Here is a 57,671-nt window from a genome sequence, read left to right as displayed (position 1 = left end):
CTTAAGAAAGCGGCTCTAAAACAAACGGCCCAGATGCACACTGTGAGTCTTGATAGTTCAACTCCCGATGCAGAGCCAAGCGCTGAATCTCAAAGTTTGCCCGATGCTATTGCTCAATCGAATTCACATTCTGATGCGCAAACCGTTGAAAGCTGCGGCTCGTTGAGTAGCCATGATGTCCATGGTGCCAGCTCAGACTCAGCATCCCAGTCAACACCTTGTCCAAGCTCAGATTACGTGAGTCATTCGGACGACTTAAATTTTGCCCCAATCAATTCGCCGCGCTTTATTAGTCTTGCCCAACACGATGTGCGTGAGGTGAAGCCGGTCTATGTACTCGCAGTAGACTTTACTGCCGAACCGACACCCGATGTCGTTGAACCTACCGTTCTGGATATCACATCCGACTGGACGCTTTCAGCTGTATCTTCCCCAGCCCGAATTTCCGGGTGGAAAGTCTCAAATCTTCAATATCGATTTAGTCAACAAGCCGCTTAACCCACCTATTTAGGTGTGCTATCGACTGGAGTTCGCTCCCGTTGAACGTGCATGCCATTGCACTTTTGTTCTCACCGAAACCATCTCTATCGCGGTTATATTCGCTGTGATGACTTGAGTTTAACTGGCTAAATTTGCTGGTGCTCAATGATAGGTTTCGGAATGATATCAATATGTTCGCTTAGCTTTGACTCAAAAGTTAGGTGATAAATAGCGAGTTAATCCCATGGAAATAAAACCCAATAAACGGCTGCTAAATCACTATTCAGCTTGGAAATACTTAGTGCTTATCGTCACCATCATAGTGATGTTATTCAGTGCCTTGCCGACATTTTATGGTGAGGATGCCGCGGTGCAAGTAGGCGCTAAGGCTGGGTTAACACTCACGCCCGTAGCCCTTCGAGATAAGCTACAAGCTGAAGGCGTGACGGTAAAACGTATCGACCAAAAGAATGGTGAAACCTTAATTGTCCTCAATGAGGATAACCAACAAACCTTAGTCAAAACCTTGGTTTCGTCTATGGTCAAAGAGCCCAAGGAGTTGACCTTATCCCTTGCCAGTGCGGCGCCAAGTTGGTTGCAAAACTTAGGTTTTCAGCCGATTAAACTGGGGCTCGATTTACGTGGTGGTGTGCAGTTTTTACTCGATGTGGATGTTGAGCCTGTGTATCAAACTCAGGCAGAGGCGCTGGTTGATTCGCTACGTCAATTTATCCGTGAGCAGAAGATCCGTGGTGCCAGCGTCTATTTAGACCATGCTAGCCAGTTAAACCTGACCTTGCCCGATAATGACGCTCGCGCCGTCGTGCGTCAGATGATGAAACAGTCTTATCCCAATTGGCAATTATCTAATGCCGATGGCGCGGGTTTACAGATTAAGTTGAGCCAAGAGGAACAAACTAAACTGCGTAATTTAACTGTGCAGCAAAACCTGCAAGTAATGCGCAGTCGTATTGAAGAACTTGGCATCACAGAAGCCTTAGTGCAGCGCCAAGGCGATCATCGAATTCGGATTGAGTTGCCCGGCGTGCAAGATCCTGCAGCGGCGAAAAACGTCATTGGTGCTACAGCGAGTCTGGCTTTTTTCGAGGTGAAAGAGTCAGGCTCTGTGAATGCCATGGTGCTTAACGACAAGTCGGGTAAGCCTATTTATGTGAGCCGCACGCCTGTACTGGGCGGCGATCACATTGTCGATGCCAGAGCGAGTTTAGGTGAGATGGGCATGGCCGAGGTGAACATTAACCTCGACCGTGTCGGCGGGCAGAAAATGTCTGAGTTTTCCCGTACCAATATTGGCAAACCTATGGCGACGTCTTACAGCGAATACAGCCGTGATGAACAAGGTAAGGCTAAGCAAAATCAAGAGATTATCAGCGTTGCGACCATTCAATCCCAGCTTGGAGACCGCTTCCGCATCACAGGCGCGGGCACTTATCAAGAAGCGCAGCAATTAGCCCTGTTACTAAGAGCGGGCTCTATGACGGCGCCAGTGACGATTGTGGAAGAGCGTACTATTGGCCCGACGTTAGGTGCTGAAAACATTGAAAACGGTTTTGCTGCGCTCGGTCTAGGTATGGGCATTACCTTGTTGTTTATGGCGCTTTGGTATCGTCGTCTCGGTTGGGTGGCGAATATCGCGCTGATCTCCAATATGGTGATCTTGTTTGGCCTACTGGCGCTTATCCCAGGTGCTGTGCTGACCTTACCCGGTATTGCTGGCCTAGTGTTAACCGTAGGTATGGCCGTCGATACCAACGTGCTGATTTTTGAGCGAATAAAAGACAAGTTAAAAGAAGGTCGCAGTTTTGCGCTGGCAATTGATACGGGGTTTGATAGTGCGTTTTCGACCATTTTCGACGCTAACTTCACCACTATGATCACGGCTGTTGTGCTGTATTCCATAGGTAATGGCCCAATTCAAGGTTTCGCCTTGACCTTAGGTCTAGGTCTGTTGACCAGCATGTTTACCGGTATCTTTGCTTCAAGAGCCTTGATTAACTTAGTTTACGGACGTGATGCTAGTCGTCATGTGAGGGTATAACCATGAAAAATATCAATCTAACAAAATGGCGTTATGTCTCCAGTGCTATCTCAATTTTATTGATGATAACGTCATTAGCCATCATAGGTGTAAAGGGTTTTAACTGGGGATTAGACTTTACCGGTGGTGTGGTGACTGAAGTTCAGCTCGATAGAAAAATCACCAGCAGTGAGTTACAACCTTTGCTTAACGCTGCCTATCAGCAGGAAGTCTCTGTGATCTCGGCCAGTGAGCCGGGCCGTTGGGTATTACGCTATGGTGATATAAAGAGTGCTGATACTGAGCAAAGCAATGTCGATATTCAGCAGGCATTAGCGCCACTTAACTCTGAAGTGCAAGTCCTTAACAGCAGCGTTGTTGGGCCGCAGATTGGTCAAGAACTGGCGGAGCAGGGTGGGTTAGCGCTGTTAGTCGCTATGCTGTGTATTTTAGGCTATTTAAGTTATCGCTTCGAGTGGCGACTCGCATCGGGCGCTTTGTTTGCGCTGGTACACGACGTTGTGTTTGTGCTGGCGTTTTTTGCGCTGACGCAGATGGAGTTTAATTTAACGGTACTGGCGGCTGTGCTGGCGATTTTAGGCTATTCGTTAAATGACTCGATCATCATTGCCGACCGTATCCGTGAATTATTGATTGCTAAGCCAAAGCTTGCGATTCAAGAGATTAATAACCAAGCGATTGTGGCAACATTCTCCCGCACTATGGTGACGTCAGGGACAACCTTAATGACGGTCGGTGCGCTGTGGATCATGGGTGGTGGGCCGCTGGAAGGATTCTCGATTGCGATGTTTATCGGTATTTTAACTGGGACATTCTCATCGATTTCTGTTGGCACCTCATTGCCTGAATTGTTAGGTTTAACGCCTGAGCATTATAAGGAACAAGTGATTTCTGATACGCCTTAGTGCTGTATTTTAATTTGTAGTAAAAACAAAGAGGCCACTCAATTGAGTGGCCTCTTTGTTAACACAATAAAAATCAAGAAAAATTACTTTGCCTTTGGCAAAGCAATCTTCATTTCTGGTGATTGACGATAAATCACCAGAATATGACCAATAAGTTGCACTTTTGCGGATTGAGTTTCACGTACTATGGCATCAACGATGGCATTTTTTAGCTCTCTGTCGGCAGAGGCTACTTTCACTTTAATCAATTCATGATAAGCGAGTGCGCTTTCAATTTCAGCGAGTACACCTTCAGTCAATCCATTGGCACCAAGCAGCACCACTGGCTTTAGCGGATGCGCTAGACCTTTTAAATGCTGTTTTTGTTTGGTTGTTAAGTTCATTTCTACCAACTTTTGCTGAGTTACTGTTGAAAAACGGCTATTCTACCCTTATATAGCCTTTGTGTAACTCTCAATTGTTGCGGATTTTAAATGTCAGGTATAAAACGTACGGCCAGTTCTAATCGCTGGATGCTAGAACACTTTGATGATCACTATGTCAAACTCGCCCAAAAAATGGGCTTGCGATCTCGCGCTGCGTTTAAGCTTGAGGAGATCCAGCAAAAGGATCAACTGATTCGCCCAGGCATGACTGTGGTTGATCTCGGTGCTGCTCCAGGAGGTTGGTCTCAAGTGGCAGTTAAATTAGCGGGAGATAGAGGTAAAGTCATCGCCTGTGACATTTTGCCTATGGATCCCATCGTCGGGGTAGATTTTTTGCAAGGGGATTTTCGTGAAGATAAAGTCCTTCAAGCATTACTTACTCGCGTCGGTGATGCTAAGGTTGACGTTGTGTTGTCTGATATGGCGCCCAACATGAGTGGTTCAGATAGTGTTGATCAACCCCGTGCCATGTATTTAGTGGAGTTGGCGTTAGATATGTGCCATCAAGTATTGGCTCCTAATGGCTGTTTTGCGGTAAAAGTCTTTCAGGGGGAGGGCTTTGACGAATACATGAAAGCGGTAAAAGCAGTGTTTAAAGTCGTTAAAACACGTAAACCAGACTCTTCACGAGCGCGTTCCCGTGAAGTCTATCTTGTGGCGACTGGGTACAAGTTGTAGTAACCTAGCGTTAATAATCGCAAGACTTAATGAGGTCTAGTAATTTGAGTGACATGGCAAAAAATCTAATACTCTGGGTTGTCATCGCCGTTGTGCTGATGTCAGTGTTTCAGGGTTACTCCCCCTCTTCTTCGTCATCGCAGAAGATGGATTATTCTACCTTCTTAGATAATGTCCGTGATGGGCAGGTCGCAACTGTTGAAGTTAAAAGCGACCAACGTACTATTGAAGGTGCTAAGCGAACGGGTGAAAAGTTCACGACTATCATGCCGTTATATGACCAAGATTTAATTAATGATCTTGATCGTAAAGGCATCACCATGAAGGGCCAAGAAGCCGAAGAATCTGGGTTCCTAACCCAAATCTTCATCTCTTGGTTCCCTATGTTATTGCTTATCGGGGTATGGATTTTCTTCATGCGCCAGATGCAAGGCGGCGGTGGCAAAGGCGCTATGTCCTTTGGTAAGAGCAAAGCCAAGCTGATGAGCGAAGATCAGATTAAAACGACGTTTGCCGATGTTGCTGGTTGTGACGAAGCAAAAGAAGAAGTCAAAGAGTTAGTTGATTATCTGCGTGACCCAACTAAATTCCAAAAATTGGGCGGCCGTATTCCAACGGGCGTACTGATGGTGGGTCCTCCAGGTACAGGTAAAACCTTGCTGGCCAAAGCCATTGCGGGTGAATCTAAAGTACCTTTCTTCACTATCTCGGGTTCTGATTTCGTTGAAATGTTCGTTGGTGTTGGTGCATCCCGTGTGCGTGACATGTTCGAACAAGCGAAAAAGTCTGCGCCCTGTATCATCTTTATCGATGAAATCGATGCGGTCGGTCGTCAACGCGGCGCGGGTTTAGGTGGTGGTCATGATGAACGTGAGCAAACACTGAACCAAATGCTGGTTGAGATGGACGGCTTCGAAGGTAATGAAGGCGTTATCGTTATCGCGGCAACTAACCGTCCAGACGTACTCGATTCTGCACTGCTGCGTCCAGGTCGTTTTGACCGTCAAGTGGTCGTTGGCTTACCAGACGTGCGTGGTCGTGAGCAGATTTTGAAAGTGCATATGCGTAAAGTACCGCTTTCTGAAGATGTGAAGGCGAGTGTAATTGCCCGTGGTACCCCAGGTTTCTCTGGTGCTGACTTAGCTAACTTAGTTAACGAAGCGGCCCTGTTTGCGGCTCGTGGAAATCGCCGAGTAGTGGGCATGGAAGAATTTGAGCGTGCAAAAGATAAAATCATGATGGGTGCTGAGCGCCGTTCTATGGTGATGTCTGAAGCTGAAAAAGAAATGACTGCATACCACGAAGCGGGCCATGCAATTGTAGGTTGTTTAGTACCAGAGCACGATCCTGTGCACAAGGTCACTATCATTCCTCGCGGCCGTGCGCTGGGTGTCACTTTCTTCTTACCCGAAGCGGACTCAGTGAGTCAGAGCCGTCGTAAGTTAGAAAGCCAAATTTCAGTCGCATACGGCGGTCGTTTAGCTGAAGAGCTTATCTACGGTACAGAAAAAGTGTCGACTGGCGCATCACAGGACATCAAATACGCGACCTCTATTGCGCGTAACATGGTGACTCAGTGGGGCTTCTCGGACAAGCTAGGTCCATTATTGTATGCCGAAGAAGACGGTGAAGTGTTCTTAGGTCGCAGCATGGGTAAAGCCAAAGCCATGTCCGATGAAACTGCAACTATCATCGACGCGGAAGTGAAAGTCTTTATCGACAAGAACTACGCGAGAGCGAGACAGATATTGACGGATAACCTCGATATTCTTCACTCGATGAAAGAAGCCTTAATGAAGTATGAAACCATTGATTCACTTCAAATTGACGATTTAATGAAGCGTCGTGAAGTGCGCCAACCTGCCGATTGGCAAGTGGATGACCATGGTTCTAACGACAAAGGCAGCGGTCATGGTGAACCAGCTGAGAAAGCTGAAGATACTGTGACTACAGCGTCTGCTGAACCAGACTTGAAAGAGCCTGATGAATCACCTGCTAAGTAATTTGTTGTGAGATAAAAGAAAACCCCGTAAAGGGGTTTTCTTGTTTTACCTTGTTAGCAATTTGACTGCGCTGTCATTCATCCACTTTGCCATTACTGATATTTCGCCTCTGACATCAGTCACCTCAGATAGAAAGTGAAGGCTAAAACTAATGACGCAAGTTATGCCTATAGGTAAAATCGTAAATGTTCGTATTACTGGAGTAAATGCGTGTTTGAACTGATTGCTGGCACTAAACGCCTCGCGTTATCTTCGCCCATAGTGATGGGCATTCTGAATGTCACTCCCGATTCCTTTTCCGACGGTGGTCAATATTCTTCCTATGAACTTGCCTGTCAGCATGCCGATGACATGGTGGCTCAAGGCGCAGGGATGATAGACATTGGTGGAGAGTCGACAAGGCCCGGCGCCGCCGAGGTGAGCCTAGCCGATGAACTTGCGCGGGTGATCCCGTTAGTAAAATATGTGGCGACGCACCATGATGTGTGGATTTCGGTTGATACCAGTAAAGCTGAAGTGATGCGTCAAGCTGTCGCTGCGGGTGCACACCTGATTAATGATGTGCGTGCCTTGATGGAACCTGGTGCGCTCGAAGCTGCCGCAGAGTTGCACGTCCCGATATGCCTAATGCATATGCAGGGCGAGCCGAAGAACATGCAGTCTTCGCCGACTTATTATGATGTTATTGAAGAAGTTTCTGGCTTTTTAACCGAGCGGATTGACGCTTGCTTACAAGCTGGGATCCCCCGAGAGTTATTAATACTCGATCCGGGATTTGGCTTTGGTAAAAGCTTAGAACATAACTATGAATTACTGGCAAAGCTCGATTGTTTTGCCAAGTTTGATTTACCCGTATTGATAGGATTATCTCGTAAGAGCATGATAGGGAACCTCTTAGCAAAACCGACCTCAGAGCGTCTTGCTGGGAGCCTTGCTGGCGCTATGATAGCGGCCCAAAAGGGAGCTCATATCATTCGCGTACATGACGTTGCTGAAACTGTGGATATGCTCAAAGTGTTACAAGCGACACAAGCGTATTTTTAAGCATCGTTATGCTCTCGTTAAGCATTTAATTAATATTATGATCCCAAATCATTGGGACACATTTGAGTTTGTGGGGCGATATGAAAGAACGTAAATTTTTTGGAACTGACGGTATTCGGGGAAAGGTCGGTTCAGGTCAAATGACGCCTGAGCTTGCACTGAAATTAGGTTGGGCAGCGGGTCGCGTATTATCCCGCAGTGGTACCAAAAAGGTGATCATAGGTAAAGATACCCGTATTTCGGGTTATATGTTTGAGTCGGCATTAGAAGCGGGTCTTTCTGCCGCAGGTCTTAATGTGATGTTAATGGGGCCTATGCCCACGCCCGCAGTCGCCTATTTGACGCGTACGTTTCGCGCCGAAGCAGGGGTGGTGATCAGCGCATCACACAATCCTTATTACGATAACGGCATTAAATTTTTCTCGACCGACGGCAGTAAGTTAGACGATAACTTAGAGCTAGAAATCGAAGCTGAGCTTGAAAAGCCCCTCGTTTGTGTTGAATCACATCTGTTAGGCAAGGTATCGCGCATTGAAGATGCCCGTGGTCGTTATATCGAGTATTGCAAAGGTAACTTCCCTGCAGAACACACGTTAACTGGGCTAAAAATTGTGGTCGATTGTGCCCATGGCGCAACTTATCATATAGCACCAGCTGTGTTCCGTGAGTTAGGCGCCGAGGTGATTGCCATTGGTGATAAGCCTAACGGGATGAACATTAATGATAAAGTGGGCGCAACGTCCATGGGCAAGATTTGTGAAACCGTTTTGGCCGAAAGTGCCGATTTAGGTATCGCGCTAGACGGCGATGGCGACCGCATTATGATGGTCAACAGCAAAGGCGAAGTCATCGACGGCGATCAGATTTTATATATTCTGGCCTGTGATGCGAAATCCCGCGGCGTATTGCGCGGCGGTGTGGTTGGCACCTTGATGTCGAACCTTGGGCTTGATTTAGCCTTGCAAGCATTAGATATTCCTTTTGCACGTTCAAAAGTGGGCGACCGCTATGTGATGGAATTACTGAAAGAACTCGATTGGCGCATCGGTGGCGAGAATTCAGGGCATATCCTTAATCTTGACCACGGCACAACCGGTGATGGTATTGTCGCGGGGATTTTAGTGTTAGCGGCCATGCGTCGCCAAAATGCCACGCTAGAAGAACTGACTTCAGCGATGGAAATGTTGCCACAGGTGTTAGTCAATGTGCGCTTTGAGGGCGAGCATGACCCACTTAAATCAGATAAAGTAAAAGCGGCACAGGCACAGGTTGAATCTGAGCTTGGCGTACGTGGTCGAGTACTATTACGTAAGTCAGGTACAGAACCTTTGATCCGCGTCATGGTAGAAGGTGACGATCATAGTGCAGTATTGGCGCACGCAAATTTGATTGCGGATGCCGTAAAATCGGCAAGCTAATATTTGCCTATTTTGTAATGAGTGCGGCTGATACCAATTTAAAATTAAGGTGTTAGCTGCACAAATGAACAGAAATCTGCTTTGACGTGCAAAAAATAAGCATTCCAACCTGATATCTGAAAAAATTCGAATTTAGCTATTGTAACTTAATAAGTGGTTCGCTATTATTCACGCCGCTTTCAGAGGAGACAGTGATGGCACTCAGACGTCCTATGGTAGCTGGCAATTGGAAGATGAACGGCAGTGCGGCATTAGCCCAAGAGTTGTTCAAAAAATTTGCCTCTAAGCTCCAAAATGATTCAGCTGAAGTGGTTTTATGCCCGCCTTCTATCTATCTAGAGAGCGTTAGGCAACTGCTAGAAGCAAACAAGGAAGCGTTAGACGGTTCACTTGTTAGGATGGGCGCACAAAACCTGAGTCAACATGACTTTGGCGCTTATACCGGAGAAATTTCAGGTCAGATGCTCAAAGATTCAGGATGTCGATATGTGATTATCGGACATTCAGAACGTCGCCGTATGTACGGAGAGACGAGTAATATCGTAGCGGAGAAATTCGCCGCTGCACAAAAGCATGGCTTAACTCCCATTTTATGTGTGGGTGAGTCAGGTCCAGCACGTGAAGCAAGACGCACCTTTGAGGTGATTGCGGAAGAGTTGGATATAGTGATCCAGAAAAATGGCACTATGGCTTTTGATAACGCCATTATCGCCTACGAGCCACTTTGGGCTGTAGGGACAGGTAAAAGCGCTACACCAGAGCAGGCACAAGAAGTTCATGCGTTTATTCGCAAACGCCTCTCTGAAGTGTCTCCGTTTATCGGAGAAAATATCAGGATTCTCTACGGTGGTAGTGTAACACCGAGTAATGCTGCAGATTTATTTGCCCAACCTGATGTTGATGGTGGACTGATTGGCGGTGCTAGCTTAAACTCTAGCGAGTTTTTAAGTCTGTGTACCATAGCGATGAGCGCATAATATGTATGAAGTTCTAGTAGTTATTTACTTGTTGGTTGCATTAGGTCTGATCGGCCTAGTATTAATTCAGCAAGGTAAGGGAGCTGACATGGGGGCCTCTTTTGGCGCCGGTGCATCAGGTACTCTGTTTGGTTCAAGCGGTTCAGGTAACTTCCTGACACGCACTACGGCGATTCTTGCCATTGCGTTTTTTACTTTAAGTCTGCTGATTGGCAACTTAAGTGCAAACCACGCAAAAAATGAAGATTCATGGAAAAATTTAGGTTCAGACACTGAACAGGTCACACAACCTGTTGAGCAAGGAACCCAAAAGTCAGAAACGAAAATTCCTGACTAGTAAAAGGTGTCGCCGAGGTGGCGAAATTGGTAGACGCGCAGCCTTGAGGTGGCTGTGACCTAACGGTCGTGCGGGTTCAAGTCCCGCTCTCGGCACCAAATATAACTAAGATAGACGACATAAGTTCTCTCTTAGTTATTGCAAGAAATGACGATAGTCAATATACTTGCACACAGTTGACGCGGGGTGGAGCAGCATGGTAGCTCGTCGGGCTCATAACCCGAAGGTCGTCGGTTCAAATCCGGCCCCCGCAACCAGCTCCTAGTAACGAATAGTGTTTGAATTCGTTATGGTTTACAGGTTCTTGAAATTAATGACCTCGTGATTACGGGGTTTTTTGTTATCTGGGACTTTTAAATTTGTCGCATGCTTAGTATGTGGCGTTGTACTAGGGCTATTAAGCCCTTTTTTGTTTTTTCGGGGGTCAATCTTGGCAACGTTAGAATTCAGACTGGCAGAAATGCTCAAAGTACCTGTGGAAGCATTAGGCTTTCAGCTATGGGGCATTGAATATGTTCAAGCGGGTAAGCATTCCACACTGCGAGTGTTCATTGATGGTGAGAATGGTATCAATATTGAAGATTGTGCCAATGCAAGTCGCCAAGTCAGTGCTGTACTCGATGTTGAAGATCCTATTTCTACAGAATATACCCTAGAGGTTTCTTCGCCAGGCGTTGATAGACCCTTATTTACTGCTGAGCAGTATGCGGGCTATGTGGGCGAGGATGTAAAGCTTCAATTGACTATGCCGGTTGACGGCAGTCGTAATTTAAAAGGCGCCATCACTGCGGTCGACGGGCAAATGCTCTCACTGAAAGTGAATGGTAAAGAGTTAGTTGTCGCATTGGATAATATCCGCAAAGGCAACTTAATCGCTAAGTTTTGATGGTTTCAAGGTGAACGAGGCAAGACGAGATGAATAAAGAGATTCTGCTAGTCGCTGAGGCGGTTTCAAATGAAAAGGCCGTTCCACGCGAGAAAATTTTTGAAGCGCTAGAGATTGCTCTGGCCACAGCAACCAAGAAAAAATACGAAGGTGATATTGACGTTCGTGTTGCTATCGACCGTAAAACCGGTGGTTATGATACTTTCCGTCGTTGGATGGTGGTTGATGATCACGGTGAAGCGTTAGAAAATCCTTACCGCGAAATCACGTTAGAAGCGGCACGATACGAAAATCCAGACATCCAACCTGGTGAGTTTATCGAAGACGATATCGAGTCAGTGGTGTTTGACCGTATTACCACTCAAACCGCTAAGCAAGTGATCGTACAGAAAGTACGTGAAGCTGAACGTGCTCAAGTGGTTGAACAGTTCCAAGATCAAGAAGGTGAGTTAATCACTGGTATAGTCAAAAAAGCAACTCGCGAAAGCGTAGTGGTTGACTTAGGTAATAACGCTGACGGCGTGTTGTTCCGTGAAGATTTAATTTCACGTGAATCTTTCCGTCCAGGCGACCGCGTACGTGCATTATTGTACTCAGTACGCCCAGAAGCTCGCGGCGCGCAGTTATTCTTAAGCCGTACTAAACCTGAAATGCTGATCGAGCTTTTCCGTGTAGAAGTACCTGAAATTGCTGATGAACTGATTGAGATTATGGGCGCAGCCCGTGATCCAGGCGCGCGCGCTAAAATCGCCGTTAAGTCAAATGACCGTCGTATCGATCCTATCGGTGCGTGTGTGGGTATGCGTGGTGCACGTGTACAAGCTGTGTCGAATGAACTGGGTGGCGAACGTGTTGATATCGTGTTGTGGGATGATAATCCAGCACAATACGTGATCAATGCCATGGCGCCAGCCGATGTGGCCTCTATCATAGTTGACGAAGATAACCATTCAATGGATATCGCTGTTGAAGCAGATAGTTTGGCACAAGCCATTGGACGTAATGGCCAGAACGTACGTTTAGCAACACAGCTGACAGGTTGGGTTCTGAACGTTATGACAGTGGACGATATGAATAAGAAACACCAGGCAGAAAGTGCCAAGGTGGTTGATTTATTCGTTAACTCACTGGATGTCGATGAAGATTTTGCACAAGTACTGGCGGACGAGGGCTTTACGTCGCTCGAAGAAGTTGCCTATGTGCCTGTGTCTGAACTATTGGCGATTGACGGTTTTGACGAAGATCTCGTTGAAGCCTTACGTGAACGTGCAAAAGCGGCGATCTCAACTCGAGCTCTCGCTACTGAAGAAGCACTGGATGGTGTGGAGCCAAGTGAAGAGTTGCTAGCACTTGAAGGTGTTGACAGACACTTAGCCTATGTTTTCGCTAGCAAAGGTATTGTGACTCTAGAAGACTTGGCTGAACAAGGCATTGATGATTTGATCGAAATTGAAGAATTGACAGAAGAAAAAGCAGGTGAGCTCATCATGGCAGCCCGCAATATCTGTTGGTTTGGCGAAGAAGCATAAGTCGATCAACAGGGGGATTTAACTGATGGCAGATACTACCGTAGAGAAATTGGCCACGGAAGTGGGTAAAAGTGTTGAACGTCTGATTGAGCAATTCTCTCAGGCTGGAATTAAGAAAGGCCAAGCTGATAACGTGACTGAAGCTGAAAAGCAGCAGTTACTGGATTATCTGAAAAAGCAGCACGGTGGCGAAAATGCGCCAACGAAAATGACGTTGCAGCGTAAAACCGTATCGACCCTAAGTGTGGCTGGTAATGGTGGTCAATCTAAAGATGTTAAAGTTGAAGTTCGTAAAACACGAACTTTCGTCAAGCGTGATGCTAATGAGGCTACTCTGAAGGCTGAAGAAGAAGCGAAGGCCGAAGCAGAAGCTTTGGCAAAAGCAAAGGCCGAAGCAGATGCTGCTGCGGCAAAAGCGAAAGCAGAAGCTGATGCGAAGGCAAAAGCGGATGCAGAAGCTAAGGCGAAAGCCAAAGCAGCAGCCGAAGTGAAAGTGACCAAAGATACTTCACCAGAAGCTGAAGCGGCACGTTTAGAAGCTGAGCGTTTAAAAGCGGCACAAGAAGCGGCAACTAAGCGTAAGCAAGATGAAGAAGCGGCTAAAGCCGCTGAAAAAGCGCGTTTACTTGCAGAAGAAAACTCTAAGCGTTGGGCTGAAGAAGAACGTCAACGTTTAGAAGCTGAGAAAAACGGCGATCACCACATCACCACCTCTAAAGTAGCGCGTGCTGCTGAAGATACCTCTGATCTGGATGAAGAAAAACGCGGACGTCGTGCTCGTAACAAGAGTAACGCCAAAAAACGTGGTGGCAAAGATGCCCGTGACGGCCGTGAAAAACACATGCGTAACCGCAGTACTGCACCTGAGTCTATGGCGCACGGCTTTAATAAGCCAGTTGCAGCGGTAAGCCGTGATGTGCGTATCGGTGAAACTGTGACTGTTTCTGAACTTGCGCATTTAATGGCAGTGAAAGCGACTGAAATCATCAAGCAAATGATGAAAATGGGTTCTATGGTTACGATCAACCAAGTGTTAGATCAAGAGACCGCCCAGTTAGTTGCTGAAGAAATGGGTCACAAAGTTGTGCTTATCCGTGAAAACGAACTTGAGCACCAAGTGATGCAAGACCGTGACGATGAAGATGGCATCAAGCTAGAATCTCGTGCACCAGTTGTGACTATCATGGGTCACGTTGACCACGGTAAGACGTCACTACTCGACTATATTCGCCGCGCTAAAGTGGCTGCTGGCGAAGCCGGTGGTATTACTCAGCATATCGGTGCATACCATGTTGAAACTGAAAACGGCATGATCACTTTCCTTGATACTCCTGGTCACGCCGCGTTTACTGCAATGCGTGCCCGTGGTGCCAAGGCAACGGATATCGTTGTATTAGTTGTTGCTGCCGATGACGGTGTAATGCCGCAAACTATCGAAGCTATTCAACATGCTAAAGCCGGTAACGTGCCATTAATCGTGGCTGTGAACAAGATGGATAAGCCGGAAGCGGATATCGATCGTGTTAAGAGCGAATTGTCACAACACGGCGTAATGTCTGAAGATTGGGGTGGGGACAACATGTTTGCCTTCGTTTCAGCTAAGACAGGTGAAGGCGTAGATGAACTGTTAGAAGGCATTTTGTTGCAAGCTGAAGTTCTCGAACTGAAAGCGGTACGTGATGGTATGGCTGCCGGTGTGGTCATTGAATCACAATTGGACAAAGGTCGCGGCCCAGTGGCAACGATTCTGGTTCAAGAAGGTACTTTGCGCCAAGGTGATATCGTTCTGTGTGGTCTTGAGTACGGTAAAATCCGTGCAATGAAAGACGAGAACGGTCGTTCAATCACTGAAGCGGGTCCATCTATTCCTGTTGAAATTCTGGGTCTGTCAGGCGTTCCGTCTGCAGGTGATGAAGCAACAGTAGTACGTGACGAGCGTAAAGCGCGTGAAGTTGCCCTGTATCGTCAAGGTAAGTTCCGTGATGTGAAACTGGCACGCCAGCAAAAATCTAAGCTAGAAAACATGTTCGCGAACATGACAGACGGCGAAGTGAAAGAACTGAACATCGTTCTTAAAGCTGACGTACAAGGTTCACTCGAAGCGATTACTGACTCGTTAACCGGTCTGTCTACCGACGAAGTGAAAGTGAACATCATCGCTCGCGGTGTGGGTGCTCTTACTGAAACGGATGCAACCTTAGCGGCAGCTTCTAACGCTATCCTGGTTGGCTTTAACGTGCGTGCCGATGCACAAGCGCGTAAGACAATCGACAGTGAAAGTGTTGATTTACGTTACTACAGCGTTATCTATAATTTGATTGATGAAGTTCGTGCAGCGATGACAGGTATGCTGTCTCCTGAATTCAAGCAACAAATTATCGGTCTGGCTGAAGTTCGTGACGTATTCAAATCACCTAAGCTGGGTGCAATTGCTGGCTGTATGGTTACCGAAGGTACCATCAAGCGTAGCGCACCAATTCGCGTACTACGTGATAACGTGGTTATCTACGAAGGTGAACTTGAATCGCTACGTCGCTTTAAAGACGACGTTGCTGAAGTTCGCAATGGTATGGAATGTGGTATTGGCGTTAAGAACTACAACGATGTTCGCGTAGGCGACCAAATCGAAGTATTCGAAACCGTCGAGATTGCTCGTACTCTGTAACGATAATAAGGGCGGCTTTAGCCGCCCTTATCAATTTAAGCTATGGTAAGAAATATTATGGCAAAAGAATTCAGTCGTACTCGTCGAATCGCTCAGCAGCTTCAGCAAGAACTTGCTCAAGTGCTACAGCGCGACATGAAAGATCCTCGTATTGGCTTTGTAACCGTGAATGACGTCGATGTCTCACGTGACCTTAGTTATGCCAAAGTCTTCGTGACTTTTTTTGAGGAAGACAAAGCCGTTGTTCAAGAAAAGCTAAACGCTTTGATCAGCGCCGCTCCTTATATCCGCACTTTAGTGGCGGGCCGTATGAAGCTGCGTGTGATGCCTGAACTGCGTTTTATCTATGATAGCTCGCTCGTTGAAGGTATGCGCATGTCTAACTTAGTTAGCCAAGTGATCAACCAAGACAAAGCGAAGCAGCAGCAATTTGGCAGCGAAGACGCATCGGTTGAAGATGAAGTCTTAGGTGATGATGTTGCCGATGATGCAGATGAAACGGAAGGTAAAGATTAATGGCTCGTCGTCCAAAAGGTCGTTTTATTGATGGGATAGTGCTGCTGGATAAATCCACTGGCATGAGTTCTAACTTTGCATTGCAAAGGGTAAAGCGCTTTTTTAATGCGAACAAAGCAGGGCATACGGGCGCACTCGATCCGTTAGCAACAGGTATGTTACCTGTGTGCTTAGGCGAAGGGACTAAGTTTTCCCAGCATCTGTTAGATGCCGATAAACGCTATTTAGTTACCGCAAAGCTTGGCGAGCGAACGGATACCAGTGATTCCGATGGCGAAGTGGTGCAAACCCGCGCCATTGATTTTACTGAAGCGCAGTTATTAACCGCGCTTGATTTCTTCCGTGGTGAGACTCAGCAAGTGCCTTCTATGTATTCCGCGCTTAAATATCAGGGCCAGCCCCTGTATAAATATGCCCGTGAAGGCATTGAAGTGCCGCGCGAATCTCGCCCTATTACGGTATTTGAGCTTAATTTTATCGGTCTTGAAGGCGATGAGTTGACCTTAGACATTCATTGTTCTAAGGGCACTTATATTCGCACTATCATAGACGATCTCGGCGAAATGCTCGGATGTGGCGCCCATGTGATCATGTTGCGTCGCACTCAAGTTGCACAATATCCCTATGCAAGAATGGTTACCTTAGAACAACTTGAAGCGCTTGTTGCCCAAGCACATGAACAACAGATAGATCCGAGTGTTTTACTCGATCCGCTCTTGTTACCTATGGACACGGCCGTGGCCGATTTTCCTGAGGTGAATGTGCCAGATGCAATCGCCCCTTACTTAATGCAAGGTCAGGCTGTTCGGGTGCCCGTTAATGCAGACTTGAAAACCGATGAACTGGTGCGTATCACTTTAGGTGACATCCGCCGATTTGTGGGGATTGGTACTATGAACGAAGACGGCTTACTTGCGCCGAAACGACTCATAGTAATCCATGATGAGCCTGTAGAATCGCATTAGTCTGCTATCCATGAACAAATTAATTAATTTGTTCATGGATTAGTCTCCACCTTTTATTGCGCTAGGGTGGGTTTCTGGGTAGAATAGCGCGCCCTCTGGCTGAGTTAGTGATCGGCTAGAGATTCATAATTATTTATTTGGAGATATACATGTCACTAAGTACTGAAGCAAAAGCAAAAATTTTGGCTGAATTTGGCCGTGGCGAAAACGACACTGGTTCAACTGAAGTTCAAGTTGCTTTGTTAACTGCGCAAATCAACCATTTGCAAGATCACTTCAAAGAGCACATTCACGATCACCACTCACGTCGTGGTCTGTTACGTATGGTTAGCTCACGTCGTAAGTTAACTGCTTACCTGAAACGTACTGATTTAGCACGTTACACTGCACTGATCCAAAAGTTAGGTTTACGTCGTTAATCTCGCGTTGACTAGCGTGAAAAAGGAGGCTTAAGCCTCCTTTTTTATTGCCTAAAATTCAGTAGATGATTAAATCAAGCTGTGTAGGATTTAGGCCGGAGCATGTCGATATTATGTCTTTACGCTGGCCTTAACGCCGCCTAAATCTTGGGTTTGATTAAAGAACTCTAAGCACCACGTAGTCCATCTAAAGTGCTTATCGTTGCTGTCTGTGTCGCTATATACAGGGCTTCAAATTCCGCTTGGGGCAAGGGTTGGCTAAAATAGAAACCTTGGCCGACTTGGCACTGATTCTCCTTCAACCAATTCAATTGCTGCTCGTTTTCAATTCCTTCGGCCACAATGGTCAAATTAAGCTGCTTACCCAACATCAAAATGGTCGATGCGATTGCACTATCCCCTGGTAAATCGGACACGAAACAGCGGTCAATTTTCATGGTGGTGATGGGTAAATGGCGTAGGTAAGAAAGTGATGAATACCCAGTGCCGAAGTCATCGACGGCAATACCAAATCCTGCAGATTTTAGTTGCTCAAGTTTAGCGATAGCCAATTCAATGTCGTTCATCAATGAGGTTTCAGTGATTTCAATTTCCAACAACTCGGGTTGGATTTGATAGCGTAATGCCATCTGCTTGATATCGGGAACTAAACTAGCATCGGCAAATTGTTGTGAGGCAACATTAATCGCAATTGGGATGGCATAGTTATATTTTTTCTGCCACTCCCTCAAGACTTTGCAGCTTTGTTCTATTACCCAGCGTCCAATTGGAATGATGATCCCTGTTTCTTCCGCGACGGGAATAAAAGAAACCGGACTGATGAGTCGGCCGTCTTTTTGCCAGCGGATCAGGGCTTCACAGGCGATCACTTTGCCCGTTTGTAGGTCGAGTTTTGGCTGAAAATACAGTAAAAATTCGTTGTTTTTTAACGCATCATGCAAAGATGCTTCGGTGCGTAAACGCACAGCTGCGCGCTCTGTCATCTGCTGTTTAAAGAAGGCCCATTGATTCGAGCCTGCAGCTTTCGCGCTGTACATGGCAATGTCAGCGTGACGGATCAAATCTTCAGCACTGTTACCGTCTTCGGGATAAATAGAAATCCCAATCGATGCCGCAGGATGAATTGCATGTTCATTTAACTGGATAGGGACATTAAGCTGGATCAGTAGCTTATCTACAAAATCTGCCGCTTGGTCTGGGGTGTGAACTGTATCAGCCAGAATAACAAATTCATCGCCTCCTAAGCGGGAAACTGTGCCTTTATCGCCAACGAAGCGTTCAAGGATGCGGGCAATACGGGCAAGAAATTGATCGCCTAATGCGTGGCCAAGGGAATCGTTGATATTCTTAAAGCGGTCTAAGTCGATAAACATCAAGGCAAAGCTGCGTTTGTGTACTCGCGAACGTTGGATTGTGACTGCGATGGTTTCAAGCAATAGCGTGCGGTTGGGTAAGCCTGTTAGCGGATCTCGGGTCGCCATCTTGCGCAGTTTGGATTGGGTCTGGCTAAATTGGATAAGAATTTGGTTGAATTTAGAGGTCACTAGTCCGAGTTCATCATCCTTGTGCGCATTGGACATAGGTAAGAGGTTTTCGTCCGGAGAGTCGGGCTCAATCTTATCTATGGCCTCGCTGATGCGTGCTATAGGCTGAGTTAAGAAGCGATGGAAGACGACAGATAATACTAAGGTGAGCAAGAGAGCGCGGGCAAGTGTGGCGAAAAAACTAAATCTTAACTGTGAGAAAAGGGTATTTGTCAGCTCTTGGGTGTCGTAGAAAACTGTTAATGTGCCGATAAGTTGTTGCTGTTGGGTGCCTTCAAAATAAAAAGGGCGGTACAGCGGGCGAGATATTTCCTTGAGATCATCAAATAATTTGTTACTTAAGCTGATAAAAGTCTGCGAGTTGTTCTTTTTATTATTGCTGACTGAAACAAACATGGAACCATCGTCCAGCTCAATCACTGCTGAGCCGACATGTTCAACCTTAATGGCCCCTTCTAATGTTTGGCGGGCTAAATTATCATCCAAAGCCCAGACGGCATTTGCTGCTGGTTGTTCAACTGAATCAAGGAGTTCTTGCTGGGTAGTTGTGAGCTGTTGTTTGGTTGATACGACGACTAAAGCGATTTCAACAATAAAAATTGCAATGGCAAAAAAGAGGGCGGTAAATACGACTAGATTAGTTTGTTTCCACGTCAGTGACTTAAAACGGCCTGTCATCGGGCGCATCCTTTATGATAATTATTCACCATCTGCGAGAATTTCCGTATCAATGTAAACCGCAACTCTTTGTTGATTTAACCACTTTAGTGAAAAGTTACGTATTTGTCATCATTATCTGCTCTTTATCTATTGATCCGATTTGCAGTATACTTACGCGCGTAATTCAAGGTCATTAATTAAGGAATGGGTCACGTGAATCCTATTGTAAAGAGTTTTGAGTATGGTCAACATACAGTCACCCTGGAAACAGGTGTTATAGCGCGTCAAGCAGATGCAGCCGTTTTAGCGAGCATGGGTGACACGACTGTGTTGGTCACTGTTGTCGGTAAAAAAGAAGCAGAAGCTGGTCGTGACTTTTTCCCTCTGACTGTTAACTATCAAGAAAAAACCTACGCAGCAGGTAAAATTCCTGGTGGTTTCTTTAAGCGTGAAGGCCGTCCTTCAGAAGATGAGACTTTAATTGCTCGTCTGATTGACCGTCCAATTCGCCCTCTTTTCCCTAATGGTTTCAAAAATGAAGTTCAAGTTATCATTACTGTAGTCTCTGTCGATCCACAAATCGAGCCAGATATCATCTCCATGATAGGTACTTCAGCGGCACTGGCTATTTCTGGTATTCCATTCAGCGGTCCTTTAGGTGCTGCACGTGTGGGTTACATTGATGGCGAATACGTGTTGAACCCAAGTGTTGCGCAACTTGCAACCAGCCAACTGAACTTAGTGGTTGCTGGTACTGCTGGCGCAGTATTAATGGTGGAATCAGAAGCCCAAGCATTACCAGAAGAAGTGATGTTAGGTTCTGTTGTTTACGGTCACGATCAACAACAAGTGGTTATCAAAGCGATTGCTGAATTTAAAGCAGAAGCCGGTAAACCAACTTGGGATTGGACTGCACCAACGCAAGATGCCGATTTAGTCGCCCAAATCAAAGAGCTTGCAGAAGCGGGTTTAGGTGATGCGTATAAAATCCAAGTTAAACAAGATCGTTATGCTCAAGTTTCTGTTGTTAAAGCAGCAACAAAAGAAGCCTTGTTAGCCAGCAATCCAAGCATTGATTTACGTGAAGTAGACAACTTGCTGGGTAGCTTAGAGAAGAAAGTGGTTCGTGGTCGCATCATCCGTGGTGAGCCACGTATCGATGGTCGTGAACCAGACATGATCCGTGCCTTAAGTGTGTTAGCGGGCGTATTGCCACGTACTCACGGTAGCGCATTGTTCACTCGTGGTGAAACTCAAGCGTTAGTCACTTGTACTTTAGGTACTGAACGTGATGCACAGAAGATTGACAGCATCATGGGCGAGCGCACTAACCGTTTCATGCTGCACTATAACTTCCCTCCATACTCTGTTGGTGAAACAGGCATGGTGGGTTCACCTAAGCGCCGCGAAATCGGTCATGGTAAGTTAGCATGGCGCGGTATCAATGCTGTTATGCCTTCAGCTGCTGAATTCCCATACAGCGTGCGCGTTGTATCTGAAATCACTGAATCTAACGGTTCAAGCTCTATGGCGTCAGTATGTGGTACTTCACTAGCGCTGATGGATGCCGGTGTGCCTATCAAAACTTCTGTAGCGGGTATCGCTATGGGTCTAGTGAAAGAAGGCGATGATTTCGTTGTTCTTTCTGACATCTTAGGTGATGAAGATCATTTAGGTGACATGGACTTTAAAGTGGCGGGTACACGTGATGGTATTACTGCATTGCAGATGGATATCAAGATCGAAGGTATCACTAAAGAAATCATGGATATCGCACTGCAACAAGCCTATGGCGCGCGTGTACATATCCTGAACGTGATGGATCAAGCGATTGGTTCACACCGTGATGATATTTCTGATCACGCTCCACGTATCACTGTTATCAAGATCAACCCAGAAAAAATCCGTGACGTTATCGGTAAAGGCGGCGCAGTTATCCGTGCTCTGACCGAAGAAACCGGCACTACGATTGAGCTGGAAGATGATGGTACTGTGAAAATTGCTTCTTCAAATGGTGAAGCAACCAAAGAAGCTATCCGTCGTATCGAAGAAATCACTTCAGAAGTTGAAGTGGGTCGTATCTACAACGGTAAAGTTATCCGTATCGTTGATTTCGGTGCGTTCGTGAACATTCTGCCGGGCAAAGACGGTTTAGTACACATTTCACAAATCAGTGATGAGCGTGTTGCTAACGTGTCTGATCACCTTGAACTGAACCAAGAAGTTGCTGTTAAAGTAATGGAAGTGGATCGTCAAGGCCGCGTACGTCTGTCAATCAAAGAAGCACAAACTAAAGAAGCTGCAGCTGCTGAATAATGAGTCTTTGACTTATTATAGGCATACACTTTCTAAGTGATTGCATCAAAAGGAGATCAAATGATCTCCTTTTTTGTTTTTGGCATTAAGAAAGTCAGTATTAATCTTAATTCCCCAATAGCAGTCCTGTGGTGGGATTGCTATCATGAAGATTCTTCTGCGTATGTTGGGAATCTAAAAAGGTAGAAATGGATGAGTCTTAAAATTAGAACCGCTGTCGTTGCTGTGCTGGCGGGCGCCAGTCTGTTGTTAGCCGGATGCGCTACCACCCAGTCTCCTTTAGATAACCATAATGATGTTGAAGGTAAATTGGTTATCGCACCTGTCATGCCCGATTATAAAGTGGAAGTGACGTTAGCGAAGCTCAACGAGATTTTGGCTACGGTCGAATTAACCAATGAGCAAAGAGCCAGATTTCATTACGATCGCGGTGTGATTTACGACAGTGTGGGCTTAAGACTGCTCGCGCGCATCGATTTTATGCAAGCGCTGAAGCTGCAACCCGATCTCGCTGATGCTTATAATTTTCTTGGGATTTATTACACCCAAGAAGGCGAATACGCTAGCGCCTATGAAGCATTCGATGGCGTATTAGAACTCGCTCCTAACTACGATTACGCCTATTTGAATCGCGGTATTGCCTTGTACTATGGCGACCGTAACGATTTAGCCACTAAAGATATGCAGGCATTTTATGCTGGTGATAATAAAGATGGTTATCGGGCATTATGGCTGTATTTGATTGATTTTAAAGATGATGCAGTTGAAGCTAAAAAACAGTTAGCTGAAAACCGTAAGAATTTAGACAATGATGCTTGGGCGACCGTTATCGTTGATTATTATTTAGGAACAAAGAGCCATGATGAGGTGTTTGCTGCTGCGAAAGTTGGCTTAACTCATCCCAAAGAATATGCCGAACGTTTATGTGAGGCTTATTTTTACTTGGCGAAAATGGCAATAGAAAACAAGCAATATCAAGATGCTGCTAACTATTTCCGCTTAGCATTGGCAACCAATATTTATGATTTTGTTGAACATAGATATGCGCGGATTGAGCTCGCTAAAGTCAAAGGTTTGCTCGAAGCCACAAAATAACCCTCATCAGCCCGAGCTCATCTCGGGCTTTGCCTAGCCAAGCTCGAACTGAGGCGCTATAATTTGCGCCTTTTTAGCGATACTAGTGCATAGGTTAACATGTCAGGCAATAAAGTAGAGGTCGATAAACGTCGCACCTTCGCGATCATATCGCACCCCGACGCGGGTAAAACAACCATTACCGAAAAAGTGCTGTTATTCGGAAACGCTTTGCAAAAAGCGGGAACGGTTAAAGGCAAAAAATCGGGTCAGCATGCTAAGTCTGACTGGATGGAAATGGAGAAGGACCGTGGTATTTCGATTACTACGTCTGTTATGCAGTTCCCCTATGGTGGCGCCCTCGTTAACCTACTCGACACGCCTGGTCACGAAGACTTCTCTGAAGATACCTATCGTACGCTAACGGCTGTTGACTCCTGTCTGATGGTCATTGACTCTGCAAAGGGTGTAGAAGACCGTACCATTAAGTTGATGGAAGTGACCCGTCTGCGTGATACGCCGATCGTGACCTTTATGAACAAACTCGACCGTGATATCCGAGATCCTATCGATTTGATGGATGAAGTCGAAAACGTACTGAATATTGCCTGCGCACCTATTACTTGGCCTATTGGCAGCGGTAAAGAATTCAAAGGTATTTACCACATACTGCGTGATGAAGTCGTGCTGTATCAAAGTGGTATGGGGCATACTATCCAAGAGCGTCGCGTGGTGAAGGGTATTAATAATCCTGATCTTGATAAAGCGATAGGCAGTTATGCCGCTGATTTACGTGATGAGATGGAATTAGTGCGTGGCGCGTCGAATGAATTTGATCATGCGGCTTTCTTGAAAGGTGAGCTGACGCCAGTGTTCTTTGGTACCGCGTTAGGTAACTTTGGTGTGGATCATATTCTTGACGGTATCGTTGAGTGGGCACCTAAGCCATTACCGCGCGAAAGCGATGCACGCGTAGTTATGCCTGAAGAAGAGAAATTCACTGGTTTTGTGTTTAAAATCCAAGCAAATATGGATCCAAAACACCGTGACCGTGTCGCCTTTATGCGTGTTTGTTCTGGCCGTTACGAGCAGGGCATGAAAATGCACCATGTGCGTATCGGTAAAGATGTTAACGTCAGCGATGCATTGACCTTTATGGCGGGCGATCGTGAGCGTGCTGAAGAAGCTTACCCAGGCGATATCATTGGTTTGCATAACCATGGCACTATTCGTATTGGCGATACTTTTACCCAAGGTGAAAAGTTCCGCTTCACTGGCGTGCCTAACTTTGCGCCTGAAATGTTCCGCCGTATCCGTCTGCGCGATCCACTCAAGCAAAAGCAACTATTAAAAGGCTTAGTACAGTTGTCTGAAGAAGGTGCTGTGCAAGTATTCCGCCCAATCGATACTAACGATTTAATTGTTGGCGCCGTGGGTGTACTGCAGTTTGAAGTGGTTGTTGGACGTCTTAAGAGCGAATACAACGTTGAAGCCATTTACGAAGGTATCAGCGTTTCGACCGCTCGCTGGGTTTATTGCAAGGATGAGCGTAAGCTTGAAGAGTTCCGCCGCAAGTGTAGCCAAAACTTAGCACTCGATGGTGGTGATAACTTAACCTATATTGCGCCAACTATGGTCAACCTGAATCTTTCGATGGAAAGATATCCTAATATTGAGTTTGCGAAAACCCGCGAGCATTAATTAGGTTGGGTTTAGAATAGTTGTTGAAATGGCGGTGAATTCACCGCCATTTTTGTATCTAATGAAATCTAAAAACGGTTCTGGATGTGAATGATGGCGAATTGGATCACAAAAACATGGCAGGTTTATATTCAGTGGTGCGACCGCATGGGGCTGACACCTGAAAATCGTCGTTGTTGTATGCCACGCCTTGAAGATCCGCCATTAGCGATAAAATGCGCTAAAACGACAGCAGCTGATGAAACGGCATTGCCGCCTGAAGCGCATTCAAACGGTCAATCGACCGCAGAGTGAGGTATTTGCAGTGATTGATACCCACGCACATCTAGATTTTGCCGAGTTTGATCTTGACCGCGATACTGTAGTGCAGCGAATGCACAGTGTTGGGGTTAATAATCTGATTATTCCTGGCGTGTCCCCGCAACACTGGCACAAACAGCTCGCTGTTGCCGCACAATATCAAACCTATTTTGCCCTTGGCATCCATCCTTGGTTTTGCCCAGAGAATGTTGATGCAGGGATCTTAGCATTAACATCTAAAGTTGCCGCGTTGCTCGAATGTCCTCGTTTTGTTGCTATTGGTGAATGTGGCTTAGATAAACTTTATTCCGCTACTTGGCCGCAGCAGTTAGCGTTTTTTGAGGCGCAATTGACGTTAGCTAAATCCGTTAATCTGCCGGTGATTATTCATAGTGTTAAAGCGCATCCCGAGGTTTTGGCCTGTTTAAAAAAGTATCAATTGCCTAGAGGCGGTGTGATACATGCTTTTTCTGGCAGTGTTGAGATAGCACAGGAATATATTAAGTTAGGTTTTAAGTTGGGAATTGGTGGTTTGATTATGAATCCCAATGCCAAAAAATTACTCAAAACAGTCACTGAACTCCCACTCGAACACCTCATACTTGAGACTGATTCTCCGGCAATGACGCCGATAAATGTTACTGAAAAACGTAACCAACCCGCTAACCTTGTTCTTTTTATAGACAAAATCGCTACTTTGCAAAAAAAATCAAGTGTTCTAATATCAGAACACTTGATGTCGAATGCTATGCAACTGTTTGACCTTTAGTTGTTTTTAAATAAACAGGTGTAGGTCGCACTAGCATTCTGCACTAAGCGATTGAAATTAAACTCCAAAAATATGATCAAAACGACGATTTTCGACTTAGGCTCGGGTATAATCTGACTCGGAAATAGGTTGATTAACAACATAATTAAAAAGTGTTAACAATAGGGTGATGGTTAATGAATATATTGATGAGTTTAGTAGGGGTGGTCACCCTACTTGCGATAGGTTTCCTCCTATCGAATAACAAAAAAGCAATTAATTTGCGTACAGTGGGTGGCGCGTTAGCTATCCAAGCTGCTTTCGGTGGTTTTGTACTGTACGTTCCTGTTGGTAAAGACATTCTGAAAGGTATGTCTGATGCGGTTTCTAGCGTTATTGGTTACGCACAAAACGGTATCGGTTTCCTGTTTGGTGATTTAGCTAACTTCAAACTTGGCTTCATCTTCGCAGTAAACGTGTTACCCGTTATCGTGTTCTTCTCTTCTCTGATCGCGGTTCTATATTACTTAGGCGTTATGCAGTGGATCATCCGTATCATAGGTGGTGGTTTACAAAAAGCATTGGGCACAAGCCGTACAGAATCAATGTCAGCAACAGCTAACATCTTCGTGGGTCAAACTGAAGCTCCTCTGGTTGTTCGTCCATTCATCCCAACTATGACGCAGTCTGAACTGTTTGCGATCATGGTCGGTGGTTTGGCGTCAATCGCGGGTTCAGTATTGGCTGGTTACGCGCAGATGGGTGTACCTATCGAGTACTTAGTTGCCGCATCATTCATGGCAGCACCAGGTGGTCTATTAATGGCTAAACTGATGCACCCTGAAACTGAAGTTGCTAAAAATGACATGAGCGATTTGCCAGAAGATCCTGACAAACCAGCTAACGTGTTAGACGCAGCTGCAGCAGGTGCTTCATCTGGTATGCATTTAGCGTTAAACGTTGGCGCTATGTTGTTAGCCTTCGTTGGTTTGATCGCTATGATCAACGGTATCATCGGTGGTATCGGTGGTTGGGTTGGCATGCCTCAGTTAACACTTGAACTGATCCTCGGTTATGTGTTCATGCCTTTAGCATTCCTTATCGGTGTGCCTTGGAATGAAGCATTAGTCGCTGGTTCTTTCATTGGTCAAAAGATCATTGTTAACGAATTCGTTGCTTACTTAAACTTTGCTCCATACCTGAAAGACATCGCTGATGGCGGTATGGTTGTGGCTGAAACAGGTTTAGCAATGACAGACAGAACAAAAGCGATTATCTCGTTTGCTCTGTGTGGTTTCGCTAACTTGTCATCAATCGCGATTCTGCTTGGTGGTTTAGGTGCAATGGCTCCTAACCGTCGTCATGATTTAGCTACTATGGGTATTCGTGCGGTTATCGCCGGCTCTTTAGCTAACTTAATGAGTGCGACACTTGCTGGTCTGTTCTTAGCTATCTAAGTCAATGAACGGCAGTAGGGGGAAACCCCACTAACTGGGTCCTGACCATGCAGGGCAGGACCTAAGTTAATTCAACCATTTTCCAGTAGTGCCAGTAGTGATTCCTGTAGTGAATAGTTTCTCCAATTGAAAGACACAGAATGCAACTGAGATGTCGCTGTTATTCTGTCTTAAATGTCGCGGGAACACGGTTAAGTTAATTAATCGTAATGCAGAAGTCGCGACTTTGTTCACAATTAAGAATTTTGTGTTTGTGATTTTACGCTAGATTATTGAGATTTTATTTAATCTAGGTAGAATGCGAGCGCCACAAAAAGAACGCTACCCTCGATGGTAGTAAACAAGATAAATGGGGTTGATGATGAAAAACGTTAAAACTTTAGCTTTAGCTGCTACAGCAGTAGCTGCAATCTCTGGCAACGCATTTGCCGCTGATCGTTCTGATATTTATGCCACTGATTATAAGTGGATGCAGTTTAATGCTATGTATGCTGTTAATGAATTACCACGTGGTGATGCTGATGATGGCGGCCATGACTACTTAGAAATGGAATTTGGTGGTCGTAAGGGGATCGTTGATTTATATGGTTATGTAGACGTCTTCAATTTAGCTAACAGCAGCTCAGGTGATAAAACTGGTGGCGATAGCAAGATGTTTATGAAATTTGCGCCACGTTTCTCTTTAGATGCTATTACTGGTAAAGATTTATCTTTTGGCCCAGTACAAGAAGTTTACTTCTCTACTCTGTTCAACTGGGGCGGTGGTGCAATCCAAGGCCAAAGCATTTCTTTTGATGTTGAAGATCATCCAGGTCCACAAAAAATTAATAATCCAGGCGATGTCAATATGTCGTTTTGGGGTATTGGTGCCGATGTAATGGTACCATGGTTAGGCAAAACAGGTATGAACCTGTATGCAACCTACGATTTTAATGCTAAGGATTGGAATGGTTACCAATTCTCTATGAACTGGTTCAAGCCTTTCTATTTCTTCGACAACAAGAGCTTTGTTTCCTTCCAAGGCTATGTTGATTATCAGTTTGGTGCTGATGAAGTAAATAAATACGACTCTAATGGCCAATTTGTAAGTACTACATTTACTTCTAATGGTGGTGCTGCATACTTCGGTCTGCACTGGCATTCAGATAACTATGCGCTTGGTTACGGCCTGAAAGCATATAGCGATGTTTATTTGCTGAAGGATGAAGGCACATTTGGTTTAGAGACCAAAGGTTTTGCTCACTACTTCACTGCAACTTACAAGTTCTAATCTCTTGTAATCATTGCTTGTTGGAGCCGCATTATGCGGCTCCATCTTTGTTTTACCATGAGTCTTTATCTAAGCCTATTAGGCTAACAAGTGGGTTTATATAAAGGTTTGTGTTTTTCTCGCGCTAAAATGGATTTTTCGCGGAAAAGTAGGTGCAAGATTTTATTCGTATCCTCTCTTCCGGTCTTCAAGGATTCAAGTCGTGGTCACTTATAAGTTATTTTAAGTGTCAGGATGCCTATTGTTCTTTATGACTTAGGCAAGATTGAATACCTACAACAAGGTAGTTTGTACAAGCAAATTACTCGGCATCGCCTGAAGGCCCGGCCATATAAAAATAATCAAAATAATGCCACCTCTCAAGCGTTGCTTTTATGCGACTGATTTCTATTCATTTAATTTTTATTTTGGAGAGCTATTATGACTGATTTAAAAAAAGCAGCACAACGCGCCATTGAGTTGATGGACTTAACGACTTTGAATGATGACGACACAGATCAAAAAGTGATCGACCTGTGCCACAAAGCGAAAACGGCTGCGGGCAATACTGCCGCTATCTGCATTTACCCACGTTTCATCCCGATTGCACGCAAGACGTTAGATGAAATTGGTGCTGAAGATATCCAAATTGCCACTGTGACTAATTTTCCCCATGGCAATGATGACATTGCCATTGCTGTGCTAGAAACTCGCGCTGCCGTTGCCTATGGTGCTGACGAAGTTGACGTGGTATTCCCATACCGCGCACTGATGGAAGGCAATGAAACAATTGGTTTTGAATTAGTTAAAGCCTGTAAAGAAGCCTGTGGTGAAGTCTTGTTAAAAGTCATCATCGAATCTGGCGTGTTAGCTGATCCTGCGCTTATCCGCCGTGCATCTGAGCTTTCAATCGATGCAGGTGCCGACTTTATTAAAACTTCTACCGGTAAAGTGCCTGTAAACGCCACACTCGAAGCGGCTGAAATCATGTTAACTGTGATCAGCGAGAAGAATACCCAAGTAGGCTTCAAGCCTGCCGGTGGCGTGCGTGATGCAGCTCAAGCAGCTGAGTTCCTCGGTGTTGCTGAGCGTATTTTAGGTGCTGACTGGGTTTCACCACGTACCTTTAGATTTGGTGCTTCAAGCCTTTTAAACAGCTTGCTGCACACATTAGAACTGGCAGATGCGCCTAAGCCGACTCAAGGCTATTAATCGCAAACTATCGCTGATTAATACTATCTGCGTATAGCGAGCCTAATTAAGTGTGACCTAAATCTATTTGGCAAACTCAAAACTTCGATAGTATGAACTTGTAATATTGCTACAGTTTTGATGTTTCATTGCAAAGATAAGCACTAGCGACAGAGTTGTTAGTGCCTATCTTGGAGGCAGTATCATGTTTCTAGCTCAAGAGATTATTCGTAAAAAACGTAATGGTTTAGCGCTAAGTTCCGAAGAAATACAGTTCTTTGTTCAAGGTATCACTACCAACTCCGTATCTGAAGGTCAGATCGCCGCATTAGGCATGGCGGTGTATTTTAATGACATGAATATGGCTGAAAGAATCGCTTTAACGACAGCGATGCGTGATTCTGGCACTGTGCTTAATTGGCAATCATTGGGACTCAACGGTCCAGTTATCGACAAACACAGCACTGGCGGTGTGGGCGATGTGATTAGTCTGATGCTTGGCCCTATGGCTGCGGCTTGTGGTGGTTATGTGCCTATGATTTCTGGGCGTGGCCTAGGTCATACGGGCGGCACGCTCGATAAGTTTGATGCCATTCCGGGTTACCAAACTGAGCCATCAAGTGAATTGTTCCGTAAAGTGGTTAAAGACGTCGGTGTGGCGATTATTGGCCAAACGGGCGATCTCGTTCCTGCCGACAAACGTTTCTATTCTATCCGCGATAATACCGCCACTGTTGAATCCATTTCCCTCATCACAGCGTCGATTTTGTCTAAGAAATTAGCCTGTAATTTAGATGCGCTAGCGATGGATGTGAAAGTCGGTAGTGGTGCTTTCATGCCAACCTATGAAGCATCGGAAGAATTAGCTCGCAGTATTGCAGCTGTTGCTAATGGCGCGGGCACTAAAACGACAGCTTTGCTTACCGATATGAATCAAGTGCTTGCATCTTGCGCCGGTAACGCGGTTGAAGTGAAAGAAGCCATCGACTTTTTAACGGGTGCTTACCGTAACCCGCGTTTATATGAAGTCACTATGGGTCTTTGCGCTGAGATGTTGCTTCTGGGCGGTCTTGCAAGCAATGAAGCCGATGCTCGCGCTAAACTGAATCGTGTACTCGACAATGGTCGCGCTGCAGAACTCTTTGGCAAGATGGTGTCGGGTCTTGGTGGTCCAGTCGATTTTGTTGAAAACTACAATAAATACCTACCGCAATCACAAATTATTCGTCCAGTTTTTGCCGATATGAAAGGTTATGCCTATAGCATGGATACCCGTGAATTAGGTTTAGCGGTTGTGACCTTAGGTGGCGGCCGCCGTAAGCCCGGTGATGCACTAGACTATAGTGTTGGCTTAACTCAAGTGTGTGCTTTAGGCGATAAAGTAGATTCATCGACTCCGATTGCCGTTATCCATGCACAGTCTGAAGCCGCCTTCGCGGAAGCTGAACTTGCGGTGAAAAAAGCGATTCACATTGGTGAAACCGCTCCAGAAAAAACACCTGAGATCTATGCCTATATTCGTGCATCGGATCTTTAAGGAAGAATTATGAAACGTACCATTATTATGATGTTGGACTCCTTTGGAGTCGGTGCTTCTGCTGATGCAGCAAGCTTTGGTGATGTCGGTTCCGATACCTTTGGCCATATTGCTAAAGTATGCGCCGAAGGCAAAGCCGATATTGGCCGTGAAGGCCCGCTGAAATTACCTAACTTAGCGCGCTTAGGTTTAGGCCATGCAGCGATGGAAAGTACTGGCGCCTTTGCCCCCGGTTTTGGCGATAATGTTGAGCTGATTGGTGCTTATGGTCATGCACAAGAGTTAAGTTCGGGTAAAGATACGCCGAGCGGTCACTGGGAGATGGCGGGCGTGCCCGTACTATTCGAGTGGGGTTATTTCAGCGAGCATCAAAATTCTTTTCCTAAAGAACTGACGGATAAGATCTTAGCCCGTGCAGGTCTGGATGGATTCTTAGGTAATTGCCATGCCTCAGGTACAACTATTTTAGAAGAGTTAGGCGAAGAGCACATGCGCTCTGGCAAGCCTATTTTCTACACCTCTGCTGATTCAGTATTCCAAATCGCTTGTCATGAAGAAACCTTCGGTTTAGACAATCTCTATCGTCTTTGCGAAATAACCCGTGAAGAGTTAGAGCCTTACAACATAGGTCGCGTCATTGCCCGTCCATTTGATGGTACTGGTCCAAGTGATTTTGCCCGTACTGGCAATCGTAAGGATTATTCGCTCGCGCCACCTGCAAAAACTGTACTCGATAAGCTGAAAGAGGCTGGCGGTGAAGTAGTGAGTGTGGGCAAGATTGCCGACATTTATGCTTACTGTGGTATCACTAAAAAAGTGAAGGCGAACGGCTTAGAAGCACTTTTCGATGCGACCTTAGCCGAAGTGAAATCTGCGGGTGATAACACTATAGTGTTTACTAACTTCGTTGATTTCGACTCTCACTACGGTCATCGCCGTGATGTTGCTGGCTACGCCAAAGGGCTGGAATATTTCGATGCCCGTTTGCCTGAAATGCTCGCATTATTAGGTGAAGACGATCTGCTGATTTTAACTGCGGATCACGGTTGCGATCCAACATGGCAAGGCACTGATCATACCCGTGAATATGTGCCAGTATTAGCTTTTGGCGCTGGATTGAAAGCGGGATCGCTGGGGCGTCGTAACAGCTTTGCCGATATCGGCCAATCTATTGCGAGCCACTTTAAGCTTGAACCTATGGCCTATGGCGAATCGTTCCTTTAGGCAAATTAGCATTTATTTCGATTTGGCGGCTGACATTTGCCGTCAGTAAACAAAGACTTAAGTCTTAATAAAATAAACAGGGGTTATTTCGATGGCAACACCACACATTAATGCTGTAGAGGGCGCATTCGCTGAGACAATGCTGTTTCCAGGCGATCCATTACGTGCAAAATATATTGCTGAAACATTCTTAGAAAATGTTGAGCAAGTGACTGATGTTCGAAACATGCTAGGTTTTACTGGTACTTACAAAGGTAAGCGTATTTCAGTAATGGGTTCTGGCATGGGTATTCCTTCATGCTCTATCTATGCAACTGAATTAATTCGTGATTACGGCGTTAAAAACCTGATCCGTGTGGGTACTTGTGGTGCGATCAGCACTGACGTTAAAGTACGTGACGTGATCATTGGTATGGGTGCATGTACTGACTCAGCAGTTAACCGTTTACGTTTCAAAGGCCAAGATTTCGCTGCTATCGCTAACTATGAGCTGATGAATGCGGTTATCGAGTCTGCGAAAGTTCGTGGTACTAAAATTCGCGTAGGTAACATTTTCTCTGCGGACCTGTTCTACACTCCTGATCCACAAATGTTTGATGTGATGGAGAAGATGGGCGTATTAGGCGTAGAAATGGAAGCGGCTGGTTTGTACGGCGTTGCCCATGAGTTTGGTGCACGTGCCCTGTGCGTTGTGACTGTATCTGACCACATCCGCACCGGTGAAAAGACGTCTGCAGAAGAACGTCAAACCACATTCAATGACATGATTATCATGACATTAGAAGCGGCGATTACGCTGTAACTGTTATTCTGTAAGAGTGTGCTGTCCCGTCCTAAGATAGGTTGACAGTTTCTAGGCCAGCTCCAGTAGCTGGCCTTTTCTATTATGCACCTGATTGGGTGTTTCCATATCCAAACTCAGATGCGGTCTCATTTCGTTGTATATCGCTATCGATTCTCTAACAAGTCTCTTCAGCTCTTCCAGCGTTTTACATCGGTAGAGTAAAAACTCCTGCTTCAGGATCCCGTTTACTCGTTCTGCTAACGCATTTTGATAGCAATCATAACCGTCTGTCATCGACGGCTGAATATGGTTGGCCTGCAGTTCATCTTGATAAACAGCTGAGCAGTATTGCGAACCTCGGTCTGAGTGATGGACCGCATTAGCGCTATAGCGCTTATCTTTGACCGCCATTTTCAGTGCTTTCACTACGCTTTCTGCTTTCATGTCCGAACTCAAGTGATGACCTACTATCTTACGTGACGCGGCATCGGTCACTAGTGACAAATAGTGCACGCCTTGGTCTGATTCGAGATAAGTGATATCGCTGACCAGTACATGCTCGGCATCGTGTAGTCCCTCTTCCTTCAGCAGGTTGGGATGCTTCTTCATCCAATGCTTGCTGAATGTCGTTTTTGTGAAGCTTCTCTTGGGCTTAACTAGCAAGCCTTCACTTCTCAAGTAGGTAAAGAACCCGTCTCGCCCGAGTTTGATATCATGTTCAACCAGCTTAGGCTGTATCAAAGTATAGAGCTTACGCGTCCCCAATCGTGGCATATAGTTACGCCAATATTGGACCCAGTCTTTGATGACCGATAGCTCAGCGCTTCGGCTCGCCATTCGAGCGACAGCCTGATAAATACCTTGCCGTGAAATACCGACAGCGCGACACGCAACGGCAAGGTTTATTTTGCTTTGGGTTTTGGCTTGCCAGAGATACCGGATAAGTACTTTTTTCTGAGGCCGGCTCCGTATTCATTGTCCATGATATCGACCATACCATTGAGAATTTGGTTACGCAGCTTCGCTTCGGCTAACTCACGCTCAAGGCGCTTGATAGTTTCGGCTGGGGTTTCTTTTGAATGAGGCATAAGGGGATGCTGAAAGGGTTTCGACCAATCGAGTTTACCATGCTTTCTCAGCCAGACGAGTACCGTTGTTTTACCCTGAATGCCAAAACGAGTCTGCGCTTGCTTGTAAGTCATTTCGCCTTTTTCAACACGTTCAACAACGCCTAATTTAAAAGCTAAGGTGTAATCGCGTTGAGTACGCTTACGGCTTGAGTTACTTGATGTTGTCATAAAGAAGTCCTCTTTATGTCAACGTATTTCAGGACGGAACATGCTACTGAAAAAAGGGTTCGCAATTCGAACCCTTTTTTTATGTCAATTTTTAGCGGCTTTTCTATAGAAATTACGATTAACCTGTGGAATCTGTGTCGAGGTCGCTTGGTTCACTAGGTTTTTTTGGTGTTGAGGGTTCGGCTACCACGGCTGTTGCTTTCGTCGCCTGTTTTACTCGGCGGACACTTTTCACTTTAGGTTTAACCTTTACTGGTGTTGCTTGTTCCGCATCATTTATCGCGTTTTCAACTTGGTTGCTCGTTTCTAGCGTTAACGATTTTTCTGACGTTTTTTCGGCCTTAGTTTGCGCGCCTTTCTGAGTGAGCTTATCAACACGGGTCTCTGTCACTGCTTTTGGCGTCTTAGTGGATTTAGCCGCTTTTTCTTGTGGATTATCTGTGGTCGACACAGCTTGATCTTCGGTTAGTTCTTGCGCCAAACCATCATTAACACTTTCTGATGGCTCTTCTGCTGATGAGCGTTTCTTAGGTTTTTTCGGCGCTTGACGCAGCTTAACCCTAAAGCGGCGGCGGTCAAAATCGGCGCGTTTGAAAGACAAAGAGCGCGAAAGCAACATACCTATCAAGCCTGCAACCAGCAGCATGATTTGTTGTTGCTCCATGTTTAAATTGTGGGCCTCTTTGATTTCGTTGAAAAACAGCTTGGTATCGAGCCTGACTTCGACATAACCTAGATTTTTCCCTTCTTGGATCACGGGCTCTACATAGGGAGGATATTTGCTTAGTAGCAAATTCATTTCTTCCGAATCAGGATCGACAACATCTTTAGTGATGCTTTGGGCGAAGGATAACCGCATGCCTTGGTCGCTGAAGATAGCCGCAGACATCACCTTAGGATCTTCGACTAAAGCGCTAGCGAGCCATTGCAACTGCTCATCATTTTGCAGTTGTAGTGCGGGCGCGGCTCCATAGGCGGTTTGCTGCACCAGTAATCTGGCCATCTTTTGAGTTTGGGACTTTAGAAGCAGCTGACCTTGTAGTAGGCTTGTCTGCCACAATTGCACTAAGCCTAATATCAAGGCGAAGGCGGCGGCAATTTGGATCAGTCTACTGATTTTATGGCTTTTCTTTAGCCCTTTAAGATATAACACTTTGACCCTTAAAATGTAGAGCGCTTGCCTAATCATAATTGATTCTGAGTGAGCCCGATAGTTGGAGAATTTAAGTCCGATGGAAAGCTTGAACCAAGATGCGCTTTTTTTGTGGTTAGTCTCTGACCATTCCCCAAGGTTTGAACGCCAAGGGCAAGTGTTTGAACGTTATCAAGAGTCAGCATATCCCGCTGGTGTTTCACGTGTGCGAATTATTTATCAAGATGCCGTGGTAGAGGGCGCAATATCGGCCTGGATTGCGGCATTGCCTTCGTCTGATGTTATCGGTATTTCACATATCGAACGCCAAGTCGGCTTAAATTGTATTGAGTTGGCACTGGTAAATTTGCCTTCTCAGGCGCAGTTAGTGGCGTTTCCTCAATCTTTGGCTGAACTGCATGTCATCAATTTTGATTTACCTCGTTTGAACCATCCCGGCTTATTAGTGATGGACATGGACTCCACGGCGATTCAGATTGAATGCATTGATGAATTAGCGGCCATGGCAGGCGTGGGTGAGCGCGTGGCGGCGATTACAGAACGTGCTATGCAAGGCGAGCTAGATTTTGAACAGAGTCTGCGTCAGCGCGTGGCACAGCTTAAGGGCGCCGATGCCAGTATTATCACGACTTTGTGCGACAACTTACCTTTAATGCCTGGGCTTGAGTCCATGCTGTTAGAACTTAAATCCCATGGCTGGCGTTTAGTGGTGGCATCTGGTGGCTTTACGCCTTTTGTGGGTCATTTAAAACAGCTTCTAAGCTTAGATGCGGCCTTTGCTAATGAGTTAGTCATCACTGATGACAAACTCGCGGGTGAAGTGACGGGTAAAGTCGTGGATGCGCAGTTTAAGGCGGATGTGGTTGAGCGTTGCAGTGAGCAGTGGGGCATTCCAAAAGGTCAAAGCGTCGCTATCGGCGATGGCGCCAATGATATCCCTATGGTGATGGCGGCGGATTTTGGTATTGCTTTCCATGCCAAACCTAAGCTGGCAGCCGCGGCGGATGCCAATATTCGCCACCTCGACCTGCGCGTTTTACCTTATCTGTTGCAAATCTAGGTTATTCATTTATTTGAAATATGAGTCGAGATGAAAGCCTAAGTCAGGGCTGAGTTAGAGTAATGACTCTTGTCTTTTATTGATGAGCTGGTAGTTTAGGGAGATTGATAAACTACCAGTGACTCATTTTGACTCAGCTCGCTCAAGGCTCAACATCACCCATTTCACAGTCTTCAATCTTTCTGCCGTACCGCGATGGCCAACTGCATCTACGTCAGTTATTACCGTCGGTGCCTGATTTTTCTAAGACGCCTATTCTCATGCTCCATGGTGCCATGTCTAACGGTCGGGTGTTCTATAGCCAAAGTGGCCGTGGCCTAGGTTGTTTTTTGGCTAAGGCGGGATTTGTGGTGTATGTGTTGGATACCGCAGGCAGAGGGCTCAGTTTTCCGAAAATCGATCGGGATTTTACCTTAGGGCAAGGTGAAGTGATCCGCGAGCAATTACCTTTAGTGCAGCAGGCGATTCTCGAGTTACATCAAAAAGCCTGCCAAGAACAGGCGGCTAAGCATGATTGCAAAATCGTGCCGCCTTCGCAGGTGCATTGGTGCGCCCATTCATGGGGCGGGGTGTTAATGGCGAGCAGTCTGGCCCGTTATCCTGAGTTACAACAAAGTGTTCGTTCATTGCTGACCTTCGGTAGCAAGCGGACGATTCGGGTTAAATCCTTCAAAAAGTGGTTAATGGTTGATGTTTTTTGGAATCGTTTAGCGCCAGGTTTAGCTATGGGCCAAGGTTACCTTGCTGCCGATAAGCTGCGCATCGGTATGGACAATGAGAGTCGCGCCTCATTAGTTCAAAGTATCGATTGGGTGCGAGGAGATTGGCTCGATCACGACGATGGATTTGATTATGCGAAAGCGGCAACATTCGCTAATTGGCCACCAGCTTGGTTTATCTCAGGGCAGAGCGATACTGTGCTTGGGCATCCAGAAGATGTGGCTGATATGGTCGCAGAGTGCGGCTTTAAACGGGTGAAATCAACGCTTCTTTCTAAGGATAATGGTTTTAAACATGATTATGGTCATGCCGATATGCTGACGCATATAGATGCTAGCAGTGATCATTTTCCTAAGATTAGGGATTGGTATTTAAGTTTTGATCTGGCGGTATTAAACAATTAAGACTGTTTTTTATGGATTGCAGGGTATCTTAGTTCAACCTCTTGGGTAATATCTAACAGTTCACCGACACCAATTATCCGCCATAACTGTTCTTCTAATTGTTTAGCTTTATGGTTTGCATGAATATTAATGTATTCCAATTCGCGACGCAGATAACTCATGTCTGGCTTTTCAGTCGCACCTCGGTAAACGCGTAGGGCGAGGAATCGGCCTAACGCTTTGCTCTGATTGATAAAGGTTATCTGAGCATCCACATCACCGACTTCTGTGGCTGAAGTGCATTTCAAAAAGATTTTGCCACGAGATTGACGTATCAACTGGACAAACACTTCAATGAAATCCATATCTTGCTGGGGTTTCATCTGGCGAATAGGTTCGAGGATATCCCGCTTAAAGAATCCATCCTTTAGCAGCGGTGCTAAATTATATTGCAGAGTATCTGACGTGCCAGCGGCAAAAATATCGCTGATCTCATCCTGTTGTGTACCTACGCCTAAACACGCGACTTGGGCCGATTTTGTCGTTTTTTCAACAAAGTAGGGCACAGAATGCAAATCATGCATCAAAATATTTTTTAAACCATCGGCAAGTTCATTCGCTTCACTATTGTTCTCAGTCAGTTGTTCTAACTTTTCCTTATTATGGGCAATCAGTTTATTTAAAAACTCGACCCCCACATGGGGTGTATGGCCCATGACTGCGGTTAAATGCAGTGTTACACCATTCTTACGGGTGCGCACTAAACGGTAAGGGAGATTATCTAACTGTGTTTTCCCCGCAATGGTTTGTAGTTTGGGAAAGCTTAACAGTAGCGGTTTATTCGATGAGAACTCTGTCGGATTGTCTAAGGTTAATTGCATGCCACGGCTAGAAATATCTAAAGTAATGCCCGTGGCTTTTAGCTTGTCTTGCGTCACGTTGACTAAGGTTTTAAAGGCGAAACGAGCCTCTTGGCGTCGCTCGCTAAACTGCATGGAAACTAACTTAATTTGATTGGCGGTTAATCGTTGTTGACCAAAGGTTTTAAGGGCATTGGCATTACTGTTGTCTTGCCAGGCTTTGTAATGCCCTCTGGCATCTTCATTGCTGATATCGATGAGCTGCAGTAAATGACTAAACTGCGATAACTGCTGTTCGACCAGTGGGCTGAATTTTGCCTCATCGCCCGGCAGGGTTGCGCGGCGATAGCCCTTATCATGATAAATTTTATCTTGGGTAACTTTAAAGATCCGCCAGCTAGGTTTGGTCGATGCAAAGCCAAGGAATAAAGGCATCATGCCCTTAGCTTTAAGCTCCGCTAAGGTGGCAGAGTAAAAATATAAGCAGCCTTGGGCATTATAGGTAAAGCTAAAAAATAGCCCGTGGTCGGGATTTTCTGGATGACTCAGCAATGCCGATACTCGGCTTGGGGTCAGCATGGCTGGTAATTGGCTGATATCATTTTCATCTTGAAAGTAATGCACTATCTGTTGGTTGTCACGGCTGAGCAGCATGTGACTCAAACCTTGGGTTTGAGTATTGAAATACAAAGGCAAGTGGGGCAGGTGAGGTAAATAATGGCGTTCAAATCCGAGTCCTGTTGCACTCACTATCACATCATTGACATCTACCTTGTAACGCAGTTTATAGCCGCGGATTAAATTGCCGAGCATTTCACTTAAGGCTTCGCTGCCACCAAGGCGTTTGAGCCTTAGCCAAATATATTCGCCATTGGTTTGGCTATCGACAATCTGATAATCCACGCCGAGCTGGAGATCGGGATAGTAAAACTCTTCACTGAGTTCCAGTAACTTAACTTTGAGTGGTTGGTCGAGATCGAAGGGATGATTGGCGGCGAGGCGAATACGGGCACCGCCGATAGATAAATCTGCCGTGATCCCAGGTACTTCACCTCGACCGGATTGTGATGCCGCAATGCGAATACTGTAATTCATCCGCTCCTCAGCGCGGTTGAAATAACTGCCTAATACTACGCCTGGCACCATAAAAGGTTCTGGCTCAGCGGCTTCAACCTGAGTCACACCTTGGCGTAATTTTACCCGACGCTGTTGATGGGCATTGAGCACATATTCATACACACCTAAGGTATATTGGTTGCGAAACAGTGACATGGCCTCATGCATACTGCTTTTGGCAGGCTCATCTAAAAAATGTCGCTGTTGACCTAACATGACTTCAGTACAAGGAAGCTCTGATTTATCCCTGAGATCGATAATTCGGGTGCAAGGCGAAGCCAAACGACTCAATTCCATTTTCACAAGAAAACGGGTCGAATTGGTTTCATCTATCGTCAGCTGCTGAAAAATCTCTTGGAAGTTAGGTTCCATGAGCAATGGCTTGAGCTGTTCGATGAGTGCACTGTGGTTATCTAGACTCATGTAGGGTTCTTTTCTAATGCTGATTTTATGCCGTGCTGTGTTAGTCTTATGTCGGCAGTATTCATCGTTACTTAAATTGATTTTATACAGATTTTAATAAGTTATGGCAAAGAATAAAACAGCGTACGTATGTAATGAGTGTGGACAAGACTTTCCCCGTTGGCAAGGTCAATGTAGTGCTTGTCAGGAATGGAATACGATTACTGAGGTCAGGCTCGGTGCGGCTTCTCCTGGGCGCAGCACTAAGTTTGTCGGTTACGCTGGTGCGAGCAGCAATGAAGTGAAGACATTAGATCAAATCGATCTCAATGCTCTGCCGCGAATATTGAGTCATTTCGGGGAGTTAGACCGAGTGCTCGGTGGCGGAATCGTGCCAGGTTCTGCCATTTTGATTGGCGGTCATCCAGGCGCGGGTAAGAGTACGCTTTTATTGCAAACCCTGTGTCATCTGGCCGAGCAAATGCCCGCACTCTATGTCACGGGTGAAGAATCCTTGCAGCAAGTGGCGATGCGTGCCCATCGTCTTGGTTTACCAACCAATAAACTGCGGATGTTGTCTGAAACCAGCGTCGAACAAATTTGCGAAGTGGCCCTCAAAGAATTACCCAAGGTTATAGTGGTCGATTCGATTCAAGTGATGCACATGAGCGATGTGGCATCGAGCCCAGGCAGTGTGTCGCAGGTACGTGAATCCGCCTCTTACTTAACGCGTTTTGCGAAGGAAAATGGTATTGCCGTGATCATGGTCGGCCATGTGACGAAAGATGGTAGTCTGGCAGGGCCTAAGGTATTGGAGCATTGTATTGACTGTTCAGTGATGTTCGAAGGCGATAGCGATAGTCGTTATCGCACCTTGCGTTCCCACAAAAACCGTTTCGGTGCGATCAACGAGTTAGGCGTATTTGCCATGACAGAGCGCGGCTTAAAAGAAGTCGCCAATCCTTCGGCAATTTTCCTTTCCCGTGGTGAAGAAGAATCTTCTGGCTCGCTTGTTATGGTGGTCTGGGAAGGTACGCGGCCGCTACTGGTGGAACTGCAAGTGTTGGTGGATAACTCGGCCATGTCTAACCCCCGGCGCGTAGCTGTGGGTATGGATGCCAACCGTTTAGCTATGTTGCTTGCCGTGATGCACCGCCACGGTGGTTTACAGATGTCAGATCAGGATGTATTTGTGAACGTGGTGGGCGGCGTGAAAGTGACAGAAACCAGTGCCGACTTAACGTTACTCTTGGCTATGGTATCGAGTTTTCGCGGGGATATTTTGCCCAGCGATTTAGTCGCCTTTGGTGAAGTGGGGCTATCTGGCGAAATTCGGCCTGTGCCCAATGGCCAAGAGCGATTAGTTGAAGCCGCTAAACATGGTTTTAAGCGCGCCATAGTGCCAAAGGCCAATGTGCCGAAAAAGCCTCCTGCGGGAATGGAGGTCGTGGGTGTGTCTAAGTTATCCGAAGCGCTAGAAGCGATTTAGTCATATAGGCCGAGTAAAATGAGAGGCTAGCTAAATTTAGACGCTGGCTAACACTTAGATGCTAGCTGGCATTAAACGCTCTCAAGCGAGATAAACGCCCGCAAGCAAAACAGCGCCATTAGGCGCTGTTTGTGTTTGTGAGCGAGTGTCTTAATCTGCGATATTGTGTTTTTCGATAAACAACATAAGTTCGCGATTCAGCAAGGAAGCATCACCTAAGTTCAGCTCCACCATACGTTTTAGGTGGCTGATACTGTCGACGTCGATAAAGTTACACTTCAAGCCTAATTGGGCATTTTTTTGATGGACCAACTCAGTTTCCATACGGATTTCTATGTCTGATTCGGGCAAGATAAAGCTGAGGGTAATAGCATCACCCGAGTGAATAAAATTTTGCGGCTCTTCGACCAGGGCACCATTTAGACTCAAATCGAGAATGGTTGTCTCCCACTGTGCAACACCTTGTTGTAGATGTGCATTCGTGGCAAATAGAATCCGCGAAAACTTGCGCCTTTCGTCCATACCCAATCCTTTTTCTTTCATAGTCTGCTAAGTGTAGTCCCATCAGTGTCCCTAAGCATATGTCATATTGATGTGACTGTAAAAGCAGAGCAATTTTTTGTTCAATAAAGCTACCGAGATCGCATATTTAACCTTTCACTCATATGCAAATATGAAAAAGTATGAATAATTCACTTAAGTAAAATAAGAGAAATTGAAAATGGCTTACAGTGTGCTGGTTGTCGACGATGAAGCGGTTATCCGTGCGCGATTAAAGGGATATTTTGAAAAGGAAGGTTATCGCGTCGTTGAGGCGGCCGATGGCGAGCAAATGTGGTACGAGTTTAATCGCCAACATATCGATTTGATCATGCTAGATATCAATTTGCCCGGTGTCGATGGTTTGAGCCTGACCCGTGAGCTACGCAGCCGCTCCCATGTGGGCATCATTCTGGTCTCTGGGCGGGATGAATCTATCGACAAAATCGTTGGTCTCGAAATGGGCGCCGATGATTATGTGACTAAACCTTTCGAGCTGAGGGAGTTGCTGGTTAGGGTAAAAAACCTTCTGTGGCGGATTTCCCTTGTGAAGCAAGCTGAGTTGGCGATCGCCGAAGAATTATCCCAACCGGACGATGTGTTAAGTTTCGAAGGTTATCAACTCGAACTCAACAGCCGTAAATTACGCCATGGCGATGTGTTGATCAAACTCACCAAAGCGGAATTTGAGTTACTGGTCGCATTTGCTCTGCATCCGCAGCAAGTCTTATCCCGTGAGCGTTTAATGCAGCAAACCAGTCACCGTAATCTGGATGTCAATGACAGAACCATAGATGTGATCATTCGCCGTCTTCGCAATAAACTCGACACTGAATTGTTTGTCACTGTTCATGGTGAAGGTTACTTATTTGCCGCTAAAGTGGACGATTAATGCGAGTTAGGTCGCACTTGGTACAGAGGGTAAAAGTCGGCCTCCGCTAGACTGAAATCTAATTGAGACAAAGTGTTAGAGGATGATGTTCGCTTGATGATCGCAGGGCCTATATCGCCAAATGGCTGAGCGCCTTCGAGTTGTTTCACTGTAACATCAATGGCGAGTTTTCCCTGTAATACGACTAGATCATCATTACTGTAGATGACTTTTTCCCGTTTGAGCCCACGCACAATGGCGGGGGATAAGTAACTGCTTACTAGCTTGACTCTGTTACTTAATCCCTTTTGTTTCAAAGTACTAATGGCGGCCTCAATCGCCACTGCGCTGCCGAGAATATAATCTGGCTGCTGAGCTTTTAGCAGCATCTGCAACTGGTCACGATACAAATTGCGATTATTATCGGCGTGCTGAATGGCACTAATCTTGACTTGGCTCCCTTCAAGCGCCTGACGTATACCTTGCTCAACTAAATCTGTGCCACCTACGTTTTCTGGTCCGGCCAAGAGTGCCAAATTTGCCGTTTGATGCGGATGTTGTGATGCTGCATCGGCTTTGATGAAGTTACCCGCCAGTAACCCCATTTGATACCAGTTCACGCCAATATGGGTTTGGACTCGGTCGCTATTGAGTTTATTGACTAGAGCTAACACGGGTTTAGTGAGCGGTGTTGTAAATTGGGCGAGTAAATCTGGGCTTACTGAGCCAAGCAAGATGGCATCATAGTCGCCTTGCATACAGCTTTGGAGCTGGGCCAGTTGTTTATCTTTATGGTAATAACTGCCTGCTTCGAAGAGATCGAGTGAGACGCCAAGTGCTTTCGCATGTTGGATCAGTCCATAATCAATGCCAATCCAGTAGGCATCTTTGAGGTGTGGCACTAGGGCGCAAATCCGCCAAGGCTTTTGAGCTTTTGTCAGCGGTAAGTAGTTTAATGTTTGAGATTGCTGGATTTTGACATTGAATGGCGTGCGCTGCTCTAATGGCCAAGTGAGGGGTTCACTTGTCGCATAGCCTGAAAACACGAGGCCAAATGTGGCGAGTGTGAACAATCGTTGCCAATATTTTCGCATCATCCCGTATTATCCGCTAAGCATAATCTTGGGTGGCATTGTAACAGTTTAAGGAAGATGTGTGGCTCCTTTATCTTTATCGCGAACCAGTTTAACCGGTCGATTAATGCTCGCCTTCAGTGTGTTAGGCGTATTGCTGATGCTGCTTGTTAGCTTAGGTAGCTTAAGTCTACATTGGCTAAAACAGGCCGATAGTTACTTGTACGAAGAGTCACTCCCCGCATCCCAAGCGGCAAGGCAGCTAGTACAAGCTTCTAATGCCTTGTCTGATGGTGTGCAGCAGTTAGGGCGGGTAGAAGATGAACGACAACGGGAGTTTATTGGTCGTAAACTGAGCCTTGAAAGTGTCAATATGTTTAATGGCATCAAAACCTTAACCATATTGGATGTCGACGAAGGCCAAAATCTGAACCTGCTGGCCGAACAAATCATCAGCCAATTAACTTTACTTGGCAAAAGTGTGGGTCGGCGTTTGACCATGGGCGATGAATTGCAGCTGAAGGCCCATGAATTGTCCATTGCAGCAGGACATGCCTCCGAATTACTTCAATCTGAGCTCGCCGTGGTGAATTCTGCCATTTTGGCGAAGTTGAGTCAGGCCTATCCTGATATGGCAGGCGCGAAGCGCAGCGGCCGATTGCTCGACGATGTGATTGAGGGCGAACTTGATATTCAAGAGCAGCTCAATCGTGCCCTTAAGTTAGTTCATCAAATTGCCTTGTTAAGTCAGTTATTTGAATCCTCCGAATTGCAGTCAGAATTGCAATTAAGTGTGCCGAAGTTACTGGCGACGTTTGCAAACTCGAATCCTTCCCCGAGTTTTACCCTTCCTGAGCCTGAGATGGCGACGGCAATGGAGAGGGCGCTTGCCCATAAGACGGATTCAGCGCCTGCTTCGAGTGACATCAATATCGATTTGATGGCGCTCGATAATGTGCCTGAGATAATTCGCGACCCGGGGCGTTTGCAGGCGTTAAAAACCGAATTAGCAGTGTTGGCGCACACACCGCAAATCATTAAATTGCAGCGGGAATTAAGTCAAACACTGCAGCAGCAACAGCGTCAGCAGCAAGAGTTAGCCGAAAAACTTTATGGACTCAATACGCTGGTGGATCGCGCCCTAAATCAACAGCAACAACAGGCAGAATTGGCTCGTAGTGATTATCTACACCAATTGTCCCTTGCTAGGCTTGGGCTTTGGGGCACAGGTGCCTTGATGTTTGTGGTGATTGGCTTTGTGATCTATCGAGTGATTTATCGCGGTATCGCCCTTAGGTTAAATCAGGCGACCGAAGCCATGTCCCGCTTGAGCTTAGGTGACACGAACGTGAGTTTAGAGGCCCACGGTGATGATGAACTGACTGCGATGGCAAATGCTATTGAAGCCTTCAAGCGTAAAACTGCCCATAATCTTAAATTACAGGCTGATTTACGTCAGGTGGCAGATGAGTTGACCGAGCATAAAAAGGCGTTGGAGCAAACGGTTGCTGCCCGTACGCAAGAGCTGGCCGATACCAATAATCGCCTCGATGCCGAAGCCAAGGGCCATGCTAAAGCAAGGCAAATAGCTGAAGAGGCGAGTCAGGCAAAATCCCAATTCCTTGCGACCATGAGCCACGAAATTCGCACGCCTCTCAACGGTTTACTCGGTACATTAACCTTGCTCGGTCACAGTGATCTACCGCCAGCGCAGCAGCAAATGTTAGCGCTATCGCAATATAGCGGCACTTTATTACAAACCGTGTTGAACGACATTTTGGATTTTTCGCGTCTTGAACAAGGGAAACTCAGCCACGAGCCAAGGCCAACCGATATCAATACCTTGCTCGATGAAGTGCTGGCGATCATGGTTGCGGGTGCAAATTTAGCTGGGCTCAGCCTAAAAATGAATAAGCCTAAGCTACCAAACTGCATCAATATCGATGGGCCTAAGTTGCGCCAAGTATTGTTCAACCTAATCGGCAATGGCATTAAATTTACGCAAGAGGGCTGCGTGACGCTAACTGTTAGTCTGCAAGGCACCCAATTGTCCTTCGTCGTGCAGGACACGGGCGTTGGTATTGTGCCTGCGGCACTCGATAAATTGTTTGTGCCCTACAGTGCTTTACCTAATCAAGGTCGCAGTCGCGGCACGGGTTTAGGGCTCGCTATTTGTAAGCAATTGGTTGAGTTAATGGATGCTAGCGGCCGCGGGATTTGGGTTAAAAGTCAGCCAGGAAAAGGCAGTGAGTTTGGTTTTGAACTGGCCTTTAATGAATGCGATATGACCAATACCCAAGCGGTAAAAGAGAGGGTGTTAGTGCCAGCTCGCCAAGTGATGGTGGTAGAAGACAATAAAGTGAATGCTATGGTGGCGCAGGGATTTTTAGCGCACTTAGGTCACAAGTCAGTTCTTGCTGTCAGTTGCCAACAGGCGCTTGAATTTGTTGAGTCTAGCGGTTTGGTTTTCGATGCTGTGATGCTGGATATTCAGCTCAGTGATGGCTCTGGAATTGATTTATTGCCGCAGTTAAAAATGTTGATCGCCAACCCTAATGTGAAGTTTGCCGCCTTTACCGCCCAAATGCAGAGCGAGGATTTACAGCATTACCGCGAGGTAGGATTTGATGCTGTATTGGCTAAGCCTCTAAGTCTACAAACCCTTACAGAATGGCTTGGCGTTGCGGTTTCTCCCTTGTCTGCATCCATTTCATCATCGACCGTGAATGACCTGTTATCTGCGCCGCCTCAAGTCACAACGGAAGCTAAGATTACAACGACAATAGCGGATGTCGATGATGAGCCGTTATTAGATCTCAAACAGTTAGCGCAGGATAAGGACGTACTCGGTAGCGAAGCTATGATGTCTATGTTTGACCTTTTTAGCGATTCGAGCCTTGAACAGCTTGCCAAGCTCTCGGTAGCGAATCCCAAGGAAGACGTAGCCAAATTGCTGCACGGGCTTAAGGGCAGCAGTGCCAGTATGGGACTGATAGCGTTAGCTAAATTATGTAAGGAGTTAGAGCTGGCGCTAAAAGCCAGTGCAAATAAAGACAGTGTAGATAAAACCAGTGCCGATAACGCGTTGGAGCTTAGTGAATTTCAACGCCTTGAGTCTTGCAGGCAGGCATCCATTGCCGCCTTGAGCCAATGGTTAGGTATACAAAACGAGTAAACTCGTCTGCTCATAAACCCGCCTGCTCATAAACCTATTGGATAACGTTAGTCTAAAGATAAGTCGCTCTAGAACGTTTTGCTAATCACCGCCTCAGCAGGTTCAAGCTGTGCGATATCTTGCTTCACCCACGCTAAGGTGAGTATGGCAACGGCACTATAAAAACCGTTTTTATCGCATTGAGTGAGTTGGTTAATAAATTTTGCTAACCAAGAGTCGACGCAGGTTTGCAAAAAGCTTAATTGGACACTGTCTTCACTGTGACAACATAAGTGCGCCATATAGGCGAGCATCACGGCCAAATGGTCGGCGGGCTCAGGGAAATGACTCTGCACTTGTAGTTTGCTCTGGTGTAAAAACTCACTCATCTGTTGATGTTGTTGACCAAATAGCAGAGGTTCATCTTCGCCACTCAAATACAGGCTAGCATAGGGTGAAGCGCTGTGTTTGGTACCAACGAGAAATAAGCCGCAGTAATCCGCCGCGAGTTCGAGTAATGCCTCATCATCTTTTATCCCATTGAGCGTGCTGCGAATTTTGTCCACTGACTGAGTGAAATTAGCCTCTAGGCTAAGCTGTTCCCAGAATTGCTGCGCCGCTTCGCTGGTGAGTTCTTTAAGTCTTTGCTCGTCAACTTCGCGGGCGAACAGTGATGATAACAGCTGATAAACCAAGGCTCTGGCGTGGTTGATATCGACTTGACTCATTGTATATTCCTCAACACGCCCTAGTTTTGGCGCTAAGATTGGATGCTGAGACGCGCCGCGTTCGGCGCATCCAGCGTTTTGGTTCTAAGGTTAGATTTCGACTTCGATAGGGCCATCGAAGGAGCTGACCTTAGGCACTTTGCCTTGGTATTTTTCAAACTCGACTAAGCAAGTATAGGCTGAGCAAGCTTGGGCAAGTTTAGAGGTGCCTATGTCTAAAGTGAGAGTGTTAGGATCGCCATAACTACACAGGGCGCCGACTTCAGCTCCCCCTTCAACGCTGCCATCTTTGCCCACAGGCCCATACCACGCGCCTTCGTGAATCCGCACAATACCAGTAGGGAAGTTGTCCGATACAACAGCACCCGCCAACAGTTGGCCACGGTCGTTAAAGACTCTCACTATATCGCCATCTTTGATGCCGCGCGCTTTTGCGTCGACAGGGCTGATATACACAGGCTCACGGCCATTGACTGCGTAGGTCTCGCGGTATTCTCGCGACTCACACATTTGCGAGTGTAAGCGCTTGTCTGGGTGGCATGACTGCAACCAAATCGGATGCTTGTCAGAGCCAGGGCCGCCATGGCTACGCTCGGTTTTCTCCATCCAAGTTGGGTGACCTTTACAGTCATCGTAACCGAATTGATCAATCTTACGGCTAAAGATTTCAATCAAACCTGAAGGCGTGCCTAGTGGATTGATTTCAGGATCGTTTCTAAAGTCTGCATGGCGCGTCCAGACTTCACCGTCACCAAAATGCACATAACCTTGTTTCCAGAAAGTCGCAAAGTCAGGCATCTCAAACTTGCCCGCGTTGGCGGCTTTACATTCGTTATAGAGGGTTTCTAACCACTCCATTTCGCCCATGTTACGGGTGTATTCTTTCTCTTTGCCGAGTACGGCGGCAAAGCGAGTGAAAATTTCAAAATCCGACAAGCTATCAAACAGTGGCTCAACCATCTTTTGCATGGCTAAAATACCGCGGTTAGCATAGGCGCCGTAAACGTCGATATCGTTGCGCTCATAGGTAGTACAAGCGGGCAGTACGATATCCGAGAAGCGGCAAGTTGCCGTCCAGTTCACATCGACAGTGACCACACACTCAAGCTTATGGAAGGCTTGCTTCATACGATTTCTGTCTTGGTGATGGTTCCAAGGGTTATTACCCGAGAAAATCATCATCTTGATGTCGGGATAAACCACTTTCGAGCCGTTAGCATCAATGGTTTTACCAGGTTCGAGAATCGCATCAATCCAGCGGGCAACCGGAATTGTGCTACTCGCGCCCTTGAAGTCTGAGCTATCAAAGAGTGGCTTTTGATTTTCGTCCAAGTTACGGGGGAAGGCACCTGGCGCAGCGGCACCCGATGAAGGCACGCCGATACTCGAGTAGTGGTGACCATAACTGATGCCACCACCGGGTAGACCGATTTGGCCGATCATGGTCGCCAGTACCGCCGCCATCCAATAGGGTTGTTCGCCGTGTTGCTGGCGCTGGATGCACCAACCCATCATGAACTGAGTGCGGCCCTTGACTAAGGTTTTAGCCAAGTCGCGGATAACATGGGCTTCAACACCACAGATAGGCGCGGCCCATTCTGGGGTTTTGGCTACGCCATCTTTAGTACCCATCACATAGGGCACAAACTCTTCAAAACCTAAGCTGTAGCCTTGGATAAATTTATCGTCGTAGAGCTTTTTGCTGATCATCTCGTGGGCGATGGCCAGCATTAAAGTCACGTCTGTCTGTGGGTTAACGTAGAGTTGCTCACAGCCCAAATAGGCTTGGGTCTTAGTCACCACAGGGTCGATACTGATAACACGGATCTTGCCTTGCTTCACTTTCTCTTTTAACTGCGCAAGATAAGCAAAAGATTCATGGGTTTCCGCATTCCAACCCACTTGCAGGTTCTTGTACGGATCGTTCGACCACAGCACGATAGTGTCGCTGTGTTCTAAGATCAGCGGCCATGAAGTGCCTTGGGCATACACTTCGGTTGAACCTAACACATAGGGCAGAATCGTTTGGCCTGCACCTGTGGAGTAGTCGCCGATTTTCTTCACATAGTTGCCGTGCATCCCCACAGCGCGCTGCATATGACTCGTGCTGGAATGCAGTTGACCCGTGGCGCGCCAACCGGTTTGACCCGCATGCAGACCTGATGGACCGTATTGGGTTTGGACTTCATCTAATGAATGCTTAAACAGTGTTAATGCCTTGTCCCACGTTACACGAACAAAGCGGAAATCACCCCGTTGATGGGTATTACTCTTATGACCTTTGAGTAAAAAATCTAAGCGCACCATAGGGTAACGTACACGGGATGGATTGTAGACCATGCCGCGGATGCCGTTAATCATATCCGTTGGATACTTATCTAAGTCGAAGGGTTTCACTTCGGCAATGACGCCGTTTTTGCGCTTCATTTTAAAGGCGCCGAAGTGTGAACCTGTGGTTAGCCATTCATCTTCATTGATGCCCGCTTTGGCTAAGGCATTTAAGGGCGCTAACACTGAGCTGCCACCTAAGACAACGAAAGAGGATGAGGCGATACCCTTTAAAAAGTCTCTTCTGTTCATGGTATTACTCCCGAATTAGTGCTCTTTTTTCACAAAAGTTGACGAATGTTCCTGCAGATATTTCTGCACTAGTGCTTGGGTGTCTTGGTCCATATTCACGAAGGCCAACATGCCTTGGAACATTCCCGGCCAAGTATTGGCGTCAAAGTGCGCCTCATCGGGTTGGGTATGGCAAACACTGCAGCTGGAGCGGAAGGTATCGCGGGCATAACCCCAAAGTGGTTGCAGCTCGGTCAGCAGATAATCCTTATCGGTCCAGATTTGCGCTTCGATACGCTGCCATTTAAGGCCTGTCATAGGATCTTCTTTTTCTTCAAAGGTTTGGATAACACCTTCGGTTTCTGCTGCGTCTTTGGTTAACTGTGCCGACAGAATGTTCACGCCAAAGTCCATGTAGATCACGCGGCCAGCACCAATCTTTTTACGCCAGCCATCGATGCCGATCTTGATGCGTTTGCCTTGGGTTTCGAGCACTTTGACTTTCGTTGCTACGTTGAGCGTGCCTGCTTCCACATCGCCTTTATCAGTGAAGAATAAGGGTTTAGTCAGGGCGCTATAGTAAGTTTGATTCGTTTCAACTGAGCTAACACCCGATCCTACTTCTGCAATCAGTTCTGGTGCGCGGGCAGTGCCCATTTCTGGTAAGTGGTGGGCAATACCTTTATGGCAATCGATACAGCTTTGGTCGATTTCTGCAGCGCGTTTCATCTGTTTTTGTGCCAGCGGTGACATGGCTTCCCATTTCATCGAGTTGTAGTTGTGGCAGTTTTTGCAGGCTAAGGAGTTGTCGCGGTCGAAACGTTTCCATTCACGGCTCGCCATTTCTAAGCGTTTGGCTTCGAATTTTTCAGGGGTGTTGACTGTGTTAAATAACCAGCCCCAGACGTCGTGGGAGGCTTCCATCTTACGGGCGATTTTACGGCTCCAATTATGGGGCACGTGGCAATCGGGGCAGGTGGCGCGAACGCCAGAGTGATTCGACCAATGCACAGTTTCCTGCAGCTCTTGGTAGGGTTTGCTTTCCATACTGTGGCAGCTAATACAAAAAGCTTCGGTATTGGTGGCTTCGAGTGCAGTGTTAAATCCGCCCCAGAAGATGATACCCATGATAAAAGCGCTGATGCTGACGGCGCCTAAGGTCAGCGCTTTGGTGGGTTTGTTCAGTGTGCGCCAGAGGTTGGTTAACCACTTCATAATCGCGTCCTCAAAAAGTAACTATATGTTAAATAGATATAAATTAGTGGCCGACAACGCCGCCGAAGGCTTGGATCATCCAAATGATGAAGCCGTAAATACTGATCCCTGCGATAGTGAGCGCGGGGAAGAGTAAAAAGATGATGAACCCGAGCGCTTTTAATTCATTTTTGCGCGTGGATTTCTCTGATGTAGGTGTTTGTATGTTTGGCTTTGTCATTGGGGTCGACTCCGATCGAAAGCGATTTTTGATAGGAGCACTATAGAGGGGAGATATGAATGGACTTGCTTGCTGTGATGAATGGGGTTTGACAATATATGAAAGATTATGAAAACTTTTTAAGGGCGTAAGCTTAGCGCTGCTCTGGCAGACTTTGGTGGTGATTAATGTGAGTTCAATGGGTAGTTATTACCTAGGGTTTGGCGGTTTTTTGAACAACTGATTTCGGCTTTTGCCGCTAATTTTTTATCGAAGTGCAGGTGATGTCTTAGCTATCTTTGGGAGATTCCAGTATCATCCGCGGCCAACAACGGCTGCGTCTACATGATTAATGGCTTTTTAATCATCGCGAAGCATCACTGCTTGCAGATCATGGATTTTTCCCACAGTAGGAAAATGATGTGGATCTCTCACCCAAGTCTGATGGATTTGGGGCTCTAATCTGCCGCAGCCAGCGTCGCCAATTGCGTTTTAGGGTAATTGGTACCGACCCCATTTTAAGAGATCACAAGGTATAACAACATTATGTCTGAGCAATTGAGTTCAACAGCCGTACCCTCTGGTTCGTTTCTGGACCGTTATTTTTCTATTCAACAACGTGGCAGCACAGTTCGCCAAGAAGTGATTGCGGGATTAACAACTTTCCTCGCTATGGTCTACTCAGTGATTGTGGTGCCAAACATGTTAGGCCAAGCGGGATTTGATCCCGGCGCCGTGTTTATCGCTACCTGTTTAATTGCATCATTTGGTTCTTTGCTCATGGGTTTATGGGCAAACTTACCTATGGCGATTGGCTGCGCTATTTCGCTCACCGCCTTTACCGCCTTTAGCTTAGTGCTCGGTCAGGGCATGTCGATTCCGGTTACCTTAGGCGCGATTTTCCTAATGGGCGTAACCTTCACGCTTGTGAGTGTGACAGGTATTCGTCAGTGGGTGCTGGCTAATTTACCTAAGGGTATTGCCCACGGTACTGGTATAGGTATCGGCTTGTTTTTACTATTGATTGCGACTAACAGCGTGCAATTGATTGTGGCCAATAGCGCAGGCTTGCCGGTGAAGTTGGGCGACATTAACAGCTTACCTGTTATTGCTACTATTCTAGGTTTAGCGGCAACTATCGGTTTAGAGCGCCGTGGTGTACCTGGCGGTATTTTGTTGGTGATTATCGCGTTATCGGTATTTGGTTTAGTGTTCGATCCGAGCGTGAAATACCAAGGTTTGTTTGCCTTGCCTGATTTAACCTCAGAGCATTCACTGATTGGTCAGCTTGATATCATGGGCGCCTTTAATCCTGTGGTATTGCCTATCGTATTAGCGTTAGTGATGACGGCAATTTTCGATGCGACCGGCACCATCCGTGCTGTGGCTGGCCAAGCGAATTTGCTCGATAAAGACGACAATATTGTCGGCGGCGGCAAAGCCTTAACCTCAGACTCGGTCAGCAGCATGGTGGCGGGTTTAGTGGGCGGCGCACCAGCGGCTGTGTATATCGAGTCGGCGGCGGGTACTGCGGCGGGCGGTAAGACAGGTTTAACTGCGACGATCGTGGGCGTACTGTTTTTATTGATGATGTTTTTAGCGCCATTAAGCTATTTAGTGCCAGCTTATGCGACAGCACCTGCTTTGATGTACGTGGGTTTGTTAATGCTGAGTAACGTGGCAAAACTTGATTTTGACGATAAAGTCGATGCCATGGCAGGCTTAACCTGCGCTGTGTTTATCATCTTAAGTTGTAATATCGTCACTGGTATTATGCTGGGCTTTGTGACCCTAGTTGTCGGCCGTATCTGTAGCGGAGAATGGCGCAAACTGAAAGTAGGCGTGCTCGCCATTACCTTAGGTTTAGTGGTGTTTTATATGGGTGGTTGGGCGATTTAAGTTAGGCAAACTGAGTGATTTAAACTGAGTTATTGTAAACAGAAGCGAGTGCGTCTTAGGATTAGCACTCGCTTTGATTTTGTGCCCGGTATTCACAATAGGCCCGCAGTAAGTCTTTCCAAGTGACAATCCCAATCAATTTACCGTCTTCTAACACCGGCAAGCAGCCTATGTCGTTGTCTAACAAGATGCGGGTTGCCGTGTCTAAATTGATGTGGGGTGCAACGGTAACCGGATTACGGGTCATCACTTGATGCACACGTTTTTGCAGGGTTTCTAAATCTCTTGCGGTTTCGGCGCTACTGCCCAAGTTGGGGCTAATGGCACGCAGCAGATCCCGCTCCGATAACACGCCTTCAAGTTGATACTCATCGACGACCAACAAGTGATGAAAGCTCGCTTGGTCGAAGATTTCCTTCGCCACAGTTAATCGGTCGTCCATTTCAACCGTGACGACTCGGGTACTCATAATATCGGCGATAATGATCGGCATGATGATCCCCTGATAAGCTTGCGCATCCTAGGATGCGCTCTGTTAATGCGCTGCATTACAGTTACTTATAACAGAGTGGTGCATGTTTAGCCAACACCCATTACAAAGTTTTAACTCAAAGATCTTGAACCTCTGGCTCATCATCCGCTGTGATTGGCATCCGCTCCGATTCGGGCAAGTGCGCGCCTATGTAGCGTTGATACTTTTTGCCTTTCAGTTTGTGGGTGTCCACCAGCACTAAGCCATCGATACAATCGCCAAAGTCGGCGTCGATACCAAAGGCGAGAAACTTAACCCCATCAGCCTTACACAGCTCACCATATTGCTTGTAGAGCGTCGGCACGGCGGCGCCCATACTCGCGAGTACTTGTTTGAGTTGCTTGAAGTTGCTCTGATAATCCTCGGAGAAATACAAATCATCTAACTTGGCTTTTTGGGATTTGGATAAACCAAAGGGCGACATGGAAACCGCCATCTGCTGCGCAGGCGCAAATTCCCGCGAGTAAAAGTGTACGAGCATTTCTCTGGCGCTGCCGGGCAGTTGATTGCTGATAGACACTGGGCCAAATAGGTAGCGGTATTCAGGGTGTTTGGCGAGATAAGCGCCTATGCCAAACCACAGATAATCTAAGCTGCGTTTGCCCCAATATTTAGGCTGCACAAAACTACGGCCAAGTTCTAAGCCTTGCTTCACGAATGGCATAAAGCTGTCGGCGTATTGAAACAGCGATTGGCTGTAGAGGGCGTTATCACCGTATTTATCTAAGACTTTGTCGCCACTGGCAAAACGGTAGGCGCCGACAATTTCAAACTGCTCTTTATCCCACAGCACTAAGTGCTGGTAGTAGGAGTCGTATTTGTCGATATCGCGGCGTTTGCCCGAACCCTCTCCCACGGCGCGAAAGGCGATTTCCCTCAGGCGACCGATTTCCCGCATGATGGGATTGCTGTCGTGGTGCTGGTACAGGTAAATCAACTTGTTATCTTGCGTTTCCCCTAGCAGTTCGCATTGCTGCAGCGCCGCTTGCAGTTCACGGCGCGATTCGGGATGGGCGATAGCACTTTGGGTGATAAACAGTGGGTCTTTATCTTTGCCGATACGATACAAATGATTTTTAAGCAGTTTTATCTTAGTCTTGAGTGGAAAGTCCATCGAGCGCACGGCTTCATTAGGAATGAGCTCGCCAATGCGGATCGGCATGTTGCGTTTGGCCTGTTTGAACATTTCCTTCACCAGCAGCAGTGTGGCGAGTGGCTTGTAAATCATAGATGCGCCATAGAAGGTCGCAGAGTTTTTGGCATCTAAAAATATCGGCAGTAAGGGTGCATTACAGGAAATCGCCATTTTTAAAAAGCCAGAGTGCCATTGGGTATCACGCACGCCACTCGGACGTAGGCGCGAGACTTCCCCCGATGGGAAAATCAGCACAGCGCCTTCGTTACGCAGGTGCTGGTGGATTTTTTCTAAATGCTGTTTCGGTGTGCCGCCGGTCATATTGCGCACTGGCAGTAAGATTGAGTGCAGCGGTTCCAGTGCCATCAAGAGTTCATTGGCGACGACTTTGATATCAGGGCGAATTTCACTGATCAGTTTGATCAGCGCTAAGCCATCGAGCGAACCTATGGGATGGTTGGCGAAGATCACCACTCGGCCTTCACAGGGAATGTTTGCTATCTCGTTGGCGGGCACAGTAAAGCTAAAGTCGAAACTCGCTAGCACTTGCTCGACAAAGTCCACACCCTGTAAATAGGCATATTGATTGGCGATATCATTGCATTGTTTTTCATTGAGCAGATAACGTAGCATGGCCTTGGCGGGTTTAGCGAGCCAAGGTTTGTCCTTGATAGAAGGCAGATTTTGTTCAACCATATTATCAACGGTAAAAATCATGCTCTTCGCCTTAAGCGCTGGTGGCTGCACGGCATGGTTATTATGGTTAAGGTTGCTGTTTAGCGTCTGGTCATTGTGTTCCATAGCGTTATCTGATTGATGAGTCATGTTATTTAGTTGATTCATAGTGTTAGGCAACATCCCTTGGGCGAGTTTCGCCGGTATTTGTGTTTGGCATTTGCTGCGCTGCCGTTTTTTGTTGTTTGTTTTTGTGCGTCTCAGGCGGCTGTTGCACTAACGCTATGCTGCTGAGAATATCGAGATTGAGTGTCTGTTCATTCCAGCGACACAGCTGTAATTCACCGTTAAGGGTTTCGGTGATTAAGCTGCAGTTTTCAACCCAGTCACCGTCGTTGGCGTAGATGATTTTCCGTTGCTCAGGTGTACTTTGGGGCGTGCAGTATTGTGCTGCTCTGGGGTGAGTAGAGAGTTCTGGCTGATGGATATGGCCGCAGATCACGCCGTCAACATCAAAATGCTGGGCGTAGTTGAGCACCGCTTGGCGATAATGTCCGATAGCGGCTTGAGCCTTACCCACTTTGGATTTGATGTAACTTGCCAGTGACCAATAGGGATAACCTAAACGTTCCCGCAGACTGTGGAGATTGCGATTAAGGAACAGCAATAAGTCATATAAATGGTCGCCCAATATGGCGTAGAAACGGCCGACACACACATCGGCATCAAACTGATCCCCGTGGAGCATCAACAATTTATGGCCGCCAATCCCGTGGTGAATATGTTGGCGGGCAATTTTGATATTCCACAGGCTTAGTTCGGCATAGGGTTTGATCAGTTCGTCGTGGTTGCCCGGCAGATAAATCACTTGGGTGCCGTTTTGTGCCAGTTCAATGAATTTTTGTAGCACCTTATTGTGGCTATCGGGCCAATGCAGCTTACGTTTCAGCGCCCATAAATCGACTATGTCACCGACCAGATACAAGTGCTGACAACGCACGGTTTCAAGCAAACTGAGCAGGTAGTCGGCCTTGCAATCTTTACAGCCTAAATGGATATCCGATAGCCAGAGGGCGTGAACTGTGATGCTTGGGGTATGGGGTGAAGCCGTCTGGTCTGAAGTTAATGCGGATGGGGTAAAAGAAGCTGAATTGAATCGATTTGAGGGTGTTGGTGCAGATGTCGGAACTGATGTAGGTGATTGCGTCGAGCGGTTAAAGATAGGAGGTGAAAGGCTGGGGTCATTTTTCTGTCCCTGCGCTGTTGTTTCAAATTCCTTGAAATTAAATCCTGTCATCTCGTATTCACCCATTAGGCTGTTAACGAATATGAGCTTAGTGAGGGGCTTTGACTGAATGATGAAGTTTAGATGACATGCAGATGACAAAAGGTGGATTAGCCTAGACTGAACCTGTCAAGATTCACATCAGGATGCAATTAGAACCGACAGTTAGTTTGCAGCATGAATTGTCATTGTTTCCCCAGTGACACGCCGCCCTTGCATTTAACAAGAAGCGTC

Annotated in this window: 46 protein-coding genes and 2 tRNA genes (1 of these 48 running past the window's edge); 34 read left to right on the top strand and 14 right to left on the bottom strand. The window is 46.4% G+C overall.

Annotated features, from left to right (window positions below; genetic code table 11):
* The 3 genes from Q4Q52_RS12565 to secF all read left to right on the top strand — a co-directional run.
* A protein-coding gene (locus Q4Q52_RS12565) for a hypothetical protein (protein WP_311990784.1) crosses the window boundary here: on the top strand, positions 1 to 498 show its 3' portion. The gene continues 111 nt to the left of window position 1, outside the view; the window shows 498 of its 609 coding nt (coding positions 112–609); its start codon lies beyond the left edge, outside the window; it ends in the stop codon at positions 496 to 498.
* 226 nt (positions 499 to 724) lie between these two features.
* Positions 725 to 2,539, top strand: coding sequence for a protein translocase subunit SecD (gene secD, locus Q4Q52_RS12560; RefSeq protein WP_311990756.1), 1,815 nt, complete (start codon positions 725 to 727; stop codon positions 2,537 to 2,539).
* 2 nt (positions 2,540 to 2,541) lie between these two features.
* On the top strand, positions 2,542 to 3,444 hold the full coding sequence (secF, locus tag Q4Q52_RS12555) for a protein translocase subunit SecF (protein WP_006082726.1): 903 nt from the start codon (positions 2,542 to 2,544) through the stop codon (positions 3,442 to 3,444).
* Positions 3,445 to 3,527: 83 nt separating this feature from the next.
* On the opposite strand, the gene yhbY is transcribed toward secF, so the two are convergent.
* Complete coding sequence (gene yhbY, locus Q4Q52_RS12550; RefSeq protein ID WP_006082725.1) at positions 3,528 to 3,827, bottom strand: ribosome assembly RNA-binding protein YhbY; 300 nt, start codon at positions 3,825 to 3,827, stop codon at positions 3,528 to 3,530.
* A gap of 90 nt (positions 3,828 to 3,917) precedes the next feature.
* On the opposite strand from yhbY, the gene rlmE reads away from it, so the two are divergent.
* From rlmE to rpsO, 14 genes are all read left to right on the top strand, one after another.
* Entirely contained in the window at positions 3,918 to 4,547 is a 630-nt protein-coding gene (rlmE, locus tag Q4Q52_RS12545; RefSeq protein ID WP_006082724.1) for a 23S rRNA (uridine(2552)-2'-O)-methyltransferase RlmE, read from the top strand.
* 29 nt (positions 4,548 to 4,576) lie between these two features.
* Entirely contained in the window at positions 4,577 to 6,550 is a 1,974-nt protein-coding gene (gene ftsH / locus Q4Q52_RS12540) for an ATP-dependent zinc metalloprotease FtsH (protein ID WP_011847519.1), read from the top strand.
* A 210-nt stretch (positions 6,551 to 6,760) separates the two neighbouring features.
* On the top strand, positions 6,761 to 7,594 hold the full coding sequence (folP, locus tag Q4Q52_RS12535; protein WP_311906391.1) for a dihydropteroate synthase: 834 nt from the start codon (positions 6,761 to 6,763) through the stop codon (positions 7,592 to 7,594).
* Between the two features lie 80 nt (positions 7,595 to 7,674).
* Complete coding sequence (gene glmM, locus Q4Q52_RS12530) at positions 7,675 to 9,012, top strand: phosphoglucosamine mutase (protein ID WP_037392637.1); 1,338 nt, start codon at positions 7,675 to 7,677, stop codon at positions 9,010 to 9,012.
* A 194-nt stretch (positions 9,013 to 9,206) separates the two neighbouring features.
* On the top strand, positions 9,207 to 9,989 hold the full coding sequence (gene tpiA, locus Q4Q52_RS12525; protein WP_311990755.1) for a triose-phosphate isomerase: 783 nt from the start codon (positions 9,207 to 9,209) through the stop codon (positions 9,987 to 9,989).
* Between the two features lies 1 nt (position 9,990).
* Entirely contained in the window at positions 9,991 to 10,326 is a 336-nt protein-coding gene (gene secG, locus Q4Q52_RS12520) for a preprotein translocase subunit SecG (protein ID WP_006082719.1), read from the top strand.
* Positions 10,327 to 10,337: 11 nt separating this feature from the next.
* A tRNA-Leu gene (locus Q4Q52_RS12515) sits at positions 10,338 to 10,424 on the top strand.
* An 82-nt stretch (positions 10,425 to 10,506) separates the two neighbouring features.
* Positions 10,507 to 10,583: transfer RNA gene (locus Q4Q52_RS12510), tRNA-Met, on the top strand.
* Positions 10,584 to 10,756: 173 nt separating this feature from the next.
* The gene (rimP, locus tag Q4Q52_RS12505) at positions 10,757 to 11,212 is read left to right on the top strand and encodes a ribosome maturation factor RimP (protein ID WP_006082718.1); all 456 of its coding nucleotides are present in this window, start codon (positions 10,757 to 10,759) and stop codon (positions 11,210 to 11,212) included.
* Between the two features lie 29 nt (positions 11,213 to 11,241).
* Entirely contained in the window at positions 11,242 to 12,741 is a 1,500-nt protein-coding gene (gene nusA / locus Q4Q52_RS12500; RefSeq protein ID WP_259582704.1) for a transcription termination factor NusA, read from the top strand.
* A gap of 25 nt (positions 12,742 to 12,766) precedes the next feature.
* On the top strand, positions 12,767 to 15,406 hold the full coding sequence (gene infB, locus Q4Q52_RS12495; protein WP_220590917.1) for a translation initiation factor IF-2: 2,640 nt from the start codon (positions 12,767 to 12,769) through the stop codon (positions 15,404 to 15,406).
* A gap of 57 nt (positions 15,407 to 15,463) precedes the next feature.
* Positions 15,464 to 15,922, top strand: coding sequence for a 30S ribosome-binding factor RbfA (gene rbfA / locus Q4Q52_RS12490; RefSeq protein ID WP_014620813.1), 459 nt, complete (start codon positions 15,464 to 15,466; stop codon positions 15,920 to 15,922).
* Positions 15,922 to 16,887, top strand: a complete 966-nt coding sequence (truB, locus tag Q4Q52_RS12485) for a tRNA pseudouridine(55) synthase TruB (RefSeq protein ID WP_220775722.1) — start codon at positions 15,922 to 15,924, stop codon at positions 16,885 to 16,887. The genes rbfA and truB overlap by 1 nt, the downstream gene beginning before the upstream one ends.
* A gap of 149 nt (positions 16,888 to 17,036) precedes the next feature.
* Positions 17,037 to 17,306 carry a 30S ribosomal protein S15 gene (gene rpsO / locus Q4Q52_RS12480; protein ID WP_106651344.1) on the top strand — a complete coding sequence of 90 codons (270 nt, stop codon included), beginning with the start codon at positions 17,037 to 17,039 and terminating at the stop codon, positions 17,304 to 17,306.
* A gap of 167 nt (positions 17,307 to 17,473) precedes the next feature.
* On the opposite strand, the gene Q4Q52_RS12475 is transcribed toward rpsO, so the two are convergent.
* Positions 17,474 to 19,528, bottom strand: a complete 2,055-nt coding sequence (locus Q4Q52_RS12475; protein WP_311899856.1) for an EAL domain-containing protein — start codon at positions 19,526 to 19,528, stop codon at positions 17,474 to 17,476.
* A gap of 195 nt (positions 19,529 to 19,723) precedes the next feature.
* Here Q4Q52_RS12475 and pnp point away from each other — a divergent pair, with 195 nt between their 5' ends.
* The 11 genes from pnp to deoD all read left to right on the top strand — a co-directional run bounded on the left by pnp (position 19,724) and on the right by deoD (position 33,109).
* Entirely contained in the window at positions 19,724 to 21,826 is a 2,103-nt protein-coding gene (gene pnp, locus Q4Q52_RS12470) for a polyribonucleotide nucleotidyltransferase (RefSeq protein ID WP_220590915.1), read from the top strand.
* Positions 21,827 to 22,018: 192 nt separating this feature from the next.
* Positions 22,019 to 22,921 (top strand): lipoprotein NlpI, encoded by a 903-nt coding sequence (gene nlpI, locus Q4Q52_RS12465; RefSeq protein WP_006086937.1) that lies wholly within the window; start codon positions 22,019 to 22,021, stop codon positions 22,919 to 22,921.
* A gap of 99 nt (positions 22,922 to 23,020) precedes the next feature.
* Positions 23,021 to 24,601: a peptide chain release factor 3 gene (gene prfC, locus Q4Q52_RS12460; protein ID WP_311990754.1), complete on the top strand. Its 1,581-nt coding sequence runs from the start codon at positions 23,021 to 23,023 to the stop codon at positions 24,599 to 24,601.
* Positions 24,602 to 24,691: 90 nt separating this feature from the next.
* On the top strand, positions 24,692 to 24,895 hold the full coding sequence (locus Q4Q52_RS12455; RefSeq protein ID WP_311899853.1) for a hypothetical protein: 204 nt from the start codon (positions 24,692 to 24,694) through the stop codon (positions 24,893 to 24,895).
* A 10-nt stretch (positions 24,896 to 24,905) separates the two neighbouring features.
* On the top strand, positions 24,906 to 25,670 hold the full coding sequence (locus Q4Q52_RS12450) for a TatD family hydrolase (RefSeq protein ID WP_311899852.1): 765 nt from the start codon (positions 24,906 to 24,908) through the stop codon (positions 25,668 to 25,670).
* Between the two features lie 176 nt (positions 25,671 to 25,846).
* On the top strand, positions 25,847 to 27,106 hold the full coding sequence (locus Q4Q52_RS12445; RefSeq protein ID WP_220590910.1) for a NupC/NupG family nucleoside CNT transporter: 1,260 nt from the start codon (positions 25,847 to 25,849) through the stop codon (positions 27,104 to 27,106).
* Between the two features lie 361 nt (positions 27,107 to 27,467).
* Positions 27,468 to 28,376 carry an outer membrane protein OmpK gene (locus tag Q4Q52_RS12440; protein ID WP_311891581.1) on the top strand — a complete coding sequence of 303 codons (909 nt, stop codon included), beginning with the start codon at positions 27,468 to 27,470 and terminating at the stop codon, positions 28,374 to 28,376.
* A gap of 420 nt (positions 28,377 to 28,796) precedes the next feature.
* Positions 28,797 to 29,567: a deoxyribose-phosphate aldolase gene (deoC, locus tag Q4Q52_RS12435; protein ID WP_006086931.1), complete on the top strand. Its 771-nt coding sequence runs from the start codon at positions 28,797 to 28,799 to the stop codon at positions 29,565 to 29,567.
* A 184-nt stretch (positions 29,568 to 29,751) separates the two neighbouring features.
* Complete coding sequence (gene deoA / locus Q4Q52_RS12430; RefSeq protein ID WP_311990753.1) at positions 29,752 to 31,083, top strand: thymidine phosphorylase; 1,332 nt, start codon at positions 29,752 to 29,754, stop codon at positions 31,081 to 31,083.
* Between the two features lie 9 nt (positions 31,084 to 31,092).
* The gene (locus Q4Q52_RS12425) at positions 31,093 to 32,307 is read left to right on the top strand and encodes a phosphopentomutase (RefSeq protein ID WP_263205892.1); all 1,215 of its coding nucleotides are present in this window, start codon (positions 31,093 to 31,095) and stop codon (positions 32,305 to 32,307) included.
* Positions 32,308 to 32,398: 91 nt separating this feature from the next.
* Positions 32,399 to 33,109 carry a purine-nucleoside phosphorylase gene (gene deoD / locus Q4Q52_RS12420; RefSeq protein WP_006082701.1) on the top strand — a complete coding sequence of 237 codons (711 nt, stop codon included), beginning with the start codon at positions 32,399 to 32,401 and terminating at the stop codon, positions 33,107 to 33,109.
* Between the two features lie 51 nt (positions 33,110 to 33,160).
* Here deoD and Q4Q52_RS12415 read toward each other — a convergent pair.
* Positions 33,161 to 34,389, bottom strand: a protein-coding gene (locus Q4Q52_RS12415; protein WP_311990752.1) for an IS3-like element ISSba4 family transposase whose coding sequence is annotated in 2 segments (ribosomal slippage) — positions 33,161 to 34,038 and positions 34,038 to 34,389 — 1,230 coding nt in all. Because the reading frame shifts where the segments join, the coding sequence is not laid out codon by codon here.
* A 118-nt stretch (positions 34,390 to 34,507) separates the two neighbouring features.
* Entirely contained in the window at positions 34,508 to 35,542 is a 1,035-nt protein-coding gene (locus Q4Q52_RS12410) for a YtjB family periplasmic protein (RefSeq protein ID WP_409373427.1), read from the bottom strand.
* 79 nt (positions 35,543 to 35,621) lie between these two features.
* Between Q4Q52_RS12410 and serB the strand changes: the two genes are divergently transcribed.
* Positions 35,622 to 36,602: a phosphoserine phosphatase SerB gene (gene serB / locus Q4Q52_RS12405; protein WP_311990750.1), complete on the top strand. Its 981-nt coding sequence runs from the start codon at positions 35,622 to 35,624 to the stop codon at positions 36,600 to 36,602.
* 128 nt (positions 36,603 to 36,730) lie between these two features.
* Positions 36,731 to 37,726 carry an alpha/beta hydrolase gene (locus Q4Q52_RS12400; RefSeq protein WP_311990749.1) on the top strand — a complete coding sequence of 332 codons (996 nt, stop codon included), beginning with the start codon at positions 36,731 to 36,733 and terminating at the stop codon, positions 37,724 to 37,726.
* Here the strand turns inward: Q4Q52_RS12400 and Q4Q52_RS12395 are convergent.
* Positions 37,723 to 40,104: a PilZ domain-containing protein gene (locus Q4Q52_RS12395; protein WP_311990748.1), complete on the bottom strand. Its 2,382-nt coding sequence runs from the start codon at positions 40,102 to 40,104 to the stop codon at positions 37,723 to 37,725. The genes Q4Q52_RS12400 and Q4Q52_RS12395 overlap by 4 nt on opposite strands.
* A gap of 103 nt (positions 40,105 to 40,207) precedes the next feature.
* On the opposite strand from Q4Q52_RS12395, the gene radA reads away from it, so the two are divergent.
* The gene (gene radA / locus Q4Q52_RS12390; RefSeq protein ID WP_311891587.1) at positions 40,208 to 41,572 is read left to right on the top strand and encodes a DNA repair protein RadA; all 1,365 of its coding nucleotides are present in this window, start codon (positions 40,208 to 40,210) and stop codon (positions 41,570 to 41,572) included.
* Positions 41,573 to 41,722: 150 nt separating this feature from the next.
* On the opposite strand, the gene Q4Q52_RS12385 is transcribed toward radA, so the two are convergent.
* A complete protein-coding gene (locus Q4Q52_RS12385; RefSeq protein ID WP_006086924.1) occupies positions 41,723 to 42,094 on the bottom strand; it encodes a PilZ domain-containing protein in 372 nt (123 codons plus the stop codon).
* A 199-nt stretch (positions 42,095 to 42,293) separates the two neighbouring features.
* Between Q4Q52_RS12385 and torR the strand changes: the two genes are divergently transcribed.
* Complete coding sequence (gene torR / locus Q4Q52_RS12380; RefSeq protein WP_311990747.1) at positions 42,294 to 43,004, top strand: two-component system response regulator TorR; 711 nt, start codon at positions 42,294 to 42,296, stop codon at positions 43,002 to 43,004.
* Here the strand turns inward: torR and torT are convergent.
* On the bottom strand, positions 43,001 to 44,080 hold the full coding sequence (gene torT, locus Q4Q52_RS12375; protein ID WP_311990746.1) for a TMAO reductase system periplasmic protein TorT: 1,080 nt from the start codon (positions 44,078 to 44,080) through the stop codon (positions 43,001 to 43,003). The genes torR and torT overlap by 4 nt on opposite strands.
* 58 nt (positions 44,081 to 44,138) lie before the next feature.
* Between torT and torS the strand changes: the two genes are divergently transcribed.
* Entirely contained in the window at positions 44,139 to 47,231 is a 3,093-nt protein-coding gene (gene torS, locus Q4Q52_RS12370; protein ID WP_311990745.1) for a TMAO reductase system sensor histidine kinase/response regulator TorS, read from the top strand.
* 68 nt (positions 47,232 to 47,299) lie between these two features.
* Here torS and torD read toward each other — a convergent pair whose 3' ends face one another.
* The 4 genes from torD to torE form a co-directional block, all read right to left on the bottom strand.
* A complete protein-coding gene (gene torD / locus Q4Q52_RS12365) occupies positions 47,300 to 47,938 on the bottom strand; it encodes a molecular chaperone TorD (RefSeq protein ID WP_311990744.1) in 639 nt (212 codons plus the stop codon).
* 90 nt (positions 47,939 to 48,028) lie between these two features.
* Positions 48,029 to 50,518: a trimethylamine-N-oxide reductase TorA gene (gene torA, locus Q4Q52_RS12360; protein ID WP_006082690.1), complete on the bottom strand. Its 2,490-nt coding sequence runs from the start codon at positions 50,516 to 50,518 to the stop codon at positions 48,029 to 48,031.
* Positions 50,519 to 50,533: 15 nt separating this feature from the next.
* On the bottom strand, positions 50,534 to 51,712 hold the full coding sequence (gene torC / locus Q4Q52_RS12355) for a pentaheme c-type cytochrome TorC (protein WP_006086919.1): 1,179 nt from the start codon (positions 51,710 to 51,712) through the stop codon (positions 50,534 to 50,536).
* 43 nt (positions 51,713 to 51,755) lie between these two features.
* Positions 51,756 to 51,932 carry a trimethylamine N-oxide reductase system protein TorE gene (torE, locus tag Q4Q52_RS12350; RefSeq protein ID WP_006082688.1) on the bottom strand — a complete coding sequence of 59 codons (177 nt, stop codon included), beginning with the start codon at positions 51,930 to 51,932 and terminating at the stop codon, positions 51,756 to 51,758.
* Positions 51,933 to 52,457: 525 nt separating this feature from the next.
* Here torE and Q4Q52_RS12345 point away from each other — a divergent pair.
* Positions 52,458 to 53,810: an NCS2 family permease gene (locus Q4Q52_RS12345; protein ID WP_006082687.1), complete on the top strand. Its 1,353-nt coding sequence runs from the start codon at positions 52,458 to 52,460 to the stop codon at positions 53,808 to 53,810.
* 61 nt (positions 53,811 to 53,871) lie between these two features.
* On the opposite strand, the gene Q4Q52_RS12340 is transcribed toward Q4Q52_RS12345, so the two are convergent.
* From Q4Q52_RS12340 to Q4Q52_RS12330, 3 genes are all read right to left on the bottom strand, one after another.
* Complete coding sequence (locus Q4Q52_RS12340) at positions 53,872 to 54,303, bottom strand: CBS domain-containing protein (RefSeq protein ID WP_311990743.1); 432 nt, start codon at positions 54,301 to 54,303, stop codon at positions 53,872 to 53,874.
* A gap of 115 nt (positions 54,304 to 54,418) precedes the next feature.
* Complete coding sequence (locus Q4Q52_RS12335; protein WP_311990742.1) at positions 54,419 to 56,320, bottom strand: lysophospholipid acyltransferase family protein; 1,902 nt, start codon at positions 56,318 to 56,320, stop codon at positions 54,419 to 54,421.
* Positions 56,321 to 56,324: 4 nt separating this feature from the next.
* The gene (locus tag Q4Q52_RS12330) at positions 56,325 to 57,464 is read right to left on the bottom strand and encodes a UDP-2,3-diacylglucosamine diphosphatase (protein WP_311990741.1); all 1,140 of its coding nucleotides are present in this window, start codon (positions 57,462 to 57,464) and stop codon (positions 56,325 to 56,327) included.
* Positions 57,465 to 57,671 lie beyond the last annotated feature (207 nt).

This window comes from Shewanella sp. SP1S2-4, assembly GCF_031932075.1.
In the GTDB taxonomy this organism is placed as follows: domain Bacteria; phylum Pseudomonadota; class Gammaproteobacteria; order Enterobacterales; family Shewanellaceae; genus Shewanella; species Shewanella baltica.
This window is presented reverse-complemented; position numbering and strand designations above follow the sequence as displayed.

What these genes read in the sequence shown, in the direction of transcription:
- truB (WP_220775722.1), top strand. Translation starts at nt 15,922, where the DNA reads ATGGCTCGTCGTCCAAAAGGTCGTTTTATTGATGGGATAGTGCTGCTG.
- torE (WP_006082688.1), bottom strand. Translation starts at nt 51,932, where the DNA reads ATGACAAAGCCAAACATACAAACACCTACATCAGAGAAATCCACGCGC.
- Q4Q52_RS12395 (WP_311990748.1), bottom strand. Translation starts at nt 40,104, where the DNA reads ATGAGTCTAGATAACCACAGTGCACTCATCGAACAGCTCAAGCCATTG.
- prfC (WP_311990754.1), top strand. Translation starts at nt 23,021, where the DNA reads ATGTCAGGCAATAAAGTAGAGGTCGATAAACGTCGCACCTTCGCGATC.
- torR (WP_311990747.1), top strand. Translation starts at nt 42,294, where the DNA reads ATGGCTTACAGTGTGCTGGTTGTCGACGATGAAGCGGTTATCCGTGCG.
- radA (WP_311891587.1), top strand. Translation starts at nt 40,208, where the DNA reads ATGGCAAAGAATAAAACAGCGTACGTATGTAATGAGTGTGGACAAGAC.
- Q4Q52_RS12475 (WP_311899856.1), bottom strand. Translation starts at nt 19,528, where the DNA reads ATGACAGGCCGTTTTAAGTCACTGACGTGGAAACAAACTAATCTAGTC.
- torA (WP_006082690.1), bottom strand. Translation starts at nt 50,518, where the DNA reads ATGAACAGAAGAGACTTTTTAAAGGGTATCGCCTCATCCTCTTTCGTT.
- Q4Q52_RS12385 (WP_006086924.1), bottom strand. Translation starts at nt 42,094, where the DNA reads ATGGACGAAAGGCGCAAGTTTTCGCGGATTCTATTTGCCACGAATGCA.
- torC (WP_006086919.1), bottom strand. Translation starts at nt 51,712, where the DNA reads ATGAAGTGGTTAACCAACCTCTGGCGCACACTGAACAAACCCACCAAA.
- torT (WP_311990746.1), bottom strand. Translation starts at nt 44,080, where the DNA reads ATGATGCGAAAATATTGGCAACGATTGTTCACACTCGCCACATTTGGC.
- Q4Q52_RS12445 (WP_220590910.1), top strand. Translation starts at nt 25,847, where the DNA reads ATGAATATATTGATGAGTTTAGTAGGGGTGGTCACCCTACTTGCGATA.
- rpsO (WP_106651344.1), top strand. Translation starts at nt 17,037, where the DNA reads ATGTCACTAAGTACTGAAGCAAAAGCAAAAATTTTGGCTGAATTTGGC.
- infB (WP_220590917.1), top strand. Translation starts at nt 12,767, where the DNA reads ATGGCAGATACTACCGTAGAGAAATTGGCCACGGAAGTGGGTAAAAGT.
- Q4Q52_RS12455 (WP_311899853.1), top strand. Translation starts at nt 24,692, where the DNA reads ATGATGGCGAATTGGATCACAAAAACATGGCAGGTTTATATTCAGTGG.
- tpiA (WP_311990755.1), top strand. Translation starts at nt 9,207, where the DNA reads ATGGCACTCAGACGTCCTATGGTAGCTGGCAATTGGAAGATGAACGGC.
- nlpI (WP_006086937.1), top strand. Translation starts at nt 22,019, where the DNA reads ATGAGTCTTAAAATTAGAACCGCTGTCGTTGCTGTGCTGGCGGGCGCC.
- Q4Q52_RS12335 (WP_311990742.1), bottom strand. Translation starts at nt 56,320, where the DNA reads ATGAATCAACTAAATAACATGACTCATCAATCAGATAACGCTATGGAA.
- ftsH (WP_011847519.1), top strand. Translation starts at nt 4,577, where the DNA reads ATGAGGTCTAGTAATTTGAGTGACATGGCAAAAAATCTAATACTCTGG.
- Q4Q52_RS12440 (WP_311891581.1), top strand. Translation starts at nt 27,468, where the DNA reads ATGAAAAACGTTAAAACTTTAGCTTTAGCTGCTACAGCAGTAGCTGCA.
- Q4Q52_RS12330 (WP_311990741.1), bottom strand. Translation starts at nt 57,464, where the DNA reads ATGGGTGAATACGAGATGACAGGATTTAATTTCAAGGAATTTGAAACA.
- torD (WP_311990744.1), bottom strand. Translation starts at nt 47,938, where the DNA reads ATGAGTCAAGTCGATATCAACCACGCCAGAGCCTTGGTTTATCAGCTG.
- yhbY (WP_006082725.1), bottom strand. Translation starts at nt 3,827, where the DNA reads ATGAACTTAACAACCAAACAAAAACAGCATTTAAAAGGTCTAGCGCAT.
- rlmE (WP_006082724.1), top strand. Translation starts at nt 3,918, where the DNA reads ATGTCAGGTATAAAACGTACGGCCAGTTCTAATCGCTGGATGCTAGAA.
- rbfA (WP_014620813.1), top strand. Translation starts at nt 15,464, where the DNA reads ATGGCAAAAGAATTCAGTCGTACTCGTCGAATCGCTCAGCAGCTTCAG.
- secG (WP_006082719.1), top strand. Translation starts at nt 9,991, where the DNA reads ATGTATGAAGTTCTAGTAGTTATTTACTTGTTGGTTGCATTAGGTCTG.
- Q4Q52_RS12340 (WP_311990743.1), bottom strand. Translation starts at nt 54,303, where the DNA reads ATGCCGATCATTATCGCCGATATTATGAGTACCCGAGTCGTCACGGTT.
- deoA (WP_311990753.1), top strand. Translation starts at nt 29,752, where the DNA reads ATGTTTCTAGCTCAAGAGATTATTCGTAAAAAACGTAATGGTTTAGCG.
- deoC (WP_006086931.1), top strand. Translation starts at nt 28,797, where the DNA reads ATGACTGATTTAAAAAAAGCAGCACAACGCGCCATTGAGTTGATGGAC.
- serB (WP_311990750.1), top strand. Translation starts at nt 35,622, where the DNA reads ATGGAAAGCTTGAACCAAGATGCGCTTTTTTTGTGGTTAGTCTCTGAC.
- glmM (WP_037392637.1), top strand. Translation starts at nt 7,675, where the DNA reads ATGAAAGAACGTAAATTTTTTGGAACTGACGGTATTCGGGGAAAGGTC.
- Q4Q52_RS12425 (WP_263205892.1), top strand. Translation starts at nt 31,093, where the DNA reads ATGAAACGTACCATTATTATGATGTTGGACTCCTTTGGAGTCGGTGCT.
- deoD (WP_006082701.1), top strand. Translation starts at nt 32,399, where the DNA reads ATGGCAACACCACACATTAATGCTGTAGAGGGCGCATTCGCTGAGACA.
- Q4Q52_RS12345 (WP_006082687.1), top strand. Translation starts at nt 52,458, where the DNA reads ATGTCTGAGCAATTGAGTTCAACAGCCGTACCCTCTGGTTCGTTTCTG.
- nusA (WP_259582704.1), top strand. Translation starts at nt 11,242, where the DNA reads ATGAATAAAGAGATTCTGCTAGTCGCTGAGGCGGTTTCAAATGAAAAG.
- secD (WP_311990756.1), top strand. Translation starts at nt 725, where the DNA reads ATGGAAATAAAACCCAATAAACGGCTGCTAAATCACTATTCAGCTTGG.
- secF (WP_006082726.1), top strand. Translation starts at nt 2,542, where the DNA reads ATGAAAAATATCAATCTAACAAAATGGCGTTATGTCTCCAGTGCTATC.